The organism is Granulicella tundricola MP5ACTX9 (genome assembly GCF_000178975.2).
GTDB lineage: Bacteria > Acidobacteriota > Terriglobia > Terriglobales > Acidobacteriaceae > Edaphobacter > Edaphobacter tundricola.
The window spans coordinates 630291-687961 of record NC_015064.1 but is presented as its reverse complement, the minus strand read 5'-3'; the positions used below and the strand labels follow the sequence as shown (position 1 = coordinate 687961).

The 57671-nt window shown below is 60.7% G+C and carries 51 protein-coding genes, 1 tRNA gene and 1 pseudogene (1 of these 53 only partly in view); 31 read left to right on the top strand and 22 right to left on the bottom strand.

Translation table 11 applies throughout. From position 1 onward, the window contains the following. The 12 genes from ACIX9_RS02875 to ACIX9_RS02820 all read left to right on the top strand — a co-directional run. A protein-coding gene (locus ACIX9_RS02875; protein ID WP_013578976.1) for a B12-binding domain-containing radical SAM protein crosses the window boundary here: on the top strand, positions 1-807 show its 3' portion. The gene continues 696 nt to the left of window position 1, outside the view; only the last 807 of its 1503 coding nucleotides appear in the window; its start codon lies beyond the left edge, outside the window; the stop codon is at positions 805-807. Next, positions 800-2311, top strand: a complete 1512-nt coding sequence (locus tag ACIX9_RS02870; RefSeq protein WP_013578975.1) for a B12-binding domain-containing radical SAM protein — start codon at positions 800-802, stop codon at positions 2309-2311. Before ACIX9_RS02875 ends, ACIX9_RS02870 begins: the two co-directional genes overlap by 8 nt. Then, positions 2311-3720, top strand: coding sequence for a B12-binding domain-containing radical SAM protein (locus ACIX9_RS02865; RefSeq protein ID WP_013578974.1), 1410 nt, complete (start codon positions 2311-2313; stop codon positions 3718-3720). The genes ACIX9_RS02870 and ACIX9_RS02865 overlap by 1 nt, the downstream gene beginning before the upstream one ends. Continuing rightward, on the top strand, positions 3717-4547 hold the full coding sequence (locus ACIX9_RS02860; RefSeq protein WP_013578973.1) for a class I SAM-dependent DNA methyltransferase: 831 nt from the start codon (positions 3717-3719) through the stop codon (positions 4545-4547). Before ACIX9_RS02865 ends, ACIX9_RS02860 begins: the two co-directional genes overlap by 4 nt. A gap of 143 nt (positions 4548-4690) precedes the next feature. Continuing rightward, the gene (locus tag ACIX9_RS02855) at positions 4691-5536 is read left to right on the top strand and encodes a class I SAM-dependent methyltransferase (protein ID WP_232298778.1); all 846 of its coding nucleotides are present in this window, start codon (positions 4691-4693) and stop codon (positions 5534-5536) included. Next, complete coding sequence (locus tag ACIX9_RS02850) at positions 5533-7002, top strand: B12-binding domain-containing radical SAM protein (protein ID WP_013578971.1); 1470 nt, start codon at positions 5533-5535, stop codon at positions 7000-7002. Before ACIX9_RS02855 ends, ACIX9_RS02850 begins: the two co-directional genes overlap by 4 nt. After that, positions 6999-8939 (top strand): methyltransferase domain-containing protein, encoded by a 1941-nt coding sequence (locus ACIX9_RS02845; RefSeq protein ID WP_013578970.1) that lies wholly within the window; start codon positions 6999-7001, stop codon positions 8937-8939. Before ACIX9_RS02850 ends, ACIX9_RS02845 begins: the two co-directional genes overlap by 4 nt. Then, on the top strand, positions 8923-9981 hold the full coding sequence (locus ACIX9_RS02840) for a radical SAM protein (protein WP_013578969.1): 1059 nt from the start codon (positions 8923-8925) through the stop codon (positions 9979-9981). Before ACIX9_RS02845 ends, ACIX9_RS02840 begins: the two co-directional genes overlap by 17 nt. Further along, complete coding sequence (locus ACIX9_RS02835) at positions 9978-10619, top strand: class I SAM-dependent methyltransferase (RefSeq protein WP_013578968.1); 642 nt, start codon at positions 9978-9980, stop codon at positions 10617-10619. Before ACIX9_RS02840 ends, ACIX9_RS02835 begins: the two co-directional genes overlap by 4 nt. A gap of 75 nt (positions 10620-10694) precedes the next feature. Further along, positions 10695-13373 (top strand): sensor histidine kinase, encoded by a 2679-nt coding sequence (locus ACIX9_RS02830; RefSeq protein ID WP_013578967.1) that lies wholly within the window; start codon positions 10695-10697, stop codon positions 13371-13373. Between the two features lie 24 nt (positions 13374-13397). Then, complete coding sequence (locus tag ACIX9_RS02825; RefSeq protein WP_013578966.1) at positions 13398-14024, top strand: response regulator; 627 nt, start codon at positions 13398-13400, stop codon at positions 14022-14024. Beyond that, on the top strand, positions 14017-14544 hold the full coding sequence (locus ACIX9_RS02820; RefSeq protein ID WP_013578965.1) for a hypothetical protein: 528 nt from the start codon (positions 14017-14019) through the stop codon (positions 14542-14544). Before ACIX9_RS02825 ends, ACIX9_RS02820 begins: the two co-directional genes overlap by 8 nt. A gap of 3 nt (positions 14545-14547) precedes the next feature. On the opposite strand, the gene ACIX9_RS02815 is transcribed toward ACIX9_RS02820, so the two are convergent. The 7 genes from ACIX9_RS02815 to ACIX9_RS02790 all read right to left on the bottom strand — a co-directional run bounded on the left by ACIX9_RS02815 (position 14548) and on the right by ACIX9_RS02790 (position 20649). Beyond that, the gene (locus ACIX9_RS02815) at positions 14548-14754 is read right to left on the bottom strand and encodes a hypothetical protein (RefSeq protein ID WP_041596907.1); all 207 of its coding nucleotides are present in this window, start codon (positions 14752-14754) and stop codon (positions 14548-14550) included. A 96-nt stretch (positions 14755-14850) separates the two neighbouring features. Further along, positions 14851-16131 carry an SLC13 family permease gene (locus ACIX9_RS02810; RefSeq protein ID WP_013578963.1) on the bottom strand — a complete coding sequence of 427 codons (1281 nt, stop codon included), beginning with the start codon at positions 16129-16131 and terminating at the stop codon, positions 14851-14853. A 52-nt stretch (positions 16132-16183) separates the two neighbouring features. Beyond that, positions 16184-17122 carry a pseudouridine synthase gene (locus tag ACIX9_RS02805; protein ID WP_013578962.1) on the bottom strand — a complete coding sequence of 313 codons (939 nt, stop codon included), beginning with the start codon at positions 17120-17122 and terminating at the stop codon, positions 16184-16186. 60 nt (positions 17123-17182) lie between these two features. Then, entirely contained in the window at positions 17183-17578 is a 396-nt protein-coding gene (locus ACIX9_RS02800) for a (R)-mandelonitrile lyase (RefSeq protein WP_013578961.1), read from the bottom strand. A 48-nt stretch (positions 17579-17626) separates the two neighbouring features. Next, positions 17627-17782, bottom strand: a complete 156-nt coding sequence (locus ACIX9_RS25565; RefSeq protein WP_013578960.1) for a hypothetical protein — start codon at positions 17780-17782, stop codon at positions 17627-17629. Continuing rightward, positions 17782-18849, bottom strand: coding sequence for an SMC-Scp complex subunit ScpB (gene scpB / locus ACIX9_RS02795; RefSeq protein WP_013578959.1), 1068 nt, complete (start codon positions 18847-18849; stop codon positions 17782-17784). The genes ACIX9_RS25565 and scpB overlap by 1 nt, the downstream gene beginning before the upstream one ends. Positions 18850-19032: 183 nt before the next feature. Next, positions 19033-20649: an inorganic phosphate transporter gene (locus ACIX9_RS02790; protein ID WP_013578958.1), complete on the bottom strand. Its 1617-nt coding sequence runs from the start codon at positions 20647-20649 to the stop codon at positions 19033-19035. Between the two features lie 136 nt (positions 20650-20785). On the opposite strand from ACIX9_RS02790, the pseudogene ACIX9_RS26690 reads away from it, so the two are divergent. Further along, positions 20786-21112 (top strand): annotated as a pseudogene (locus tag ACIX9_RS26690) (macro domain-containing protein); the annotation flags it as partial. 41 nt (positions 21113-21153) lie between these two features. On the opposite strand, the gene ACIX9_RS27275 reads toward ACIX9_RS26690, so the two are convergent. After that, positions 21154-21282 carry a hypothetical protein gene (locus tag ACIX9_RS27275; RefSeq protein ID WP_269744704.1) on the bottom strand — a complete coding sequence of 43 codons (129 nt, stop codon included), beginning with the start codon at positions 21280-21282 and terminating at the stop codon, positions 21154-21156. Positions 21283-21318: 36 nt separating this feature from the next. On the opposite strand from ACIX9_RS27275, the gene ACIX9_RS27615 reads away from it, so the two are divergent. Then, positions 21319-21570 (top strand): DUF4160 domain-containing protein, encoded by a 252-nt coding sequence (locus tag ACIX9_RS27615; protein ID WP_083808370.1) that lies wholly within the window; start codon positions 21319-21321, stop codon positions 21568-21570. Further along, positions 21554-21955, top strand: coding sequence for a DUF2442 domain-containing protein (locus ACIX9_RS02780; protein ID WP_013578957.1), 402 nt, complete (start codon positions 21554-21556; stop codon positions 21953-21955). Before ACIX9_RS27615 ends, ACIX9_RS02780 begins: the two co-directional genes overlap by 17 nt. On the opposite strand, the gene ACIX9_RS02775 is transcribed toward ACIX9_RS02780, so the two are convergent. The 4 genes from ACIX9_RS02775 to ACIX9_RS26245 form a co-directional block, all read right to left on the bottom strand. Next, the gene (locus ACIX9_RS02775; protein WP_013578956.1) at positions 21956-22882 is read right to left on the bottom strand and encodes a segregation and condensation protein A; all 927 of its coding nucleotides are present in this window, start codon (positions 22880-22882) and stop codon (positions 21956-21958) included. It abuts the gene before it with no gap. After that, positions 22882-24072 carry a tryptophan--tRNA ligase gene (gene trpS / locus ACIX9_RS02770; RefSeq protein WP_013578955.1) on the bottom strand — a complete coding sequence of 397 codons (1191 nt, stop codon included), beginning with the start codon at positions 24070-24072 and terminating at the stop codon, positions 22882-22884. The genes ACIX9_RS02775 and trpS overlap by 1 nt, the downstream gene beginning before the upstream one ends. 63 nt (positions 24073-24135) lie before the next feature. Then, positions 24136-24828, bottom strand: a complete 693-nt coding sequence (locus tag ACIX9_RS02765) for a site-2 protease family protein (RefSeq protein ID WP_013578954.1) — start codon at positions 24826-24828, stop codon at positions 24136-24138. Between the two features lie 38 nt (positions 24829-24866). Continuing rightward, the gene (locus tag ACIX9_RS26245) at positions 24867-25034 is read right to left on the bottom strand and encodes a hypothetical protein (protein ID WP_013578953.1); all 168 of its coding nucleotides are present in this window, start codon (positions 25032-25034) and stop codon (positions 24867-24869) included. 133 nt (positions 25035-25167) lie between these two features. Between ACIX9_RS26245 and ACIX9_RS02760 the strand changes: the two genes are divergently transcribed. From ACIX9_RS02760 to ACIX9_RS02750, 3 genes are all read left to right on the top strand, one after another. After that, positions 25168-25440 carry a hypothetical protein gene (locus ACIX9_RS02760; RefSeq protein WP_013578952.1) on the top strand — a complete coding sequence of 91 codons (273 nt, stop codon included), beginning with the start codon at positions 25168-25170 and terminating at the stop codon, positions 25438-25440. A gap of 182 nt (positions 25441-25622) precedes the next feature. After that, a complete protein-coding gene (locus ACIX9_RS02755; RefSeq protein ID WP_013578951.1) occupies positions 25623-25907 on the top strand; it encodes a hypothetical protein in 285 nt (94 codons plus the stop codon). Between the two features lie 177 nt (positions 25908-26084). Next, entirely contained in the window at positions 26085-27680 is a 1596-nt protein-coding gene (locus tag ACIX9_RS02750) for a DHA2 family efflux MFS transporter permease subunit (protein WP_013578950.1), read from the top strand. Between the two features lie 245 nt (positions 27681-27925). On the opposite strand, the gene ACIX9_RS02745 is transcribed toward ACIX9_RS02750, so the two are convergent. The 5 genes from ACIX9_RS02745 to ACIX9_RS02725 form a co-directional block, all read right to left on the bottom strand. After that, positions 27926-29401: a PAS domain-containing protein gene (locus ACIX9_RS02745; RefSeq protein ID WP_013578949.1), complete on the bottom strand. Its 1476-nt coding sequence runs from the start codon at positions 29399-29401 to the stop codon at positions 27926-27928. Positions 29402-29505: 104 nt separating this feature from the next. Next, complete coding sequence (locus ACIX9_RS02740) at positions 29506-29952, bottom strand: hypothetical protein (RefSeq protein ID WP_013578948.1); 447 nt, start codon at positions 29950-29952, stop codon at positions 29506-29508. Positions 29953-30083: 131 nt separating this feature from the next. Beyond that, complete coding sequence (locus ACIX9_RS02735) at positions 30084-31217, bottom strand: GGDEF domain-containing protein (protein ID WP_157477235.1); 1134 nt, start codon at positions 31215-31217, stop codon at positions 30084-30086. Between the two features lie 124 nt (positions 31218-31341). Next, positions 31342-32409 carry a GTP 3',8-cyclase MoaA gene (moaA, locus tag ACIX9_RS02730; protein ID WP_013578946.1) on the bottom strand — a complete coding sequence of 356 codons (1068 nt, stop codon included), beginning with the start codon at positions 32407-32409 and terminating at the stop codon, positions 31342-31344. Between the two features lie 190 nt (positions 32410-32599). Continuing rightward, positions 32600-33634: a hypothetical protein gene (locus ACIX9_RS02725; RefSeq protein WP_013578945.1), complete on the bottom strand. Its 1035-nt coding sequence runs from the start codon at positions 33632-33634 to the stop codon at positions 32600-32602. Positions 33635-34343: 709 nt separating this feature from the next. Between ACIX9_RS02725 and ACIX9_RS02720 the strand changes: the two genes are divergently transcribed. Both ACIX9_RS02720 and ACIX9_RS02715 read left to right on the top strand, forming a co-directional pair. Then, positions 34344-35294, top strand: coding sequence for an EamA family transporter (locus tag ACIX9_RS02720; protein WP_013578944.1), 951 nt, complete (start codon positions 34344-34346; stop codon positions 35292-35294). An 87-nt stretch (positions 35295-35381) separates the two neighbouring features. Further along, complete coding sequence (locus ACIX9_RS02715; protein WP_157477233.1) at positions 35382-36386, top strand: DUF4105 domain-containing protein; 1005 nt, start codon at positions 35382-35384, stop codon at positions 36384-36386. Here ACIX9_RS02715 and ACIX9_RS02710 read toward each other — a convergent pair. After that, complete coding sequence (locus ACIX9_RS02710) at positions 36383-38761, bottom strand: OPT family oligopeptide transporter (protein ID WP_013578942.1); 2379 nt, start codon at positions 38759-38761, stop codon at positions 36383-36385. The two genes, ACIX9_RS02715 and ACIX9_RS02710, sit on opposite strands and share 4 nt — an antisense overlap. 422 nt (positions 38762-39183) lie before the next feature. Here ACIX9_RS02710 and ACIX9_RS02705 point away from each other — a divergent pair, with 422 nt between their 5' ends. Beyond that, positions 39184-39903, top strand: a complete 720-nt coding sequence (locus ACIX9_RS02705) for a ComF family protein (protein ID WP_013578941.1) — start codon at positions 39184-39186, stop codon at positions 39901-39903. Between the two features lie 158 nt (positions 39904-40061). Next, positions 40062-40592: an HNH endonuclease gene (locus tag ACIX9_RS02700; protein WP_232298777.1), complete on the top strand. Its 531-nt coding sequence runs from the start codon at positions 40062-40064 to the stop codon at positions 40590-40592. Between the two features lie 91 nt (positions 40593-40683). Here ACIX9_RS02700 and ACIX9_RS02695 read toward each other — a convergent pair whose 3' ends face one another. Further along, positions 40684-41553 carry a hypothetical protein gene (locus tag ACIX9_RS02695; RefSeq protein ID WP_198152143.1) on the bottom strand — a complete coding sequence of 290 codons (870 nt, stop codon included), beginning with the start codon at positions 41551-41553 and terminating at the stop codon, positions 40684-40686. Positions 41554-41871: 318 nt separating this feature from the next. On the opposite strand from ACIX9_RS02695, the gene ACIX9_RS02690 reads away from it, so the two are divergent. The 3 genes from ACIX9_RS02690 (at position 41872) to ACIX9_RS02680 (ending at position 46484) form a co-directional block, all read left to right on the top strand. Next, on the top strand, positions 41872-43353 hold the full coding sequence (locus ACIX9_RS02690; protein WP_013578938.1) for a sensor histidine kinase: 1482 nt from the start codon (positions 41872-41874) through the stop codon (positions 43351-43353). Between the two features lie 165 nt (positions 43354-43518). Continuing rightward, the gene (locus ACIX9_RS02685; protein ID WP_013578937.1) at positions 43519-45927 is read left to right on the top strand and encodes a S9 family peptidase; all 2409 of its coding nucleotides are present in this window, start codon (positions 43519-43521) and stop codon (positions 45925-45927) included. Further along, positions 45927-46484 (top strand): regulatory protein RecX, encoded by a 558-nt coding sequence (locus ACIX9_RS02680; RefSeq protein ID WP_013578936.1) that lies wholly within the window; start codon positions 45927-45929, stop codon positions 46482-46484. Before ACIX9_RS02685 ends, ACIX9_RS02680 begins: the two co-directional genes overlap by 1 nt. On the opposite strand, the gene ACIX9_RS02675 is transcribed toward ACIX9_RS02680, so the two are convergent. Continuing rightward, positions 46481-46672: a hypothetical protein gene (locus ACIX9_RS02675; protein ID WP_013578935.1), complete on the bottom strand. Its 192-nt coding sequence runs from the start codon at positions 46670-46672 to the stop codon at positions 46481-46483. The genes ACIX9_RS02680 and ACIX9_RS02675 overlap by 4 nt on opposite strands. 33 nt (positions 46673-46705) lie before the next feature. On the opposite strand from ACIX9_RS02675, the gene ACIX9_RS02670 reads away from it, so the two are divergent. Then, positions 46706-47641: a hypothetical protein gene (locus ACIX9_RS02670; RefSeq protein ID WP_013578934.1), complete on the top strand. Its 936-nt coding sequence runs from the start codon at positions 46706-46708 to the stop codon at positions 47639-47641. On the opposite strand, the gene ACIX9_RS23420 is transcribed toward ACIX9_RS02670, so the two are convergent. Together ACIX9_RS23420 and ACIX9_RS02660 are read right to left on the bottom strand one after the other, a co-directional pair. Further along, positions 47633-48091: a PIN domain-containing protein gene (locus ACIX9_RS23420; protein WP_013578933.1), complete on the bottom strand. Its 459-nt coding sequence runs from the start codon at positions 48089-48091 to the stop codon at positions 47633-47635. The genes ACIX9_RS02670 and ACIX9_RS23420 overlap by 9 nt on opposite strands. After that, the gene (locus ACIX9_RS02660; RefSeq protein WP_013578932.1) at positions 48075-48314 is read right to left on the bottom strand and encodes a type II toxin-antitoxin system Phd/YefM family antitoxin; all 240 of its coding nucleotides are present in this window, start codon (positions 48312-48314) and stop codon (positions 48075-48077) included. The genes ACIX9_RS23420 and ACIX9_RS02660 overlap by 17 nt, the downstream gene beginning before the upstream one ends. Positions 48315-48455: 141 nt before the next feature. Between ACIX9_RS02660 and alaS the strand changes: the two genes are divergently transcribed. From alaS to ACIX9_RS02635, 5 genes are all read left to right on the top strand, one after another. Then, positions 48456-51281 carry an alanine--tRNA ligase gene (gene alaS / locus ACIX9_RS02655; protein ID WP_013578931.1) on the top strand — a complete coding sequence of 942 codons (2826 nt, stop codon included), beginning with the start codon at positions 48456-48458 and terminating at the stop codon, positions 51279-51281. A gap of 302 nt (positions 51282-51583) precedes the next feature. After that, positions 51584-54040, top strand: coding sequence for an N-acetylmuramoyl-L-alanine amidase (locus tag ACIX9_RS27270; protein ID WP_013578930.1), 2457 nt, complete (start codon positions 51584-51586; stop codon positions 54038-54040). 80 nt (positions 54041-54120) lie between these two features. Then, positions 54121-55347: a DUF6599 family protein gene (locus tag ACIX9_RS02645; protein ID WP_013578929.1), complete on the top strand. Its 1227-nt coding sequence runs from the start codon at positions 54121-54123 to the stop codon at positions 55345-55347. Positions 55348-55699: 352 nt separating this feature from the next. Then, positions 55700-57157 (top strand): glycoside hydrolase family 28 protein, encoded by a 1458-nt coding sequence (locus tag ACIX9_RS02640; protein ID WP_013578928.1) that lies wholly within the window; start codon positions 55700-55702, stop codon positions 57155-57157. 134 nt (positions 57158-57291) lie between these two features. Then, positions 57292-57367, top strand: a tRNA-Thr gene (locus tag ACIX9_RS02635). Positions 57368-57671: the final 304 nt, after the last annotated feature.

The window sequence follows — 57671 nt, the reverse complement described above, 5'->3', positions numbered from 1 at the left end:
CGCATCACGCACGTCGCGTTGCTGGATTCAAACTTCCCCGTCGATCTCAAACGTGCCATTGCAATCGCACGAGGCATCGTGGACTCCGGCGTGAAGTTTGCCTGGACCTTCCAGGCTTCGACGGACTTCATCTGCAGGATGAGCCAGGAGGAGGTTCAACTCCTGGCTGACAGCGGCGTTCGCTACATGGGCTTCGGCACCGAGTCCACCTCCAAAGCCGTGCTGAAGATGATGAACAAGCGTCATCAGCGCGTCGACGAGATGTACGAGACCGCACGCAAGGCGGAACTGGCCGGCATCCGGGTCAACTTCAATCTCATCCTCGGCTATCCCGGCGAGACCGAAGCCGACCGGCTCGAGACCTTCAGAACCATGAGCGACATTGGCCGCCACTTCAAGAACGTCCGCTTCTCCCCCAACATCTTCACGCCCTATCCCGGCATCCCCATCTGGCCGCAGCTTCGTGAGCTCGGCGTTGTCGAGCCTCAGACCCTGGAGGAGTGGGAGACCATGCCGCTGGGCGCAAATCTTCTCCCCTGGCTCAGGGGACGCGAGCTTGCACGTCTCAATCGCATGCTCGCGTACTTTCTCTTGCTCAGCCAGGTCAGCCGCCGGCGCTCCAGCTCATCGACGCTCAGACGCATACTCGGCATGCTGATCACCGCGCCCATCCGCTGGCGGCTTACGTCGAGCCGCTTCTCCTTCCCCTGGGAGATTTGGCTCTCGCAACTGTCGGAGCAGATCGTCAAACGGCGCTCCCTCATCACAGGCCAGGCGTTGCCGGCCGTGGAGTCTGCCAATGCATAACCCCAACATCCAGCAGGCAAATGGAGAGAGTGGCCTGGTCGATGTCCTTCTGACCCACTCCTACCACCTTGCGCATGACGCCAAGCAGTGGCGGAAGATGCAACCCCATCCGCCGCTCGGCACGCTCTACGCAGCCACCGCACTGCGCGAGTCCGGTATCGCAGTTGCGGTCTTTGACCCGATGTTCCTTGAGCCTATCTCCGGCTTCAAGCAGGCCCTGTTGAAGCATCAACCGAAACTCGTCGTCATCTATGAAGATGACTTCAACTTCGTCACCAAGATGTGTCTCACGCACATGCGCGAACTTGCGCGTGAACTCGCACTCATCGCGCAGTCCTCCGGCATCACCGTCATTGCACATGGATCGGACGCCACGGATCATCCCACAATGTACCTCGATCACGGCGTCCGTTATGTCCTGAACGGTGAAGCGGAGCAGACGCTGACCGAGCTCTGCACCTCATTGCTTCATACCGGCCAGCCCGGGGTGCTCCCTGGCCTCGTCCACTATGGCGGTCCCCACCACTCTCTCAACGTCTCCTCGCCTGCCCCCAAAAATCCATCCTGGGCCTGCCTGCCGCGGCCGGCGCGGGAACTCATTGACCTCGAACTATACCGTGCAGCATGGACGGCGGAACATGGCTTCTTCTCCACGAGTGTGGTCTCCAGCCGAGGCTGCCCATACCGTTGCAACTGGTGCGCCAAGCCGATCTCAGGAGACCGCTTTCAACTCCGTTCGCCTGAAGAGGTTGCAGCGGAGCTTCACGACTTGAAGTCCCTGCACGGAGTTCAGCACATCTGGTTCAGCGATGATGTCTTCGCGCTGGATCGTCGCTGGATTCAGGCTTTCGCCACTGCAGTGGAGTCTTATGGAACCCCATTGCCCTTCAAGATCCAATCCCGCGCGGACCTGATGTCGGAGACAACAGTAGCGGCACTGAAGCGTGCCGGCTGCGCCGAGATCTGGATGGGCGTGGAGTCCGGCTCGCAGAAGATCCTTAACGCCATGAGCAAGGGCCTGCAGCTTCCCTCCGTACACGCGGCCCGCAAACGCCTGGCCGACGCCGGGATTCGTGCCTGTTACTTCCTGCAGTTCGGCTACCCCGGTGAGGCATGGCCGGAGATCAAGGAGACAATTCAACTGGTCCGCGAAACACAACCAGACGACATCGGTGTCTCCGTCTCTTACCCACTGCCGGGCACAGTCTTCTTTGAACGCGTGCAGGAGCAACTAGGGCTCAAGCGCAACTGGAATGACAGCGACGATCTTTGTACCATCCATGCAGCCGCATATAAGAACGAGTTCTATCACGCCTTGCGCGATGCGCTTCACGCAGAGGTCAGCACGCGCTTCTCAACGCCCGACGCAACCTGCGAAGCCCTCTGGCAACGAGTCCACGCACTGGAACCCGTCAGCAGAAACGCCAACGTACTCACCTTGCCAACGGTCCAGGATAACTTCCTGCCCGTCACCTCTCTGCTCTCAGAATCGGGGCGAGCCTGATGCCGGACCTCCTCCTCACCCACGGCTACTTTCTCTTTGAAGACCCAAAAGAGATTCAGATCATGAAGCCGTATGCCCCGCTGGGCATTCTGTATCTCTGCTCGCATCTCCGGCGTGAAGGCTTTGATGTAGACGTCTTCGATACCACCTTCTCCAGCCGCGCCGCGCTCTTCCAGCATCTTCGGACGGAGAAGCCATCGGTGCTTGGCATCTATGCCAATCTCATGACACGCGGCAACGCGGTCGAGATTATGGCTGTGGCACACGAGGCTGGTTGGAGGGTCATCGTCGGTGGCCCGGAGCCCGGAGCCTATGCCCAGGAGTATCTCGAAGCCGGCGCGGAGTTTGTCGTCTTCGGCGAAGGAGAAGCGACGTTGCAGGAGCTACTCACCGCCTTGCGTGCCAACGCGGATGCCGATGATCCAAACTGGAAGTCGAAGATCGCCGGCGCAGCCTATCTCGACGAAGCAGGTGGCTTTCATCAGAACGCCGCGCGAGCCCAGATCGCCGATCTCGATGCCCAACCCTGGCCCGCACGCCACGCAATCGATCTGCACCGCTACGTCGAGACCTGGCGCACCCATCATCAACAAGGCTCGGTGAACTTCATCACCGCACGCGGCTGCCCTTACCGCTGCCGCTGGTGCAGCCACCAGGTCTACGGACAGACCCACCGCCGCAGGGACCCAATCAAGGTCGTCGATGAAGTCGAATGGCTCATGAAGGAGTACACCCCGGACATCGCCTGGGTCTCCGATGACGTCTTCACCATCAACCATGACTGGATTCGCAAGTACTCGGCAGAGATGCGCCGCCGTGGACTGCATATTCCATTTGAGTGCATCTCCCGCGCGGATCGTCTGAACGAAGAGATGCTGGATCTACTCGCGGAGCTGGGCTGCTTCCGTATCTGGATCGGCTCGGAGAGCGGCTCACAACGGCTGCTTGATTCCATGGACCGCGGCGTCAAGGTGGAGCAGGTGCAGCGTGCCGTCCAAATGAGCCGCGAACGCAAGATTCAAAGCGGTATGTTCCTGATGTGGGGCTATGAAGGCGAGGAGATGGAGGACATAGAGGCCACCATCCGCCACGTCAGCACGGCGCAGCCCGATATCTTCTTCACCACCGTCTCCTATCCCATCAAGGGCACGCCGTACTACCAGCAGATTCAAAGCAAGCTGGTGCAGCTTGCTCCCTGGGGCAAGAGCTCCGATCGTGAGATCAAGATCCGTGGACGCCACTCCAAGGCCTACTACGCCCATGCCGATAAGCTCCTGCGGGATGAGGTTCAGCTCGCCCGTATCTCCGCCTCAGGAGCGGAGGATGACCGTATCATCGCTGACCTCAGCATGAAGATCAGCGCGTCACGCCAGGGTCTTCTGGCGACCCAGTGTGAGGTTGAAGCATGAGCAAGCCGCTCAACCTCAAGCTGATGCCCGGCCTGGCCGCCGGGTCGGCCTTTGATCGCATCGCCGCCAGCTACGATCACCTCTTCACGGAGTCACTCGTCGGCCGCGCACAACGCAGCGCTGTCTGGAAGGTCCTGCTGAAGACCTTTCACGCCAACGACAACATCCTTGAGATCAACTGCGGCACCGGCGAAGATGCCCTCCAGCTTGCCGCTCACGGCATCTCCGTCTTTGCCTGCGATGCCTCCGGAGAGATGATCGCGCAGGCGGAGCAGAGGCTGCAACGCAATGACCCCGCACCGCCTGTCGTCTTCTGCCATCTGCCTACGGAACGCATCGGAGAGCTTGAGCCGGCGGTCCGTTTTGACGGTGCCTTCTCGAACTTCTCAGGCCTGAACTGCATCGCGGACCTTACCCCGGTTGCCCAGGATCTCTCAAGGCTCGTCAAGCCGGAAGGCTCCCTGGTGCTTTGCCTCTCAACCCGCTATTGCTTCATCGAAACCATCTATTACTCCTTCCGCAGACGCTGGGATAAAGCAGCGCGCCGTTGGAAGGGACAGTCAGAGGCCTGGCTCGAAGGCGCACCCCTCACGGTGTACTACCCCACACTTCGCCAAGTGCGTCGCAGCTTCGCTCCGCACTTCCGTTTGCACTCCATTCAGGGCGTCGGCGTCGCTCTGCCGCCGTCCTACCTGGAGCCCTGGGCACAGCGTCACACCAGCCTCTTCAACGTTCTCGCCCGCCTGGAAGGCGTTATCTCAACCTGGCCAATCCTGCGAACCACCGGCGACCACATGCTCCTGCGCTTTGAGCGGGTAGCCTCATGACAGCGCAGGCATCCATCTCAACAACGGCCACCGATCACGCTCTATCGGGCAGCAGTGTGAAGATCCTATGCTGGTCCTGCGCGGCAACTCTCTCCTCTCTGGACACACCCTCAGCTGCCCTGCGCTGCTCAAAGTGCGGCTCAGTGACAGAGTTCCGAAATGGTATCTGGTGCAGCCTCGCGCCCCATCTGGCCGCGGACTATGAACGCTTCGTCGCTGAGTATGAGTTCATTCGCAACGCGGAAGGCCGCGGCAGTCTTGATCCCACGTACTATCACGCTCTCCCGTATCAAGACCTCTCCGGAAAGATGACGGCACAGTGGAAGATCCGCGCCAGAACATTCGACCATCTGCTTCAGCACATCCTCAAGCCGCTTGCTGACCAACGGCAACAACCGCTTCGCATCCTCGATCTCGGCGCCGGCAACGGATGGCTCAGCTATCGGCTCTCGCGTCTGGGGCATCTGCCCGTAGCGGTCGATCTTCTCACCAACGATCGTGACGGTCTCTCCGCCGGCTCGAACTTCTCCTCTCAACTGCCCGTGATGTTTCCCCGCGTACAAGCAAGCCTGGACGATATGCCCTTTGCCTCAGAGACGTTTGATCTCGCCATCTTCAACGCCTCCTTTCACTACTCGCAGGACTACAGAAAGACGCTTGCGGAGGCACTGCGATGCCTGCGCCCATCCGGCACCGTCGTCATCGCGGATACACCCTGGTATGCCAAACAGGAAAGCGGCGTGATGATGGTGGAAGAGAAGCACATGCAGTTCAGAGCCGCCTATGGCTTTGCTTCCAACTCGCTTCAAAGCCAGGAGTTCCTCACTCCCGAGCGCCTTGAAGATCTTGCGAGAACCCATGAGCTTACGTGGCAGGAGTTCAGACCCTTCTATGGCATCAAGTGGGCGCTTCGGCCTCTGATCGCAAGGCTCAAACACCGTAGAACGCCCTCGCAATTCCGTATCTATACCGCGAAGGTGCCGGCATGATCATCCTTTACCATCCACGTGCCACCAGGCCGCGCAATCGCCGTCTCCCCCTTGCCGTGCTCGCCCTCGCAGCCGCGCTGGAAGGCACGGAAGACTATGAGATTGTCGACGGCAATCTGGAAGACGATCCCACGGGCAGAATCCTCGAGCTGATCGGCCAGCACCACGTCGAACTCCTCGGCGTCTCCTGTATGCCGGGGCCGCAGATGGTCGCAGCCATGGAGACCTCGCGTGAAATCCGCCGGCTCCATCCTGAAGTCAAAATCTGCTGGGGAGGATACTTCCCCTCCCTCTATCCGGACGCGGCGCTCAACGCACGTTACGTCGATTACGTCGTCCGCGGACAAGGCGAAGACACGCTGCTTGAACTGATGGAGGCCATCCGCGGAAAGCGCGAGCTCACCTCCATCAAAGGCCTGCTTTACAAGGATATGTTCGGCCTCCGTCATGACAACGGAGAACGCGCCATGAAGGGACCGGACGAGTTCCCCTGGTCTCCCTTCCATCGTCTGCCGGTAGAGAAGTACCTGCGCCCATCCTTCTTCGGAAAGCGCACGGCCGTCCATCACGCCAGCATCGGCTGCCCCTTCAACTGCAGCTTCTGCGGCGTCCATGCAGCCTACGGGAACAAGGAAAAGTTCGAGTCGCCCGAACGCACCGTCGCCATCCTCACTCATCTCGTCGACCGTTACGGTGCCGACTCCGTCCAGTTCTACGACATGAACTTCTTCCTCCGCGAAGACAAGGCACGCGAGCTCTGCGACCGCATGGCTCATCTCAACCTGCGCTGGTGGTGTGAAGCTCGCGTGGACATCATGTCCCGCTACTCAGATGAGACCTGGGCAGCCATCAAGCGCGCCGGCTGCGCCATGATCTTCTTCGGCGCGGAGTCCGGCTCTGACTGGGTCCTCGAAGAGATGCAGAAGGGCATCACCACCGAACAGACCCTTGAGATCGCACGGCGCACCTATGAGTTCGGCATCATCCCGGAGTTCTCCTTTGTCATCGGAAATCCCAACGACCCAGACCGCGACACCCAGGAGAGCCTCCGCTTCATCCGCAAGATCAAGCGCATCAACCCGGACTCAGAGATCATCATCCAGCACTACACCCCCACCCCCCAGCCCCATAAGGCCGGCGGTGAGATGTACGGTGACATCGAAGTCCCTTTCCCCGACACCCCCGCAGGCTGGGCCACCGAAGAGTGGATGAACTTCACGCTGCGCATCGATACCAACGCGCCCTGGCTCAAGCAGAAGACCAAGAAACTCATCGATAACTTTGAAACCGTAGTCGGATCACGCTGGCCCACTGTGCAGGACATCCGCGCCCCGCAGTGGAGCCGCCTGCTACTCAAAGCGCTCAGCGCCTGGCGCTACACCTTCCACGTCTACAAGCATCCGTTCGAGCTCCATCTCGCCCAGCAGTTCATCGCCCTGCGCAAGCCCAAGCGGGAGAGTCTGTGACCGAAACGCCTACCATTGACACGCCTCAAAGCGGCGTCTTCGATCGTTGGGCGGAGGTCTACGACACGCAGCAGAACCCTCTCCTGTCGCTTGAGGAGCGCACCCTCACGCCACTCCTCCCCACCGCGCTCGGCAAGCACTGGCTGGATATAGGCTGCGGCACGGGCCGCTGGCTGCACAGGCTTGAAGCTCTTGAACCCGCATCGCTGACAGGCATCGACTCCTCCTCCACGATGCTCGAACACGCAAGCTCCAAGCTCGCGCTTCAGGCCGTACTTATCCATGGCGACTGCTCCTCCCTGCCGGCCGAAGACTGCTCGCAGGACTGCCTGCTCTCATCCTTCGTCCTCAGTTATCTTCCGGATCTCCCGTCCTTCGCAGCAGAGTGCGCGCGTGCGCTCAAGCCGGGCGGCTGCCTGCTCCTATCGGATATGCATCCCGGCACAGCACGCGAGCGCGGCTGGACGCGCAGCTTCACCGTAAGCGGCGAAACCTTTGACATCGCCGCCGAATCCCCGTCGCTCGATGAGATCGTCCAGGCCTTTACCAGCGCAGGCTTCGACCTCGTAACCCTGCTTGAGCCATCCTTCGACGCCCCCGAACGCCCCCTGTTCGAGCGCACCGGCAGGCTCAAGGAATACGAAGCCCTGACCACAGTACCGGCAATCTACATCCTCAAGCTGAAGAAGCGCACCCCATCTAAACTCAGCCATCGAGCTGATTCAATCCAATTGACCAACACAACATGGTGCATCGGTTCCAAGGATTGGCAGCGTGGCACACTATCCACGATTGAGGGCCGTTTCGCCCAGCACACAGAGGCACCAGACTCAGTTCTGTCTTCTATCGATCTCTCAGGTTTCGTCCTTCTCCCCGGCCTCATCAACGCGCACGACCATCTGGAGTTCGCCCTCTTTCCAAATCTCGGTCGAAGCCCCAGCGAAGCACCGTACAGTAACTCCGCTGAATGGGCGCGAGAGATCCACAAACTCCACGCAGAAATAATCGACCTCCACAAACGCGTCCCGCTGGAGACGCGAGTGTGGTGGGGCGCAATCCGCAATCTCCTCTGCGGCGTGACCACCGTCTGCCATCACAATCCACTTCATCTGGAATGCACGCTGCCGGACTTCCCCGTGCGTGTCGTCGAAGACTTCGGCTGGGCTCACTCGCTGGACTTCGCCCCGGATATCGCCGACCGTTTTCAAGCCGCTTCGTCCCATCTGCCCTTCATCATCCACGCCGGTGAAGGGGTCGACGTCCAGGCCCGCAGCGAACTCGCCGCGCTTGATGATCTCGGCTTCCTCGGCCCGCACACCTTGCTCGTGCATGGTCTGGCCTTCACGCCCGATGACGCCGCGCTTCTCAACCAGCGCCGCACGGCCCTCATCCTTTGCCCCACTTCAAACCAGTTCCTCTTCCATCAGACGCCCGCCAACTCCTTCATCAATGGAATCGACCGCGTCGCTCTCGGCAGCGACTCACCCCTGACTGCGGCGGGAGACCTTCTCGACGAAGTCAACCTTCTCTACCGAGAGCAGCACCTGGATGCAGCCACCCTCTTCAATCTCGTCACGGCAAGCCCCGCAGAGATGCTCTGCCTGCAGGAGGGCGAAGGCCACATCACCCCGGGCGCCCGTGCCGATCTGATCGCCGTGCGCGAGACCCCCCACAATCCCGCAGACACCCTCGCAAACTTGAGCTTCGATCAAGTCGAGCTGGTCCTTCTCGCCGGCCGCGTCCAACTCGCATCGCAGACGCTCTACGAACGACTTCCCTTTCATCTTCGCGATGGCCTTGAGCCACTCGAAGTGGCAGGCAATCTCCGGTGGCTCCGCGCGCCCATCACTACTCTCTTCGAATCCGCGGAGGCCGTTCTTGGCCGAGGCACGCTCCGTCTCGGCGGCAAGGAGGTCCACCGTGTCGCAGCTCTATGAGATCCAGCCCGCGCCCATTACCAGTCCAGCCGTTCTTGACTCCGCCCGCATCTCCCACCTCCCCATCCTCCTGCTCAACGTCCACACGCAGTGCAACTGCCGTTGCGTGATGTGCGATATCTGGCAACGCAAAGACAGCCGCACAATGACCGCCGCAGAGGTGACGCGCCACCTCGATTCATTCCACGCCCTCGGCGTCCGCCAGGTCGTGCTCACCGGCGGAGAGCCGCTCCTCAACCCCGCCCTCGCCGCCATCTGCGATCTCCTCCACACCCTCGACATTCGCATCACCCTGCTCACCACCGGCCTGCTTCTTCGCAACAAAGCCGCGCTGATCGCCGCCGGAATCGATGACGTCATCCTTTCCATCGACGGCCCTCCCGAGATACACAATCACATCCGCCGCGTACCCCGTGCCTTCGAGGTCATCGCCCAGGGTGTTGAAGCCGTTCGCCTCCTCCGCCCATCGATACCCATCACCTGCCGCACCACCGTCCAGAAGCAGAACCACATGCACCTCCGTGCGGCTGTCCAGGCGGCCCACTCTCTCGCGCTCGATAGCATCTCCTTCCTCCCCGCGGACGTGCAGTCCACCGCCTTCAATCGCGAGCAGCCCTGGGAGGCAGAGCGCAAGGATGAGATCGGCCTCAACCATGCGGAGGTCCTCTCACTGGAGCAGGAGATAGAAGCACTCATCCATGAGCATCAAGCGGATATACAGGCCAGGTTCATCGTAGAAAGCGAAGCCAAACTCCGCCGCCTCGCCACCCGCTTCCGTGAGCGGCTTGAAGCCACACCCCCACGCGCTCCCATCTGCAATGCACCCTGGGTCTCCGCCGTCATGGAGGTCGATGGACGCATCCGGCCCTGCTTCTTCCATGCACCCATTGGCTCCGCCAGCAGCGGCGCCTTGGAGGACGCGCTGAACAGCCCAGCCGCCCTCGCATTCCGCAGCCAGCTTGACGTCGCCGCCAACCCCATCTGTCAGCGTTGCGTCTGCTCCCTCAACTACCGCGCACCGCAAGGAGCTGCCACCCCATGAAGCTCATCACCATCCATCAGAAGCTGTTCATCATCTTCCGCCGCCGCAGGATGAAGCAGTTCTTCGCGCTCTTCGCACCCTCCGCGCAGACCCGAGTCGTTGACATCGGCGGAGCCACCAACACCTGGCTCGCTGAGACCACCAACGAGACCGCCTTCCCCGTGACTCTTGTCAACCTACGCTTCCCGGACAGGCTGGACGGCAACCGGTTCACCGCCGTCAGCGGCGACGCCACCGCCTTGCCCTTCGCAGATGCCAGCTTCGACATCGCCTTCTCCAACTCCGTCATCGAGCACATGACCACCTGGGAGCGCCAGCAGGCCTTCGCCCAGGAGGCTCGCCGCGTAGCCGGCAGGCTCTGGATTCAGACCCCCGCACGCAGCTTTCCGTTGGAGCCTCATCTGCTCTCGCCCTTCTTCCAGTACCTGCCTCGCAAGCTCCAAACCCGACTCGCCCGCCACTTCACCCTGTGGGGCCTGCTTACCAAGCCCACCCCGGAGCGCGTTGAAGAGATGATCTCCGACATACGTCTCCTCACCTACCGCGAAGTGAAGCAGCTCTTCCCGGACTGCCGCATCCTCAAGGAGCGCGTCCTCGGCCTCACCAAAAGCTACATCGCCATCCGCGACGCGGTCTGAAGCTTCACCACACAGCAACGGTTGCCTGCCGTCCATCCGTGGCCTAAGCTAACAGACCAGATGATGTCTCCTCGTATGCCTTGTCGCGTCCGGCTGGTCTGGGCATCCCTGTCTTTACTGTCCTGCATCCTCCCCCGCCTCTCCGCGCAGGATCTCCGATACCTTCGCCACCAGTCATGGTCCACGGAAGAAGGCCTTCCGCAGAACAGCGTTCACGCCATCCAGCAGTCGGCCGATGGCTTCCTCTGGATCGCTACCGAAGCCGGGCTCGCACGCTTCGATGGCTACAGCTTCAAACGATTCGACCACTCCAACGAACCCGCCTTCCGCAGCGACGACATCTGCTGCCTCGCCAACGCCCCAGACGGCTCCCTGCGCATCGGTACATCAGACGGCCTGGTCCTCCTGCAGCATGGCCGCTTCATCAGGGCCAAGGCAGATGAGCCATTCCCCGCACAGAACGACCAGCCTCTGCACGGCCCAGCCGGCTCCATCTGGAGCTCCACCAACACCGCCGTCACCTTCACCAGCGGAACCAACTCCCTGACCTGGCATGCAGGTTCCGACCTGCCCGGCAGCCGGATCGAATCGCTCTTCGTCGATCGCCACGGCATCGCCTGGGTCGGCACCAACGACGGCCTCGTCATCCTGCACCCCGGCACCAAAGCCGCCACCTCGATCGACGCTCTGCGCGGCAACGCCGTCCTCCAAACCTATGAAGACCATGAAGGCAACTACTGGATCGGCACCGAGACCTCCGGCCTCCACATCCTGCGGCCCGTGGCCTTCCGCACGGAGCCATCCCTCGCAGACAAGGCTCTTACCACCGTCATTCAGGCCACCGACGGAGCCACATGGATCGGCACCCGCAATGATGGCCTCCGCCGCATCGTCAATAGCACAACCACCCAGCCAGCCAAGTTGGAAAGCCTCACCAGCTCAGTCATCCTCTCCCTCGCACCCGGCCTCGATGGAAGCGTCTGGGCCGGCACCCCGGATGGTCTCAATCATGTCAGCCAAGATGGCACGGTAAAAAAGATCACCTCAGCGGAAGGCCTCCCGGACGATTACATCCAGGCCCTCCTCACAGCGCCGGATGGCTCCCTCTGGATCGGCACACGCCATGGTCTCGTCCATCTTCACGACGCAGTCATGGACGTCCTCACCGCCGCCAACGGACTCGGCGGAGACCTCGTCGGGACCCTCATGCTCACGCGGCAGAACGAGCTTTGGATCGGCACCTCCGGCGGCCTCTCGCACCGCAGCACCGAAGGCAAGATCAAGAACTTCACCAGCCGCGATGGCCTCCCGCAAGGCATCGTCACAGCTCTGGCAGAGGACTCTGCCGGTCGCCTCTGGATCGCAACCTCCGCAGGCGCACTCGCCAGTCTCACCCAGGGCGTCATCCACACCGTCACCACTCAAAGCCTCGATGCCCCCATCCACGCCATCGTCCCAGACCAGCACGGCTACCTCTGGCTTCGCACGGAGCATGGCATCCAGCGCGTCCTCGCCGCAGACCTCGCAGCCTGCGCCCAGGGCCAAACCTGTCCTGCACAGACCAACACCTACGGCCTTGCCGACGGCCTCCCCAGTGAAGAGATGATCGCCGCAGGCTCACCCGCCATGACCATGATGGCAAACGGCGAGCTCTGGTCCGCCACCCGTCGCGGCGCGGCCATCACAGATCCCGCAACCCTCCAGACGAGCCTCATTCCCCCACCCGTCGTCATCGAGCGCCTCCTCGTAGACGAAGCCCCCATCACTCTGGACGGCAGCTCTATCGAGATTCCCCCAGGCCACGTACGCTACACCCTTGAGTTCGCCGCCCTCACCTTCACCACGCCGTCCAAGGTCCGCTATCGCTATCGCCTTGAAGGCCTGGACAAGGGTTGGACAGACGCCGCCAACAAGCGCTCCGCCACCTATACCAACCTCCCCGGCAAGGACTACACCTTTCGCGTCCAGGCTATGAACAGCGATGGCCTCTGGAGCCCCACCGGCGCCGTCCTCACCTTCCGCGTCGTCCGCCCCTTCTACAAGCGCTGGTGGTTCTTCACCCTCCTCGCAGCCCTCGCCGTCCTCGCCGCCATCGCTCTCTACCGTCGCCGCCTGCAGCGTCTCCAGAGCCGTTTCGACGCCGTCCTGCAGGAGCGCAGCCGCATCGCCCGTGAGGTCCACGACACCCTCGCCCAGGACTTCGTCGGCGTCTCCATCCAGCTCGACATCGTCACCCATCTCCTCACCTCCAACAAAACCGCCGCTGCCCTGGAGCAGGTCCGCCAGACCCGCACCCTCGTCACGGAAGGCCTGGCCGCAGCTCGCCAGAGCATATGGAAACTCCGCGCTAACCTCGCGCAGGACAGCCTCCCCACGCGCCTCGCAGAGATCGTCAAGCGTTACACCTCAGACCAGCTCCCCATCCGCCTGAAGATCGGCGGAGCCTTCCGTGACCTCGACGACTCCACCGAAAACGAGATCCTCCGCATCGCCCAGGAAGCCCTCTCCAACGTGCAGCGCCACGCCGACGCCTCGGAGGCCTCTGTCGATCTACGCTACGAAAGCGATATGCTGGTTCTCACCATCCAGGACAACGGCACCGGCTTTGACCCAACCCGGGCCGCCCGACTGGAAGGCCATTACGGCATCAGCGGCATGAAAGAGCGCACTACCTTGCTCGGGGGCAGCCTTGAACTCGCCAGCACCCCAGGCACCGGCACCACAATCCTGCTTACAATTCCCATGACAGCTTAACCGCCGGCTCCAAGGAGTAGCACCATGCCCAACCCAATCAGGATCATGCTCGTAGAAGACCACCAGATGGTCCGCCAAGGCCTCGTCTCGCTCCTCTCCTCTACGGATGAACTGGAAGTCGTCGGCGCAGTCGGCGACGGAGCCCAGGCCGTCGAGCTCTTCGCCACCCTTCGCCCGGACGTCACCCTCATGGACCTCCAACTCCCCAAGCTCGGCGGCGTAGAAGCCATCCTCAAGATCCGCCAGAGCTTCCCGGAAGCCCGCATCATCGTCCTCACCACCTATGACGGCGACGAGGACATCTACCGCTCCCTCCAGGCCGGAGCCAAAGGCTACCTCCTCAAGGGCATGCCCTTTGACGAGCTCCTCAAAGCCATCCTCGCCGTCCACGCCGGCAAGTCACGCATCCCGTCCCCTATCGCGGAAAAGCTCGCCGACCGCCTCTCCGGCCAGCAGCTCACCGCCCGCGAGCTCAGCGTCCTCGAGCGCATCGTAGCCGGCCGCGCCAACAAGGACATCGCCGCCGATCTCTTTATCTCGGAGGCCACCGTCAAGACCCACGTCAACAATCTCCTCAGCAAACTTGGCGTCGCAGACCGCACCCAGGCCGCCACCATCGCACTCCAGCGCGGGTTCGTGCATCTTGCCTAACAGCCCACGTCTCCGCGCCATCCTCATCGCAGTCCTGCTGATGCCATTAGCCCTGCTCGCACAGCCCAGACCAAAATCATCCTGGCGAGCCGCCACACCGGCCGAGCTCGAATCCGTCCTCCCCGCCCGCGCACCCGTCGAAAAAGAACGCATTGAAACCGAGCTCCGCACCGCAACCGGCATCACGGACGCTCACGGCCACACCATCGCCGCCGTCGTCCTCATCACCGCCGGATACGCCGCCAACGGCAAATACTCTCACTTCCTGCTCGTGCAGAGCCCCCTGGCTCTCGGCCCGGACCTCCACCTGGTCCCCGGCTCTTACGTCCTGGGCTGGACTCGCACGGAAGATGGTCTCCTCGTTCACGTCTTTGAAGCCGCCACCGGCACGGAGCGCGGCACCTTCGTCGCGCGCATCCCCAAGACCCCCACCAAGGTCGAGCCCTTCAAGATCTGGCCGCCCGCTGATCGCAGCGTCATCCAGATCGGCCGCTTCCTGGCCCCCTATTCCCTCGAATAACCGTCAGTACCCCTTCCCCACGACAAAGTGATTCAGCGAGTTCATCGCCTTCGTGATCTCAATTCCCATGGTGTGCGGCTGCATCCGATACACCAGTTCTTTGCCACCCTGCAGCGTGATCACCGTATCATCCTCGCCTCGTGCCTCAATCGAGATCAGCGCCTCGGCGTTGAACACATTTCCATCCACCATATAGATCAACTTCATCATTCACCTCGGAATCGAATCTAACATCAGCATAGGATGCGCAATCCAGCCGGCAGCCTCAACCGCGCAGCCGGCCCCGCCTTGCGCCCATTGTGGGAGTCACCGCGATGAAGCCAGCATCTGCATCGCCAGCGCCCCGCCCAGCGAGCAGATCAGCGCAATCGGCATCGCCAGCATCCCTACCTTCAAGAAGCGCCAGAAGCCAACATCCAGTCCCTCCTTCCGCAGCGCCAGCAGCCAGAGAATCGTAGCCAGCGACCCCGTAATCGAAAGGTTCGGCCCCAGGTCCACCGCAATCAGCACCGCATTCGCAATCAACCCCTTCGCATGAGCGGCATGAAGCGTACCCCCCGCGATCAGCCCCAGCGGCAGGTTGTTCACCACGTTATTCGCCACTGCAACCGCAAAGCCCGCCACCGCCGCGCCCACAGCCGGAGCAAGCTGCATCGCCCGCGCCAGCCAGCGTTCGGTCACCTTCAGCAGCCCCAGACTCTCCACTGCATCCACCATCACAAACAGCCCCGCCACCAGCACCAGCGTCCCCCAACTGATCTCCCGCGCAAGCTTCAAAGGATTGCTCCGTGCCTTGATCGAAACTACCGCTGTAATCGCCAAAGCCGCACAACACGCCGGCAGACCCAGGTCTTTCTTCAACGCTGACGCCGCCAGCAGCACCCCCACCATCAGTGCCAGCCCTGCTAGCACCACCTTACCCTCCACGCGCAGCGGCACATCCTCCACCTCGCACTCAATCGCAGCCCGCAGATCGTCACGAAAGATCACTCTCATCACCAGGTAGGTCGAAGCGATCGAAAGAACAGAAGGCACCCCAAACGCCACCAGCCACTGCCCCAGCGGAGGCATCCCCTCATGAAACACCACCAGGTTCGCAGGGTTGGAGATCGGCAGCACAAACGACGCCGCATTCGCAATCAACGCACACGTAAACAGATGCGGCAGCGATTCAACCTTCGCCTTCCGCACCGCCGCCAGGATCGCCGGCGTCAGCACCACCGCCGTCGCATCGTTGGACATGCAGATCGTCACCACCGTACCGATCCCATACACCAGCGCAAACAGCCGCGTCGCAGACCCCTCCGCCCTCCGGATCGCCAGCGACGAAAGCCAGTCGAACACCCCATGCTCCCGAGCCACCTCGGACAGCAGCATCATCCCGATCAGGAAAAGGTAAACGTCCGAGCCTTCCGCAACCGCACGCCCCGCCAGCCGCAGCGGGACCAGCCGCAGCGCCACCAGCATCAACGCTCCGCCGCCAACCCAGTAAACCTCCGGGATGTTCCGTGGCCGAACCAGCATCAGCAGGATGCTGACCCCCACGATCAGCCCCAGAAGCAAATGCCCAGACTCCACAGCCACCATTCCCACTTCCCGCCCGAATTAGGAGAACTCAAGCAGCGGCCTGCCAGCGACACTAGCTCTTCGCCGCGTAGCTCTTCCCAGCCCCCGGACGCTTCGGCTTCACCGGCGCCTTCAACTTCGAGAACTCCGGCAGATTCCGCTTCGGCTCAACCTTCTTGCCCTTGGATGCACGATCCAGCGCCATCACCTCACCCGGCTTCAACTCACGGAACTCACCCGGAGCCACATCCAGCCGCAGTGCTCCATACCCAATCCGTCGAATCTTCTCGACGTGGTGCCCCACTTCCTCAAACATCTTCCTGAGCTGCCGATTCCGCCCCTCGGTCAGCGTCACCTCGTACCAGGGGTTATCCCCGCGACGTACAAGCTCCACCTTCGCGGGAGCCGTCAAAATCCTGTCCCGCCGGCCAGCCCTCACCTCATCCAGCCGGCCACGGTCGATCATGATCCCACGCCGTATCTGGTCCAGCGCAGAGTCTGGTGGCACGCCACTCGTCTTCACCAGGTAGGTCTTCTCCACGCCCGTAGAGGCCTTGGAAAGCGCATTCGCCAGGTCGCCATCATTGGTCATTAGCAGCAGACCTTCGCTCAGATAATCCAGTCGTCCAACGGGATAAAGCCGAACCTGCGTCTCATGCGGCCCGCTCTTCGGCGTCATCAACTGCATGACCGTCGGCCGATGCTGCGGATCATCCAGAGTCGTCACGTACCCACGCGGCTTGTTCACCATGTAGTACTTCTGCTGCTCCGGTCCCTTGATCAGCTTGCCATCCACCCGGATATGGTCCTTCGTGGCATCCGCCCGAGTCCCAAGCTCCGTCACAACCGTGCCATTCACCTGCACGCGTCCGTCGAGGATGATCTCCTCGGCCTTACGCCGGCTCGCAAGCCCGGCCTGTGCCAATATCTTTTGCAACCGCTCGCCCGCAGGCGCTGCTTCCTTCGCCGCTGCCTTCACCGGCGCGCTCTTCTTCCCAACCGTCTTAGTCATCCTTCTATTATCGCCCGCGAACCCCACCCGGCTCACACAAACCGCAAAACACCCGCACCTTTACCGCCGATACTGCTCGTCCGTCACATGCTCCATCCAATCTACCGCCTTGCCATCCAGCCGTTCCTGGATCGCAAGATGCGTCATGGCCGTGGTCGGCGCAGCCCCATGCCAATGCTTCTCCCCCGGCGAAAACCACACCACATCCCCCGGATGGATCTCCTCCACAGCCCCACCCTCCCGCTGCGCCCATCCACATCCAGCAGTCACGATCAAAGTCTGCCCCAGCGGATGCGTATGCCACGCCGTCCGAGCCCCCGGCTCAAACGTCACACTCGCACCCGCCACCAGCGCCGGATCGGGAGCCTGAAACAGCGGATCGATCCTCACCGTACCCGTAAACCAATCCGCCGGCCCCTTGCCCGAAGCCTGCGACCCAACCCGCTTAATCTCCATCTGAAGCCCCTTTGCGTCCTTAGCGTTCTTCCTTAGCGCCCTTTGCGGTTAGCTTTCCTTGTCCTTCTTATAAGCATCCGGCCCACTCCCCAGCGGTTCCTGCAACCCATCCGGAACCTCCGTCAGCGGCTGATCCGGCGCAAACTCGTTATCCCCTTCAGGCGTAGCCACAGCATCCGCAACCGGCTTAGTCTCCTCAGCCATCACTTACCCTCCTCGGCCTGAATCGCAGCCTCATCCGCCGAAGGATCATCCCCCGGCTCATCATACGTAGGCGGCAGCCCGGACTCTCGCCCATCGAGCGTCGGCAGATCGTCCTTCGCCAGGTTGCTGTTATTCGCCCCCAGGTCGTCCGAATCCCCATCCGCCTGCGGCTCGGTCGCGTCCTTCTCTTCCATCAGGTTTTCGTGCGTCACCCGTTCGTCCGTATCGCTTCCCCTCGGCATCGGAATCTCCTCTTGTTCGACCAATTCGCCAGCCATCTTCTCGAACTCTTCGATGCTCGGAAGCTCCGAGATGTCTTTCAGCCCGAACCGCAAAAGAAAATCCTTGGTCGTCTTATAAAGAATCGGCCGCCCAATCACCTGTTTCCGCCCGGCAGTCGTGATCAGCTTCCGCCCCATCAGGCTGCCCAGCACGCCACCCGAGTCCACCCCGCGGATCTCAGAGACCTCCGGAGCCGTCACCGGCTGCTTGTAAGCCACCACCGCCAGCGTCTCGAGCGCCTGCAGTGAAAGCTTCAACGCCGGCTTCAGCGACCGCACGAACCCCCGCACCGCATCGTGATACTCCGGCTTGGTCCCCAACCGGAACCCACCCGCAACCTCCCGGACCTCCAGCCCCCGATCCCCAACCGCATAGTCCTTGATCAGCTCATCCAGAATCTCCCGGAAGAACTCCCGCAGCTTCCGCTCCCGCTCCCGGGCAGCCCGTTTCTCCGCCGCCGAAACCTTCGCAATCGCCGCATCCGTCAGCTCCGCCTCAGCCTCAGCATCCGCTTCCACAACTGGGTGCCCCATGTCCGGATTCTCGGACGTGGGTTGAGTCACCTCAGCGTCATCCATGTCCGGACCGTCTGACAGAAGTTCCTCCACCCCAGAACCGAGCGCATCCTCATCCCCAGACGTCTCCAGCCCCAGATCCTGCTGCCGAGACTCCATCCGGTCCAGCTCAGCCTGAGCCTCATGCCCCAGCAGTCCCATCAACTGCGCCAGCGTCACCGGCTCTTCGGACGCATAGATAACCGCTTCAATCTTCGCCTTCAAACTCATCGTTTTGACACTTCCAGCTTCATAGGCGTTCCACTTTCAGGTAGCAGGATTGACCCCTAAGTCTAACAATCACCCCAAAGGAAATCCCGCCCCAAACAACAATGAGCCCCCGCAACCGCGGAGGCTCATTCGATTCCAGACTCAAATACAACAAAATAAAGCGTTACACCAACCCGGGATCAACTACTTCGCAATCGCGTTGAACACCCAGAACAGGCATCCGGAGAGTAGCGCAGCAGCCGGCAGCGTGAAGATCCACGCCATCGCAATATCCCGGATCGTAGAAAGCTGCAGCCCGCTCTTGTTCGCCGCCATCGTCCCGGCCACGCCGGAGCTCAGAACGTGCGTCGTACTGACCGGCAAACCGTAGGTATCCGCCGCCAGAATGGTGCACATCGCCACCAGTTCAGCAGAAGCCCCTTGAGCGTAAGTCAGATGCGTCTTCCCAATCTTCTCTCCGACGGTGACCACAATCCGCTTCCAGCCCACCATCGTGCCAAGTCCAAGCGCCAGGGCAACCGCCACCTTCACCCAGGTCGGGATGAAACGCGTCGATTTATCCAGAAAGCCCTTGTAGTTCGTGACGACTTTCATATCGTCCGCATTCATCTTCGGTCCCAGCTTCGGCAGCAACCGGAACGTCTCGCTCACCAGGTACATCTCATTCCGCACGTTCGACTGACGATCTGCCGGCACATTTGCCAGCGCGCCATACTGCGTCGCCTCATTGCGGATCTCGTTCACCTGCTGCTGCAGCGCAAGCATCACGCCCGGCTCATACTTCTTCGTGCTGATAAACGCCTCGAGCTCCGGCTGAGGGTCCGCCATCACCGCGCCCGGAGTGACATAGTTGCTCAGCGCCCCGGCCACCTGCGTCGAAACCGCCGCAAACGTCTGGACTTCCTTTGCATTCACCGTATGGTTCAGCGCATAAGCCGTCGGAACAGTTCCTACCAGGATGAGCATGATCAGCCCCATGCCCTTCTGTCCGTCGTTCGATCCGTGCGCATAGCTCACGCCGCCGCACGTCAGGATCAGCAGGCAGCGGATGTAGAACGGTGGCGGTGCCGTCCCCTCGGGAGCCTTATAAAGACGAGGATCACGCGCTAAAGCCTTGAACAGGAAGAACACGATCGCCGCACCCGCAAAACCTACCAGCGGAGAGATCAGCAGCGCCTTGAACACCTTCGTCACCTGCTCCCAGTCAACGCCCGCGGTACCGGAGTTGCCCATCATCATCTGGTTCGCAATTCCCACGCCCAGGATTGATCCGATCATCGTGTGCGAGCTCGATGCCGGCAGCCCCTTCCACCAAGTCGCCAGATTCCAAAGAATCGCAGCCACCAGCAGCGCAAACACCATGGAGAAGCCAGACCCCTTGCTCACCTTCAGGATCAGCTCCACCGGCAGCAGCGTGATGATCGAGAACGCCACCGTTCCCGAGCTCATCAGCACCCCAATGAAGTTGAAGATACCCGAGTAAACCACCGCCACATGCGGCTCCAGCGAGTGCGTATAGATACACGTCGCCACCGCATTCGCCGTGTCATGGAACCCGTTCACAAACTCGAACCCCAGCGCAATCAACAACGCCAGTCCCAGCAGCAGGAACGGAAAGATGCTCGAGCTATGCACGACCGAAAGGTCTCCGCTCAGCTTCGTGACGATATACCCGATGCCCCCCACCAGCATCGCGCCAAACACCAGCATCCCCCACTTACCCGGGCTGGACTTGGAAAGCTTGGCGTCGAGGACCGAACCCGACGGAACCACAACAGCATCAGGAGTAGCGACAGACATGAGGGAATCTCCGGAAATAATCAGAATCTTCTAACGAGTGTCCCCAAGATATCCAAGCCCACCCGCATCAAATATGAAGATTGCGTGAACGGTTCGTGAAACACCCACAGCCCTGCCCGGAAGTCCATCCCCCAATATGGTCACGTTACCCCAGCTCGAACTCCACCGCGGCGACATCACCCAACTCGCCGTAGACGCAATCGTCAACGCCGCCAACCATTCTCTGCTCGGCGGAGGAGGAGTCGACGGAGCCATCCACCGCGCCGCCGGCCCGGAACTCCTCGCAGCCTGCCGTAAACTCAACGGCTGCAACACCGGCGACGCCAAAGTCACCCCCGGCTTCCACCTCCCCGCGCGCTTCATCTTCCACACCGTAGGCCCCGTCTGGCACGGCGGCACCTAAAACGAAGAGTCCAACCTCGCGAGCTGTTACACCCGTTGCCTCGAATTGGCCACGGAGTACGAAATCCAATCGATCGCCTTCCCCGCCATCAGCACCGGAGTCTACGGCTTCCCATACAGCGCGCAGCAGAGATCGCCGTCGCCACAATCCGCACCCAGGCCCCCACCACCCCCCTCACTCGCATCCTCCTTTGCGCCTTCGACGACCCCACCGCCAAAATCTACACCCACCTTCTCAGCGAGAGCTCCTCGAAGTAGACTGGCAGCGTGCCTGCCATAACCCGATTTCGCGGTCTAAACATCGGCATCTATACCGCAGATCACAGGCCTGCCCATGTCCATGTAGAGGGTGCAGGTTTGCTCATCGTCTTTTATCTAAATTGCTGGACTGGTCCCGTCGCTATCAGAGAAAGTTACGGAGCCAACAGTAAGACAGAGAAGCAAGTAGCCAACTTCCTCAACGAAAATCTACAATTGCTCTGTACAGCCTGGGAGAACTTTCATGGTGACCCAACTTGAGCACGATGAAGCAGTAGAGCGTGGAAACGAAGCGCTTCGTACGCAGCCTCGCGCCATCAGCGCAAGGTATGACGCCGCATCACACCGTATCGTGGTAGAACTCAACACCGGATACTCTGTTTCGTTTCCGCCGGAGAGAGCCCAAGGCTTCGAGTCTGCCAATTCAGAAAGCCTGTCTGAGGTAGAGATCTCTTTCCCAGGCTTCGGAATTCACTTCCCCAAACTCAACGCAGACCTTTGGGTTCCTGCCCTCGCTCGAGGCATCTTCGGAAGTAAACGATGGGAAACCGCATGGCTCGCCGCGCATCCGCTTGAGGAATTGCCTTTCCGTGTAAGCGAAGCGCCGTCGGAAGGCAGGCAGAACGAAGCCCAGACAGCAGCCTAACTACTGCCAGTCATCCCGAGCAGCAGCCTGATCTTCAAATACCTGGTCGAATGACTCCGCCTTCTTCACCAGAATGTCCCCCATCACCTCCGGCTGATGCAGCAGGATCGCCTGCAACCTGACCAGCTCCAGCATCGCCAGGAACATGCAGATCACCGCCCGTTCCGTATGCGTATTATGCAGCAGCCGCCGCAGCGAGACCGGCTTATCCTCCATCAGCAGCCGCCGCTTCACGTAGTCGATCATCTGCGCCACCGTCACAGACTCCTCGTCCACATTCAGCACCGGCCTCTGCTTCAGCCGCTCCAGCACATCCTGAAACACTCGCACTAAGTCGACCGTGTCAGCAGCAATCTCCGGCTCCGCGGCCGAGTCATCCCTGAACTCCCGTATCCCCGGGTTCGACCACGTAGCCTCTTCAATCTGCTGCTTCTGCATCAGCATCTGCGCCGCCGCCTTGAAGCGCTCGTGATCCAGCAGCCGATCCACCAACTCCCGCCGCGGGTCTTCCGCATCCTCTGCTCCGCCTGCCAGGGGATCGCGCGGCAGAAGCATCTTGCTCTTGATATGGATCAGCAGCGAAGCCGTATAGATAAACTCTCCCGCCGCATCCACGTCCGTGTTCTTCAAAACGTGGCAGTACTCCAGGAACTGCGCCGTAATCGTTCCCATCGGGATGTCATAGATATCGATATTCTGCTTCCGGATCAGGTCCAGCAGCAGGTCCATCGGCCCGTCATAAACGGTCGCAACGGTAATCGAAAAAGGAGAGAGCGAAATCTCTTCCTTAGCCTTCGCTGGCGCACTCTTCTTAGCCTCCGGAGCAGGAGGAGGCTCAGGCTTCGGCTCCAGCACAAACGGAGCCGCCTCAGCCACCGGCACAATCTCCTCAGTCGAACCAGCCAAACTCTGCTCCGTATCCGCCATCAGCCTCTTACTCCATGTGAGCGATATCTCAATCCCATAACCTCGCTCACCTGCCGCATCGTCTCATCTGCCCTGGTCCAAGCCTTCGCGCCGCCCGCATCCAGAATCTCATCCACCAGCCCCGGCCTGCTCTCGTAGTAGCTGCGCCGTTCTTGCATCGGAGCCAGCGCCCGCACCACCCCATCCGCCAGCCAACCCTTGCACTCGATGCACCCGATCCCCGCGGTCACGCATCCCTCAGCCGCCTCAGCCTGCGTCTCCGCGCTGGAAAACACCTTATGCAGATCGAACACCGGACAAACCTCCGGGTTTCCCGGATCATCCCGTCTTACCCGAGCCGGATCAGTCACCATCGTCTTCAGCTTCGCCCTGACTGAAGCCTCATCGTCCGACATCAGAATCGTATTCCCATAGCTCTTCGACATCTTCCGCCCATCCGTCCCAGGCAGCTTCGGCGAAGGCGTCAGCAGCACCTCCGGCTCCGGCAGAATCGTCCTCGTCCCATAACCACTCTTCAGCTTCGTCTGCGGAGCCGCCGCAATCAGCTCATGCGGCGTAAACGTCTCCTTCTTCGCATCGCCCGAGTTCTTCCGGGCCTTCGTCTTCACCGCCTCCAGCTCCCAAGGCGCAGCCCCCTCAGCCATAAAGAAGCTCCCCGGATAAAGCTGGTTGAACCTCCGTGCGATCTCCCGAGTCAGCTCCACATGCGAGGCCTGATCCAGCCCCACCGGCACAAAATGCGGCTGGTACAGCAGGATATCCGCCGTCTGCAGCAGTGGATACCCCAGAAACCCATAAGTCGCCAAGTCTTTTTCCCGAAGCTGCTCCTGCTGATCCTTATAGCTCGGCACCCGCTCCAGCCAGCTCAGCGACGTAAACATACTCAGCAGCACATGCAGCTCCGCATGCAGCTTCACATCGCTCTGCACAAAGATCGTGCTCTTCTCCGGATCGAGCCCACCCGCCAGAAAGTCCAGCGCCACATCCTGGATATTGCTCTGCAGCTTGCTCAGATCTTCATAGTCGGTCGTCAATGCATGCCAGTCCGCAATAAAGAAGTAGCACTCATACTCCTCCTGCAGCTTCACCCAGTTATGCAGCGCACCCATGTAGTTGCCCAGGTGCAGCTTCCCCGTAGGCCGCATCCCGCTCAAAACCCTCTTCCGTCCGCCGTTCAAATCCAAACTCATCTCGTCCGACACTCCAGATCTATCCGTACTTATCTTTCTTTTCCGCGTTACGCCTTTTCCAGCCTACAAAGCAAACAGCAGCCCATTGAACAGTCCCATCAGCGGGCTCATAATCGCCAAAATAATCCGGAACCCAACAAAAAAGAACGCAATCATCAACCAGAAGCCCATCCGGTCGAACTGTTCTTTGGCGTTATAAGGCAGAAAGTACCGCAGCACCTTCCCACCATCCAGCGACGGCAGCGGCACCAAATTAAACGCAAACAGCAGCAGGTTCACCAGAATCCCGTAATAAAGAAACAGCACCACCGGAAACGCCTGTGGCAGCCCAACGGTCGCCACGCTCGTATCCCGCAGCGACAGCGCAGCAGCCACAGGTAGTGCCAGCGCGATCGCCGGAACCGTATGCTTCAGCACCAGCAGCGCGATCAAACAAACGCCAGCCGCAAACAGATGAGCAGCCGGGCCCGATGCATACACCAGCATCTCCCCGCGCTTGCCAAAGTTCCGCGTCGTCATCGGCACCGGCTTACCCCAGCCCAGCACCAGCGGACTCTGGTAGATAAAGATCACCGGAAAAATAATCGTTCCCAGCAAGTCATAGTGCTTCACCGGGTTCATCGTGATCCGCCCCAGCATCCGAGCCGTCTGATCTCCCAGCCTTGAAGCCGTCCACGCCTGCACCATATCGTGGAACGAGAGCGCCAGCACCATCACCACGTATTCAAACACCGCCAGCGCGACTTCCAAACTCATCCCTATAGCTTACCTAACCCTCGCCCCGCAGCCGCAGCTCAATCCCGTTTCTCCAGCAGCTTCGCCAGCGTCTCCTTATGCTTCGGCTTCCTGGCCGCCTTATCCTTCGGGTCAGGAATCACCCGTTCCGCCGGCACGATCCCCACCCTCGCCCGCGCGTTGGCCTTCACCGCCTTCACAATCGAAAACACCCTCTTCTTCGCCATCTTCATCGCGTCCTCTGATTCAATTCAACCACTTCCAACCCCCGCCCGATATGAAATACTCTCAATCGATAGGGGCAAGACGTATTCCCACGCCCAAACAGGCAAGGACTCGCCGGGCCCCGCGAGGTGAATCATGGAAGAGCGCGATTTTTTCGACGAACGGCCCGAAACCCGCAACCACCTCATGACCTGCCCCCACTGCGGCCAGCAGGCCGAATACCAGCTCAACTGGCTCGTCCGCCGCAAAAAAGCCCAGCTCGGTCGCGGCGCGGACGAACGAGACCGCGCCCGCTTCGCCAAGGCCCAAAGCTACATGGTCCGCCGGGACGACCTCGTCGGCTGCAAGAACATCCGCTGCCGCAAGCGCTTCGACGTAGCCGGAATCCAATCCGTAGCCTTTCTCTAGCCTTAGTCTTGAAAGGGCGGGACTTCAGTCCCGCCGCTCCCAAACCGGAACGAATCCGGCTTTAGCCGCCGAGGGAAAGCGGGAAGCTGTCCGAATCCTTCTCCCACCTTCCCCGCCGCCAAATCCTGTGATGTAATAAACCTGTCGCCTCACAAGATCATCTGAACCAGCAGGAGAACAAAATGGCCAACACCCTGATCCCCATCGAGGAACGTAACCTCACCCCAGACCAGGTCGAGCTCCTCGACCGCCGTCGCCGTCGCGGGCAGGCCTTCCTCGTCGTTGCGGTCCAGACCACCATCATCTCCTGCCTCCTTCTCCTCTGGTCCGGCCAGGACTTCACCCTGACCCCCGGCTGGGTCAAGCCCATTGTCATCTGGAACACCATCACCGTCCTGATCGCCATCTCCTGCTACACCATCGGCATCCGCCTCCGCCGCGGAACAAACGAGTTCTTCTCCTACTAAAGCAACTCAGCACCAAAGCAACACCGAAGCCCGGGCCAATCCCGGGCTTTTTCGTCTCACAAGCCGCCCAGACCCATAAAACCTACGCAATCAATGCATCCCGCACTCGTACCAGTCATCTCAAGTACTACGCGGTTCTAATTCCGCGCACCCAGATTCAGCAGGAGTATCACCAGCATGGCCGGTCCCGAAGCGACCTCTGACCAATGGAAGCCCAGGGTAAACCCCTGGCTCATCGCCGCGACCGTCGCCCTCGCAGCCTTCATGGAGGTTCTCGATACCTCCATCGCCAACGTCGCCCTCCCCCACATCGCCGGCAACCTCGGCGCCAGTGAGGATCAGGGCACCTGGGTTCTCACCAGCTATCTCGTCTCGAACGCAATCGTCCTGCCCGCCGGTGCCTGGGCCTCCTCCGTCATCGGCCGCAAGAACTTCTTCCTCTCGTGCATCACCCTCTTCACCATCGCCAGCTTCATGTGCGGTCTCGCTCCCTCACTGCCCATCCTCCTCCTTGCCCGCGTCATCCAGGGCATCGGCGGCGGCGGTCTCCAGCCCATGGCCCAGGCCATCATGGCGGACTCGTTCGAGCCTAAAAAGCGCGGTCAGGCCTTTGCCCTGTATGGTCTCGTCGCCGTTCTCGCCCCCTCCATCGGCCCCACCCTCGGCGGCTGGATCACCGATAACTACTCCTGGCGCTGGATCTTCTACATCAACATCCCCGTCGGCATCCTGGCCTTCATCCTCGTCACCCGCTTCGTGGACGATCCCCCCTGGCTCAAGCCGGATCGCGCCAACCTCCGCAAGCTTGACTACATCGGCCTCAGTCTCCTGACCCTCGCTATGGGCGGCCTCCAGATCGCACTTGATAAGGGTGAAGAAAACGCCTGGTTCGCCTCCAACTTCATCCGTTTCTTCGCTGCCATGTTCGTCTTCGGCATGGCCGGCCTTATCTACTGGGAGTGGAACAGCAAGGCTCCCATCATGAACATCAAGCTCTTCAAATACAAGAATTTCGCCATCTGCGCCCTGCTCATGGCCTTGGTCGGCGGAGTCCTTAACGCCTCCACCGTCCTCCAACCCCAGTTCATGCAGCAGCTCCTCGGTTACACGGCCACCATCGCCGGAATGGCACTCACCGGAGGCGGAATCGCTCTGGTCGTCGTCATGCCGCTCGCCGGCATCGCCACCGGCAAGTTCGCCGCGCGCAACCTCGCCGCCATCGGCTTCATCTTCTTCGCCGGTGCCTTCTGGTGGAACTCCATCACCCTCAACCTCGGGCTCAGCTTCGGATACAACGCCTTCCTCCGCGTCATCCTGATGATCCCCATCCCCTTCTGCTTCATCTCCATCACCAACGCCGCCTACGTCGGTCTCCCCCGCGAGGCCTCCAACCAGGTCTCCGGCATCATCAACTTCGTCCGCAACGTTGGCGGCAGTATCTTCATCGCCCTCACCGGAGCCGAGGTCACCAACCGCTCCCTCTTCCATCAGGCTCAGCTTCAGAACCACATGCAGCCCGGCAGCATGGGTTATATGAGCGCCCTCAACGGCCTTATCGGCCTCTTCAAAGGCACCACCGGCAACACCGCGGACGCCACCGGACTTGCTCAGGCCTCCATCTACCAGCAACTCCAGCAGCAGGCGGCTGCCATGGCCTACCAGGACATCTTCCGCCTCCTCTGCTACATGTCCATCGTCATGATCGGCCTGGCCTTCCTCCTCAGCAAAAACAAGCCCGGAGAAGGTGCCCCAGCCGGAGAAGCCGTCCACTAATCCACCACGGCAACAACTGCCCGTTGCCGTTGCCGTTCGGATTAGAGGGGGGCTTCAGCCCCCCTTCAAGGCCACAAAAAAAGCGGGCTTTAGCCCTGGGCAAGTCCCCCCACCCAGGCAAGATCAGCCTTCATCGCTTTGATCAATCCTTGTCAACTCAAGCCGTCCCCAGAGATCAGCACACACGCCACTCAAAAGCTCTATCCTGCCTTGATCCGTCTTTCCCTTTTATCCGCGGTAAGCCTCTAAACTGCAGGCGGCAGAAACAAGGCAAACACCGTCCCAAACCCCCGCCGGCTCCTCACCCGCAGCCGCCCCCTATGCTTCTGCACGATCTCCGTGCTCACCCAAAGCCCCAGCCCCGTCCCCAGTATCCCCTTCGTCGTATAAAACGGCTCAAAGATCCGCCGAGCTGTCTCCGCATCCATCCCCATCCCGGTATCCGCCACCGTAATCCGCACCCCGCACCGTCCGCTCACACCATCCATCGCCGGCCTCGCCCGCACCACCAGCCGCCCCCCACCCCGCATCGCGTCGATCGCATTCCCCACCAGGTTATTCAGCACCTGCCGCAGCTCCCCCTCATACGACACCAGCGTAGCCCCGCCCCGTACCCCCAGCTCCACCATCACCCCAGAGTTCAGCAGACGGCCCTTATAAAGCGCCAGCACGGACTCCACCGTCTCCCCCAGGTTCACCTCCGTAGAAGCCGTCGTCTGTTTGAAGAACCGTAGCGTCTGGGTCGCAATCTGGCTCACCCGCCCCAGTTCATGCTGCGCCACCCGGGCATAGTTCCGTAGCTCATCTGCATCTCCATCAACCGACTCCTCGATCAGGTAAAGCAGGTTCACCACAGACTCCAGCGGATTGTTGATCTCGTGCGCAATGCTCGAGGCCAGCCGTCCTACCGCCGCCAGCTTCTCCGTCCGCAGCAGCGCATCCTCGCTCATCTTCCGGTCCGTGATATCGACCGTCACCCCCGGAAACCGGATCGGCGTCCCATTCGCCGCCAGCGAGCAGCGCCCATACGCCGAAAGCCACCGCACTGATCCATCCTCAGACACCAGCCGATACTCACACGTGTACTCCTCGCCCGTCACCAGCGCGTGTGCAATCGCCTCCCCCACCCGTACAAAATCCTCCGGGTGAACACCCTTCGTGAAAGCCTCGATCGCAATCCCCTGCGCCGCCGCTTCAGCATCCACGCCATAAAACGCCGCGAAGTTCGCATCCGCCCGCACCAGGTTCCGCTGCACATCCCAGTCCCACGTCCCGATGGCCCCCGCCGCCGCCAGCGCCAGCCGCTGCCGTTCCTCACTCTCCCGCAGCGCCTCCTCGGCATTCCGGCGCTCCGTAATATCAAACCCATGCACGATCACCCCGCGAACCCGGCCCTCCTCATCCCGGTCCGGAACATGCTGCACCCGCAGATACCGATCCCCCAGCGCCGTCCGCATCGGTGCCTCAAACTGCTGCGAAACTCCATCCAGAGCAGCCAGCAGATGCCCCTTCACATTCCCGGCCGAATCCCCCAGAACCTCATCCACCGTGCGTCCCACAATCTCCGCAGCCGGACGCCCGAACCACTCCTCGTACGTCCGGTTCACCATCACGTAGCGCATCTCGTGATCGAGATAAGCGATGTAAGCCGGGATCGTGTCCACAATCATCCGCAGTCGCGATTCGGTCACGTCCTGCAGCCCTGAGAAAGATGTCGACACAAAGATCTCCGAAGACGATTGTATCGCCGCGCCCTCGCCTCAAACGCAAACTGGCCCCCGCGCACGGGAGCCAGTCTTGCTAACCAGAGTACAAGGGAGAAAAGTTAAGCAGCCATCTCAGACAAACGGGGTGAAGCTTGAATGAAGCGCACCAGGTCCTCAACCGTAACCAGCGGCGAGTGATTGATCCCAGGCTGATGCAAGCGGTAGTTCAAAGACAGCAGATCGTGTACAGACTCGGTGACATCCACATTGTCCAGTCCGAGATCCTCATCCAACAGGTCGCCCGCCTCGATCGGGAAGCTGACCCGCTGCTTATCCTGCAGGTAACGGTACGTCGACCGTGCAATATTCGGATCGAAGCCGTACGCCGTAAGGAAATTGACGAACGTATCTTCGTTGGTACCAGACCGCTGCTCGTTCATCCGTACCCGACGGCTACGAGCGGAGAGGTAGAGCACGACCATCACGAAGCCGAGCAGAAGGGCGATGAGCGCAAGCGGTCCCGCCTGTTCGCTGAGCCAGATTGTGAGATTGCTGGGAGTCTGCATTGGAATACCTTTTCCCGCTTATTTGCGTCCTCGATGTGGGCCAGGACAAGCTGTGAGAGAAGAGTACTACAAATGTTCCACATTGCTACGAAAAAATTTCGTAGTTAGAACATTCTTCCTAGCGGAAGCGACTAACGTCGTCCAGATGCCTTACGATCCGCTGAAATCGGCCCACCAGCCGCCATCAACCGCCCCCGCCCAACCACCGCCACATTGTCCCGAGTGCTGTTCTTCACGTCGTACATCATCGAATCCGCCGACCGCAGAATCGTATGCACACTCGCCCCATCCTCAGGAAACGTCGCCAACCCAAAGCTCCCCGAAAGATGCAGCGTCAGCCCATCCGACTGCAAAAACGTAGCATCCCGCAGCCCTTGGCACAGCGCCAGCGTCAGCGCGATCGCCGCATCCTTACCCGTCGCCGGCAGCAGCACCACAAACTCGTCGCCCCCATACCGGAACGCCGAAGCCTCCGGCCCTACCATCCGCCGCAGCAGGCTCCCCACCTCCGCCAGCAACCGGCTCCCCACCAGGTGCCCGTAGGTATCGTTGATGCTTTTGAAGTAGTCCAGATCGATAAACACCAGCGAAAACGCCAGCGGATGGGCCTTCTCCAGCGGATTCGTAGAGGTCGGCGCAATCAGCGTCACCTGCTCCTCCAGCATCGTATACAGCCGCCGCGCGTTGAACAGCCCCGTGCAGTCGTCCGTAATCGAAAGCTCCTGGATCAACGCCAGCGACCGTGCATTCTGAATCGCAATCGCCGCATAGTCACACAGAATCCGCAGAAACGAGATGCTGTACTCCGAAAGCAGATCCAGCTTGGAATTGAGGAGTTGAATCACCCCCAGCGTATTCTCGCCCGAACGGATCGGCACGCAGGCAATCGAAGAGATCTTCAGATCCGGATGACTCCGCGCAAACGCCGACCAGTGCGGATCCAGCGACACATCCGGCACCACCAACGGGTTCCCCGTAGAAGCCACCCACCCCGCCACACCCTGCCCCAGCGGAACCCGTAGCCCCTTCAGCGACTTCGAATCCTCGCCCACAGCAATTGCATAGTAAAGATCGTTCGAGTCCGGATCGATCATCAGCAGCGACCAACGCTCCGGCCCAAAGAAATTCGCCATCTTATCCATGATGGCCAGCAAAATCTCTTCCAGTTCCAGCGTCGTCGTCAGCGAGCGCGCAACGTCATGAAACACCCGCAGATGATCCATCTGCCGGCTTTCGATGACCTCGAATTGTCGCCGTTCTCTCACGCCACGTTACCGCCCTGATTCTGACGATACCTGACTTTCATAAGAGGTCAAGAACCGTTACCACGGAAGTTGCAGGCACTCCGTTTCGGAACTACCCCACGAAGAAAGCGGTCTGGTTTGTGACCTAGCCACCAATATGCACCATCGAACGCGACGGCTTCTCAAACCCAGGCTCTCCAATATGATGCCGAGCCTCCTTCCGGTCCACCACCCCCCGTATATAACCTGCAAGCTCCTCATCAGACGCCCCCCGCCGCAACCGCCCATATAGATCGTGGTCCGTCTGCGAGAACAAACAAGTCCGTATCTTGCCATCGGACGTCAGCCGCACCCGCGAGCAGTGCCCACAAAACGGCCGCGAAACCGGAGCAATAATTCCGATCTCCCCCCGCCCATCCGCAAACGTATACCGCCTCGCCGTCTCACTTGCAGCATTCGCCGGCAGCTCCACCACCGGCATAAACCCATTCAGCCGCGTGACGATCTCATCCAGTGTCACCACCGTATCCCGGCTCCAGTTCCGGGCATTCGGCGCGCTCGAAGGCTCCTCCAGCGGCATCCACTCGATAAACCGGACGATCACGTCCTCGTCCCGCGAGAACCGCGCAAACTCCTCAATCTGCGAGTCGTTGAACCCCCGCAGCAGCACGCAGTTCACCTTCACCGGCCCCAGCCCCGCCGCGGAAGCCGCCCGAATCCCCGCCAGAACCTTGTCGAAGCTCCGCGGCACCCGCGTAATCGCCGTAAACGTCTCAGAATCGACAGCATCCATAGAAACCGTGATCCGCGAAAGCCCCGCATCCTTCAACGGCTGCGCCAGCCCGGCGAGCAGGTGCCCGTTGGTCGTAAGCGCAATATCCAGCCTCTCCCCACCCAGCGTTCGCTCGCCAGAAAGCTCCTGAATCAGATCCAGCAAACCCGCGCGCAACAGCGGCTCGCCCCCCGTCAGCCTTACTTTTTCTATCCCCAACGAAACAAAAACCCGGATGATCCGCAGGTAATCCTCAATCGGAAGCTCATCGAACATGGCCCCTTCATTACCCGTCCTGCAGTAAACACATCGGTAGTTGCACCGGTCCGTCACCGATACCCGCAGATCCGTAATCGCCCGCCCATAACTATCCCGCAGCGCAGGCGTGTCCAGCGTTGGAAGGCTCTCAAGCGGATTGATCAAGGTAGCGGAGGCTATCATTGCTTCTTCAGTATCCCATTGGATGCAGGCCAATCGCCAACCGCATCTAAGCGCTCCCTGCTCCCTGCTCCCTGCTCCCTGCTCCCTGCTCCCTGCTCCCTGCTCCCTGCTCCCTGCTCCCTGCTCCCTGCTCCCTGCTCCCTGCTCCCTGCTCCCTGCTCCCTGCTCCCTGCTCCCTGATCCCTGATCCTTAGTCCCTGCCTCGCCTCTCCAGCCGCACCGCCCTCTTCTTCTCCGGCCGCACCACATCCCGATTCTCCGCCGCAGTCGGATGCACCCCAAAGTCCCAAACCCCCAGGTTGATCTGATCCTCCTCCACCACCTCCACCAGGGCATACTCGCCAATCAGCAGCGACTCCTTCGGCACCAGCTTCATCCAGTGCCCCCCGGCGAGCGGAGTCTTTACCGTCTCAATCACGTCCTGCTGCTTCTTGATCCCCAACTGCCCCGCGTTGAAGCTCGTCACAATCCGCGCATCCTGCCGCACATCCACCCGCACGATCACGTACTCGCTCTCCGCCGGGTCCGGCCCCTTCGCCGGCCGATTATCCGCCCCATGCGTATCGACGGTGATGGCCCCCGCCCCCGTTGGCAGGTCCACATCCCCGCCAATCCGCAGATAGATCTCCGGCTTATCCACGTGCATCTGCACATCCGCTTTCTCGCCCTTCAACTGCACCACCTGGTGCGCCGCCGACCGCGGATTCACTACTCCCTTCAAAAATCCATGCCCTGTCTTCTTGTTCAGGTCGCTCTGCTGCTGCACCAGCGGCACCAGCTCCGGCCCACCATGAAAGGTATCGAGCGCCAGCACACTATCCTCAATCGCCAGCCGCAGGCTCCCATCCGGCGGCACGCTCGCCACCTCCGGCGTGAGCGCCGCCCGATCCGCCTCCTCCTTAGCCAGCTCCGGATCGAGCACCGGCTCCTGCGCCACCACCGGAGCACCCTCCTTCGCCGCCTCATGCGACTTCACCCACTTCTCCGTCGCCGGCAGGTCCACCAGCTCAACAGGAATCTCCTCCGTCTCGCCCCCCCGCTCAGCACTCACGTAAACCACCCGCTTCCCGACGACCTTATAACTCATCACCATCTGGTAGCTGCCGTCCTTCAGAATCAGCCTCAACCGATGCGGAGCTCCAGCCGGATCGACCGGCAGCACCTGCCGCTGCCCCACGCCCGTCCCCACCATCCCCACCGCCAGCACCCACCCCAACCAACGCATCGCAACACCTCGCCTCTATCCTAAGACGCAAAGCGAGCCTGGAGGTGCGGTTGCGGTTGTCTGTCTTTAACTCGCAACTCGAAACTCACAACTCGAAACTCTACCATTCAGCCGTTGCAGTTGCCGTTCGGATTAGAGGTGGGCTTTAGCCCACCGTCAACCGGCAACCATGAAAGCGGGCTTCAGCCCCCGGGCCCTCCTCCATCACCCACCACCGTCTCCGTGCCCCATCCATTGCAGCCGCACCGCGATGGGTGGGATGTAACCCTCGATTCGGTCGTTGTCATTGTTCGCCCCAAGACTCCCCAACAAATTCCCATTCCCGGAACCCCACACACCACCAACAAAAAAACTTTCCCAAAACACCCTCAAAAACACCAGCAAATTCGCATGTCAAGCCCCCACCACTCAAAAATCTCCTGCAACCCAAGCAAACTAAACAACTTAGTCCCAAAAAATAGTTGGGGTATTTACCCCACACACTTCGGTACAATTAATACAGGGAAAAAGCTCAGGACGAAACACCGTCGTGACCGCAATTACCCTCATAAACCTTTCAGAATTAGGACTTTACAAATCACTCTTTCTAGAATCAATACTTTACGGAGCATGTCCAGACCTAACTCCATAAGATTGAAGACTTTACGCCATTCCACCCAGGGTGGGGGGATACCCTCACAACCGCACACGATACGATGAAAGGAGCCCCGTGACCCAATCCAGACTCTCTCCGCGCGTCCTCATCGCATTCGCATGCGTGTACTTCTTCTGGGGCTCCACCTACGTCGCCATACGCTTCGGCGTCGAGGTCCTCCCGCCCTTCGTCCTCGCCGGCGTCCGCTTCATGATCGCCGGCCCCCTCATGCTGCTCGTCTGCGCCGCACGCGGCCTCAAACTCAAACAGTCCCCCCGGGACTTCGCCTGGCTCGCCGTCATCGGCATCCTGATGCTCGGCGTCGGCAACACCTCCCTCGTCTGGTGCGAGCAGTTCCTCTCCAGCGGCCTCTCTTCACTCCTCCTCGCCGTCATCCCCCTCTACGTCGCCCTCTTTGAGGTCTTCCTGCCCAGAGGCGAAGGCCTCCGCGCCAAAGGCTGGCTCGGGATCACCATCGGCTTCGCTGGCCTCGTCATCCTCGTCTGGCCCGGGCTGCTGGAAAGCCTCCACGGCAGCCGAACCCAGCTCATCGGCACCATCGTCGCCCTCATGGGAGCCCTCAGCTGGACCTCCGGCTCCATCCTCTCCCGCCGCACCTCGCTCGCAACCACGGCCTTCGTCGCGGCCGCGTGGGAGATGGTCTTCGCAGGCCTCTTCAACACCTCCGTCATGCTCGCCACCCACTCCTACCGTGACATCCACTGGAACACCCAGGCAGTCCTCTCCATCGCCTGGCTCGTCACCTTCGGCTCCATCGTCGGATACACCGCCTACATCTACCTGCTGGACAACGTGCCCGTCGCCAAGGTCTCCACCTATGCCTACATCAACCCCATCGTCGCCGTCGTCCTCGGAGCCATCTTCCTCCACGAGCGTATGGTGCCCATCGAATACGCCGGAATGGCCGCAATCCTCATCGCCGTCTACCTCGTAACCAGTTCGAAGCTTCGCAGCGGAAAGGAGGTCGCAGAGATCGAATGCACGGTTACCGAACAGGAGGCCTGATCAAGGCACTCCTTGGCGACCTTTTTTGCCAAAATCGCGTCATAAATTCCCATGTTCCGGTTCCGCCTCCAGAGCATAAGGCCCCTGATGTGCGCGTACGTCGTCGCAACGGTCTTTGCTGTCTGCAATCAGGCCCACGCCTCCCTCACAGTTCTGGTCGGTGAACCCTTCGGCCCTTTCGGAACCATGATGCCCGTCGGCCACGCCGCCATCTACCTCGATCACGTGTGCGCAGCTGGCCCCCTCAAGCTTCGCATGTGTCAGCCCGGCGAGCCGGAGGGCGTCGTCATCGCCCGCTACCACCAAATCGGCAATCTGGACTGGATCGCAACGCCAGTCATGCAATTTCTCTACGCAACCGATAGCCCCCAGAACATCCCGTCCTACGTCACGCCCGAGATCGCCTGGGACATGCGCCAGACCTACCGCCGCCGCTACCTCGCGGACATCGTCCCCGACGGGAAGGAGAAGGCCAAGGTTACAGACGAGTGGTGGGAGTCCGCCGGGGTAGCCTTCAACCGCAAACTCTGGGGCTACCAGCTAGCCACCACCCGCGAGCAGGATGAAGCCTTCGTCGACGCCATGAACGACCGCATCAACGTTCATCGCTACCATCTCAGCACCGCAAACTGCGCTAACTTCGCCGGAGACGTCGTCAACGCCTACTTCCCTGGCGCCGTCCACCATGACATCATCGCCGACTATGGCTGGCTCACCCCCAAGCAGGTCGCCCGCAGCATAGCCGCCTACGGAAACGCCCACCCGGAGCTCAACCCCCGCATCCTGGAGATCCCACAGATCCCCGGCACCCTTCGTCGCAGCAGACCGGTCAGGGGTGCGGGGGAGGCCCTCCTCAAAACCAAACGCTACTTAGCAACCCTCATCGTCATTCAACCGGAGATCCCGCTCATCTCCACGATCCTCTACCTCGACCGCGGCCGCTGGCAGATCGGCCAGGGCGCAGAGCCGGTAGGCCCGGACGTCTTCGCCCCCCGCACCTCGGTCGCCGGCAGCGCCGCGGACCCTGCACTCACCGCCAGCCCCACCACCGGGTCCGAAACAATGGACCAGCAAATGAACCAGGAAAACTAACTATCCAGCGGCTTCCGCGCAAAGTAGTACAAGCTGAACGCCAGCAGACCGAACATTACGACACTGACCGTGTCATGCAACGGAGAGTGTGCGCTGAAGCTGGCCGGAAACCGCCAGAACTGCCAGCTTCCCCCCCGCTGCTCGGACAAACCCTCCAGCAGCCGGATGCAGACCCCCAGCAGCCCCACAATCCCACCCGCCGCAATCAACCCCGAGGCGTACAGGCTACCCGGCGACACCTCCGACTCCATATCCAGCGAAGGCGTGACCGAGGTGGGGACCGGCAGCCCATTCGCCGGGTCCAGATGATCCGGATTCGTCTCATCGAAATCCGGATGACGCACAAAGAACGCCTCACGATCGTTCTGCCAGAGCAGCAGCGAGCTCTGATACAGCTCCGCGCTCGCCTTGGCATGATGATGAATCATCGCCCGATCCACCATCCACCGCATCAGCCCGCCCACAAAGATCGCCAGCGTAGTTGCTATGGAAAGGTAAGCACCAACAGCAAAGGTGAGGGAACGAACACCCAGCAGTTCGACGACGATGACCAGCGCAACCCCAAGCAGCACCAGCCCCCAGGGCAGCTTACGGGAGAGGATGCCATTGATCACCGTGGCCATCAGCTTGCCCTGCGGGGCGGCCGCCTTTTCACTGCCGATCCCCTGTGTCCACTGAATGACGATCTGATTGGTGGCGGGGTTGAGGAGATACTTTCCGTCCGGAACCGTGGATGAGCCGATGGCGTTCAGGAGGATGTAGGAACGACCGTCGTTAATGGTCTCGCGTGCGCCCGCCTTGGTGGTGAGGGTGACTCGATCGCGCGTGAACTGTCCCTTCTGTTGGACGCCATCCGCATACATCTGCGGCGTGACGGTAATGGGCACAGCGACACGCTGGAAGGACTCCAGGCCGTTGTTCATCGCGTTGAGCGTAGCGCCGATGGAGAAGACGCAGATCACAACGCCGGCGATCAGAGCCACCTGCTGTTTCCACGGCGTGGCTCCGATCAGATAGCCCGTCTTGAGGTCCTGCGAGGTATCGCCCGCATTAGACGCGGCGATGCAGACGATGCCGCCGATGGTAATTGCGAGCGCCCCAAAGGCAGGCGCAGTCCAACCCTTGACCAGGAAGACGGCACAAGTCGCCATGAGTGTGGCGATGGTCATGCCGGAGACCGGAGAGGCGCTGGAACCGACGATGCCCACAATGCGAGCGCTGACCGTAACGAAAAGGAAGCCGAAGACGACGACCAGCAGAGCGGCCGCGATGTTCGCCAGCAGACCCACTTGAGCACCATGCACAGGATGGAACTGCAGGAAGGCGACGATCAGGATGACAAGGAGCGCCGAACCACCCAACACAACCGACATCGGCAGGTCATTAGCCGTGCGGATGGTCTCAGTCTTGGCCTTGACGGTGGCGGAGGCCCTTGAAGCCCGGATCGACCGTACACCTTCAGCCAAGGCAGAGAAGATGGTGGGCGCAGTACGCATCAGAGTGATGAGACCCGCCGTAGCCACCGCACCAGCCCCCATGGGCCGGACATAAGTCTTCCAAAGCGTGCTGGGGTCCATCGTCTGGATCGGTGCCGTGCCCGGATAGATCGTCAGACCATGACCAAAGAAGTAGATGGCGGGCATGAGGACGAGCCAGGAAAACACTCCACCCGCCAGCATCACTGCCGCAACGCGGATACCGATAATGTAGCCCACACCCAGGTATTCCGGCGTGCAATCGGCACGAACCGCTGCCCCCTTAAGAATGTGCTGGGAGCCGCCCAGGTCCGGCTCATAGTTGGGTCCGGAGGGCCAAAGGGAGAAGATGTTGTCGTTCTGGAAGAAGGTGTAGAGAGCACCGAGGCCGAGGCCAAAGAAGACTCGGGAGGCGAAGGAGCCGCCACGTTCTCCGGCGATCAGGACGTCTGCGCAGGCTGTCCCCTCCGGGTAGAGTAGCGTGCCATGCTCTTCCACAATGAGTTGGCGGCGAAGTGGAATCATAAAGAGAACGCCGAGCCAGCCGCCAAAGAGCGCAAGGGCAAAGATGCGGGTGGATTCGAGATCGAAGCCCAGGAAGATCAAAGCGGGCAGGGTGAAGATCACGCCTGAAGCGATCGACTGGCCTGCATTGCCGATCGTCTGGACGATGTTGTTTTCGAGAATGCTGGCCTTGCCGAATACGCGAAGAACGGAGATCGAGATGACGGAAATCGGAATGGACGCAGCGACCGTGAGGCCAGCTCTTAGACCTACATAAACCGTGACCGCACCAAAGACCCAGGCAAAGACAGCACCAAGAATGAGGGCGCGCAGGCTGAACTCGGGGCGGTTCTCAGAGGCGGGAACGAAAGGTTGAAAGTGTGTCGGGGCTGCCATCGAGGTTGTTCTCCGCAGGTGTTCAGGTTGATTCGGGCTTGGATGGGAGTTTATCAGTCACAACACGGTTGACGCGGAGGGGACGGCTGAGACTATACTTCGGGCATTGGCGCTGAACGGTGCGCTGGCGAGTGAGGTGTGTCTTCAGCGAGAGCTTGAATGGCCAGACGCTCGGAGTTGGTGCGGGAGGTCCGCCTGGTGGGGCGGGGCCTGAACGCGTGGGTGGCAGGCTGGCCGAAAACGGCTGGCGCGCCATCGCAAGAGTGCTACGAAGTCCTTTCAATGCAGCGAGGATTGCCGCAGGCGATGTTGTTACCACCGTTTTTCCTGGAGATTGCCGCGTCTGCGGTGGATCGCTGCTGCGAGTGGATACAGTCCCGGTGTGCAGCGATTGTCTGGGTCGGATTCATTGGAAGACGGGTATGGAATGCGGGCGGTGTGGGGACGCGCTCGACCTCGATCTGGATATGGAAGATGCACGCTTCAGCGGAATGCTGAAGGAAGGACTCCTCTGTCGGGAGTGCAGGCTGGCACCTCCGGACTTTACGAGGGCCGTGGCCTATGGTGTTTATTCTGAAGAACTTAGAGAGTTGATCCACCTCTTCAAGTATGAAGAGGTCACCGGTGCTGCGCGTCTGCTTGGGGGTGGGCTGAGTGAGGCGGTGTTGTCGCTTGAGGGAAAGATGGCGGACCATGCGCTGGTGGTGGCTGTTCCTTTGTTTGTGCGGTCGCAGAGAAGGCGGGGGTATAACCAGTCTCGGTTGCTGGCGGATGCGGTTCTAAAGGAGTTACGCGGAAAGAAGCTTAAGGCGGCTCATGGAGTGCTCGTTCGGCGAAAGAGCACGGAGAGCCAGTTTGCGCTTTCGCGGAAGGCTCGACGACGGAATCTGCGCGGGGCGTTTGAGGTTCGTGGAGACGTTGCAAACAAAGAGGTTCTGCTCATCGACGACATCCTCACGACCGGGGCTACGGCACGGGAATGTGCGCGAGTGTTGGTGAAGGCGGGTGCGAGTAAGGTTTGGGTGGCTACGGTGGCGCGGGCGCAGAGTGAGAGGATCACGGCGCAGCAGCGAAATCCTGGAGCTTACGTGGCGGGATGGGACCTGAAGCCCGGGCCAACTCACTCATTCGGTGGAGCTTAGATCAAACAACTTTCGGAACCGGAGGATCAAGAATGCAGACGGGCAAGATGCGGAAGCAGCGGGTTACGGGGAGTGGGCGGCATGCGGGTCATGCTGGTGCAAATCGGCGAAATGTGGTGGAACTCGATGTGCATCAACGAGTTACACGGCAACCGGGGATGCAAACTCCGGTGCTGGTGCTGAATGCGAGCTATGAACCGATCAATATTTGTGGTGCCAGACGGGCGTTAGTGCTTGTATTGAAAGGAGTTGCGCGGACGGAGGAGGCTCAGGGGGCGATCTTGCATGCGGCTAAGGTGAATGTCGCTATGCCCTCTGTTATCAGGCTCTTAGAGTATCGGCGGATACCTCACCAGACGCGTGCTTTGTCGCGTAAAAACATCCTGCTGCGGGACCGGAATTGTTGCCAGTATTGCTCGGTGATTTTGACCGCCGGGGAGCTGACTTTGGACCATGTAATCCCCCGGAGCAGGGGCGGACTCTCGACGTGGGAGAACCTGGTGGCTTGCTGCCATGACTGTAACCGTAAGAAAGGAAACCAGTTCCTGCACGAGCTGACGGAGATGAAGCTGCAGCGGGAGCCTCGTCCGTTCTCTTTGCACACCAGCCGGCACATCATGCGGATGATCGGTTCTGCCGATCCGAGCTGGCGCAGGTATCTGTATTTCGAGTCTGGAGAGGCTGCCTGAGGGCTGCTCACCGTGGTGATTTTCTGCACCACAAATCACCACGAACTAACCACAAATGCACCACAAACATCACCACGCAACCCCGACCGGCTTACGGTTGGGGTTTCGTGTGTTTGAGGTTGGGTGCGTTGGGGTCGGCGGCGGGTTGGGCCGTGGGTTCGGTGTTGGTCTTCTCGGGGGTGTCCGGCTTGCTGGGGTCGGCGGCGGGGAGGGTTTCGCCGTTGTAGATGATGCGGGACTTGGCGTGGAAGCGCTTGTAGTCGGCGTACTTGACGGTGTAGCGGATGTGGACGTCCTGGGCTAACGCGCCGTTGGCGGCGGCGAAGTGCAGGTTGCCCTCCGCGTGCGTGTAGACGGGGAACCAGTAGCCTCCATCCACCTCTGAGTAGTAGGTGGTGTAAGGGGGCGAGAGGTCTTCATGACCGCGGCGCATGTCCTGGGGGACGGTCTTGCCGTTGATGAGGACGATCTGGAGGTCCTTCTGGTCGACCCAGATGCGGCCCTGAAAGTAACGCTGGCCTTTGACGAGGGTCTTGGGTGCGGCCTCAAAAACATAGGTGTCGAGGTCGTCGACGTGCTGGCGGCCCATGTAGGTGAGGTCGTACTGAGGCAGGTCTTTGGTGGTGAGGATAAAGGGCAGGCGGTGGGTGATGTCGTCAAAGTCCGACTGGGTCATCATGACGCGCTCCAGCGTGTTCTGGGGTGCGAAGACGACGTGCTCGGAGCGTCCGCCGTTGTCTGACAGGACGATGTCGGTGACGTCCTGGTAGACGCCATCGACCTTGTTCGTATCCTCGGCGAGGGTTTCGACGCGAACGGTCCGGCGGAAGGTGTACTCGTTGAGGGCCTGATTGAAGGCGGTCTCGCGTGCGCCGAACTTTTTGACGATCTCATCCGTGGTGAGGCCGGTGGGGGGCTTGGGGTCGAGCTTGCCGAAGCCTTCCGCGTCCTGCGAACCCATGACTTCAGGACCGTGCGGATTTGGGACAGGGGCGAGGGCGAGGGCCTGGCGAACCGATAACGGGGAGAGAACGAGCAGGGCGGCAGCGAACGTGAAGGACGCAAAAAGGCCGAGTGGTTTCGGATGGGGCCGGGTTTGAGAAGAGGCAACCATTGGTAATAGCTCCATAAGGGCATTGCTTGGCCCTGTCTGTTAGACGCAGGATTGGACGTGGCGGACGCGGGAACGGGTTCGTGAGCAAGGTCAGCCGATAGATTTCCAGAGCAGATCAGGTGACGTGCGAGAACGCTTGCAGTATTTGGCAGTGGAGGCTTCAGGATGATGGTAGCGGCTTGGTTGGGTTTGAGTGTCGGCGGATTTCAGGCGGTGGATCATTGGGCGTGCCTGCTGGCGATGGCGGGGTTGGCCGGGATGGGCTGGCAGATGCGGCGGCGGGCCACGCACCAGAGGATCGAGCGGATGCGCGAACGCCGTCTGCGCGAGGAGCTTGAAGGCTATGCTCGGCTGGATGTGCGTACCGGTGCGGGTGACCCGGTGGCCCAGGCGCGGGCTCTGGCCAAACGGGTGTGCCGGACGATTGCGGATCTGAGCGCGTTTCCGAAGGTTGCGATGCTGCTGCGCGATGCGGAGGGGCGGATGTACTGCGCCTCCAGCGCCGGCGTGGACGATCTGACGGTGCGGGCGCTGCTGGCGTGGGGCGAGAGCGCGGTGGAAGAGGAACGAGGCGCTCGGCTGCGAACCAAGACGGGTATGAAGGGCGGCGCGAAGAAGCATCCGAAGAGCTTTTCAATTCAACTGGGGGAGTGGACGAAGTTCGATCCGGAGGTGGCGGCGTGGGCGCTGTCCGGCAAGAAGGAACGGCGGCGGTGGCGGCGCGGCATGGTGGCCCCGATCCGGATGCATGATGGGCATCTGCTGGGCGCGATGGTGGTCTGCTCCGACGGTTCACGCGCGGACCGGAACGATGGCGGCTACGCGCAGAGGCTCGAGGTGGCGATTGGGCCGATCGAGCTGCTGGCGGGACGGCTTGCCATGTCCATGGAGAGCAGGCTGATGAGCGAGCGGCTGTTGCGGGCGGAGAAGCTGGCGGGGCTGGGACAGCTTGCGGGCGGGGTGGCTCATGCGTTGAACAATCCGCTGACCGCGGTGCTGGGGTTTGCGGAGTTGATTGCTGAGAGCAGCCATGAGGAAAGTGTGCGGAAGGATGCCGATACGATCCGGACGGAGGCGCTGAGGATGCGCGATACGGTCCAGCGGCTGACGGAGTTCTGGCGGCCGCCGGTGGTGGTGAACGAAGCGGTTGAGATGGTGACGATCCTGGACGAGCTGGGCGCTGCCTGCAGGGCTACGCTGGAGCAGCGTGGGGTGGAGCTGGTGATTACGAGCGATGAGGGGATGCCTGCGGTCCGGGGATCGGGTGAGCGGCTGAAGCAGGTGATGGAACATCTGCTGAACAATGCGGCGCAGGCGATTGAAGACGCGGGCGAGCGGGAGGACGGCCATGCGATCCGGATTACGTTGAGCCATGACGAGACGTCCGTCAACGTGATTGTGAGCGATACGGGGACGGGGTTCCAGGAGCCGGGACGGGTGTTCGATCCGTTTTATACGACGCGGGAGCCGGGGGATGGAGATGGGATGGGACTTTCCATGTGCTACGGAATTGTGAGGGAGCATGGTGGGGAGATCTCTGCGTTCAACCTGCATCCGCATGGGGCTGCCGTGGTGGTGGAGCTGCCGGTGAGTACGGTGGTGAGCGGTGAGAGCCTGCCGGAGATGGAGCATGCACGGGTTGCTTAAGGCGTAACGCGGATCAGTGGGATTGAGGCGGATCAAGGCGGACTGGGGCTACCGCTTCGGTCCGCTTTTTGCCTGGTGCTGGGTTCGGGCGAACGGACTGAGTTGATAAGGATTGATAAAAGCGATCAAGGCTGATTTTTCCGATGTGGGCTGTAAGCTGTTGCGATGAGCTGGATTCGTGTTTTCTTCGTGATGATGGTGGGACTGGGATCGGTGGCGATGGGTCAGGCTGCGGTGGAACCCACGTCTCAGAACCGAGACATGGGGCACCCGGCTAAGCGCGCTATGACGTTTCAGGATTTGATGGCGATGAAGCGGGTGAGCGATCCGCAGGTTTCACCTGGTGGGAAGTGGGTGCTTTTTTCGGTTACGGATGTTTCGCTGGCCGGGAATACGAAGGTGAATCATCTGTGGGTTGTGCCGCTTCAACCCACGTCCGAGAATCCGGACATGGGGCACCCAGTTGTGGAACGTCAGATTACGTTCAGCACCGGTGAAAGTTTTGGGCGGTTCTCTCCTGATGGGCAGTTTGTTTCTTATACCGGCGCTCCGATGAAGGACGATCCCTACAGCCGGATTACGATTGCGACGTGGGACGAGAAGACCGGGACGATTGGGATGGGGCGCACGTTGCAGGCAGTAAGCGGCGATGCGGATGGGGCGGTGTGGTCTCCGGATAACAAGAGGTTTCTGTTTACGACGCAGGTGTATCCGGAGTGCTCGGACAAGGCTAAGTGGTCTGAGGAAGATGCTTGCGATAAGGCTAAGGATGAAGCTGCGGATAAGTCTCCTGTGAAGGCGCAGTTGTTTACGGGGCTGCTGTATCGGCACTGGAATGCTTTTACCGGGCAGAAGCGGACGCATGTGATCGTCGCGGACTTCTCCTTGGCTGGACCGAATCCTCGGGACCTTACGCCGAAGAGTGTGGTGGGGGATGCGGAGACTCCTACGTTTAGTCTGGGTGGGCCGCTGGGGTATGCGTGGGCGCCGGACGGGAAGGAGATTGCTTATGTAACCAATCTTGATACAGTTCCGGCGGCGAGCACGAATAACGATGTGTTCACGCTAAGGCTGGATGAGGCGGGAGCTCGGCCTGTCAAAGTGAGTACGAGCCTGGGGAGTGATGATGGGCCGGCCTACTCGCCGGATGGGAGGTGGCTGGCGTTTCGGTCGCAGGCGCGGGCGGGGTATGAGTCGGATCGGTTTCGGTTGATGGTGTTTGATCGTCAGGCTAAGACGATCAGGGAGTTGATGCCTAAATTTGATCGGTGGGTGGATGAGTTTGTTTGGGCAGGCGATTCGCAAGCACTCTATTTCGCTAGCGGTGTCTCCGGGAGCGAACAAGTCTTTTCTATTGGGCTGAGCGGAAACGAGTTGAACTTGCGCACCTTTGTTGATTCGCGAGGAGAGTGGGGCGAATTTGCTGAGCTAAACATCTCTCATGACGGAACGTTTCTCGTTTCCAGTCGTTCGACAGTCGCAAATCCAACAGAGCTTTTCTTGACGAGCTTTGTGGTCGATCGTGACTTAAACATAGACACGGTTGATGCGGTTGGAGCCGACGGCCAAGCGCATAAACCTGAAGCTGGCACTTATGAGTCGGCAGAGTATGGGATATACAAGACAACTCAGCTCACCCGGATCAATCGCGATGCTCTTGGTGCATTCAAAATCTATGGTGGCGGCGATGCTTCAAGTCCATTCAGAGTCTATGACGTTGGCAAGCACGAAGGCCAGCCGATGGAAAGCTTTACGTTCCTTGGTGATGAAGGTACGAAGGTGCAGGGGTTTGTGGTGAAGCCGCCGAACTTCGATCCTAAGAAGAAGTATCCGGTGAAGTTTTTGATTCATGGGGGGCCGCAGGGGGCCTGGGGGGATGCGTGGAGCTATCGGTGGAATCCGGAGTTGATGGCTGCGAGCGGGTATGTGGTGGTGATGGTGAATCCGAGGGGGTCGACGGGGTATGGGCAGGCGTTCATCGATGGGGTGAATGGGGATTGGGGTGGGAAGGCTTATGTGGATCTGATGAAGGGGCTCGATGCGGCGGAGATGCAGTTTCCGTTTATCGATAAAGACCGGGAGTGCGCGCTGGGGGCGAGCTATGGCGGGTTCATGGCGAACTGGATGCTGACGCATACGAACCGGTTCAAGTGCATCGTGACGCATGACGGGATGTATAACCCGGCGGCGGCGTATGGGGATACGGAAGAGATGTGGTTCAACGAGTGGGAGTTTCGGCGGGCGGGAGAGAAAGAGCCGGGACAGCCGTGGCGGTATGCTTCCCTTCCGGCTGATCAGGACCCTTTCAGGAAGTGGTCTCCTATGCTTTCGATTCAGAATGCCAAGACGCCTACTTTGGTGATTCATTCGCAGAAGGATTATCGGCTGGATGTTTCTGAAGGGTTTCAGTTGTTTACGGCGCTGCAGCGGCTCGGCGTGCCGAGTGAGATGCTTTACTTTCCAGATGAGGGGCATTGGGTGACCAAGCCGCAGAATGCCGAGCTTTGGAATAAGACGGTGAGTGACTGGTGTGACAAGTGGACGCATACGAACGCTTATGCGGGGGTGAAGTGATGGCGTTTGCCAGGCCGAAGAAGCGGGAGCCGGTGGGAGAGGCGGAGCTGTTTGAGTATGCGGTGGGGGTGCTTTCCCGCCGGATGCGGACGGTGAGGGATTTGAAGAGGTTGATGAAGGCTCGGGCGCATGAGGGCGAACGGGGGGAGACGGATATGGATGCGGTGGTGGGGAGGCTGACGGAGCTGAAGTATCTTTCGGACGACCGGTTTGCGCAGGACTATACGCGGCTGAGGAAGGAGAACCAGGGGTTCGGAAGGCGGAGGGTGCAGCAGGATCTGGCGATGAAGGGGGTGGGCAAGGAGATTGCGGAGACTACACTGGCGGCTGCTTATGATGAGGCGGATGAGGTGGGGCTGGCTCGGGCTTACTGTGAGAAGAAGCGGATTCCGCAGCCCTCCGGGGTGGATGCGCAGAAGCAGACGGTGAGGGTGATGAATCGGTTGATGCGGGCGGGGTACTCTTCTTCGGCGATCTTCAAGCTGTTCCGGGCCTGGAAGGTGGAGGTGCCGGAGGGTGGGGACTCGGATACGTATGGGGAGATGCCGGAGTTTTAGATAGCCCTGATGGCCCGGGCGGGGAGGAGGAAGATGGCGGCGATGAGGTCGAAGACGCCCTCTACGACGATGCCGACGAGCCGGAAGGGCAGCAGGACGAGCCAGATGAAGGGGTAGAGGATCACGGCGACGACGGCGAGAGGCCAGCAGCAGACGACGAGGATGAGGAAGACGAGAAGCTTGAGCATGGGCGCTCTCCTGTATGAGGAGTACGGTGATGGATGGGGGGAAGTTCCGTGGGTGAGCTGGATCGGGTGGTGGCGGTGGACTGGTCGGGGGATAAGGGGCCGGGGCAAAGGAAGAAGATCTGGGCGGGGGTTTGGACGCGGGGGGCTGGCCGAACGGCTGGGGGACGAGTGACGTTGGAGACGGGGCGGACCCGGGCGGAGCTGACGGAGTGGCTGGTTGGGTTGGCGAAGGAGACTCCGCGGATGGTGGTGGGGATGGACTGCTGCTTCAGCTATCCGAGCTGGTTTTTGCGGGAGTGTGGGTGCTCGACGGTGTTTGAGTTTTGGGAGTATGTGGCGGGTGGGTGTGGGGAGCGGTGGCTCGGGACTACTTGTGCGGAGGAGGAGAGAGATCTGCGGTTCTGGGGGCGGCCGCATAAGAGGCCGGCGGAGTTTAGTGGCCCGGGGTATGCGTCGATGATGCGGGCGACGGATTGGGAGAACAAGGTGGCGCAGGGGCTCGAAGGCGGGGACCCGGTAAGGGCGGCGCTGATGAAGGGAGTGCAGCCGAAGTCGCCATTTCAGATTGGGGGCGCGGGTGCGGTGGGGACGGGGTCGCTGCGGGCTATGGAGTGGCTGATGAGGCTGCGGGAGGGTGGGTTTCGGGTTTGGCCTTTTGAGGATTTTTCTGAAGGGCGGCCGCTCTTGGTGGAGATGTATACGCGGCTGCTGACGGGGCCGGTGGCTAAGTCGAATCCTAGTGCGCGGAAGGCTTATTTGAAAGCGAGGAAGATGGCTGAGCCCGGTTTGTATGGGGGGCTGGCGCGGTCTGTGGTGGTGGGGGCTGAGGGGTCGGAGGATGGGTTCGATGCGCTGGTTTGCTGTTTGGAGATGGTGCGGTGGCAAACCGAGTTTGCGGGGTTGCGGCGGGCTACGGATGAGACTTTGAAGCTGGAGGGGATTACTTGGCGGCCTGGGGTTTCAAGCTAGGAGAGCGTCGAGTTCAGAGGGTGTGAGCAGGAATGGATTGAGGACCGTAATCTGTCCTATCTTGCGGTTGTGCTGTAGATCTTCAGACAGAAAGGAAGCACATCCGGAGCGGTTGTTGACCGCAAGAATGAGGCAGTCGAAGATTTGAAGTCCGTGCCTTTGGCGCAGGTCAAGCGCGGTGGCAAGATCACCTGGGGTGGTAGCGATAACTGGCATGCGTTGCATGAAGTCCTGCACGATCGCATCGGCCTGCAGTGGGCTGACGACATTCTTGCGAACCGAAGCATGATGGAACTCGGCCAGAACCTGAAGTGCGATCTGTGCTTTACGCTCAAGACAGAAGCTCATGATGCGCTTGGCGATCTCGTGTTTTGAGACGTCGCGTGGATCAAATGAATAAAAGAGGATGTTGGTATCTACGCTGATTGAGGTTTCAGTCGTAGAGTTCATCGCGTCCGTTCCAGACACCGCCGAGGTCGAGGCCCTGTTTCATCAACGCTTGAAGACGTCTCATGGCTGCTACGCCATCATCGTCGGCGGCGGGCTCAGGGAATGGGATGATCTGGGCTACGGGCTTTCCGGCGCGCAGGATGGTCAGGCTTTCACCAGCCTCCGCCTCCGAGACGAGCGAGGCGAACTGCTCTTCTTCTTCATGGAGTTGAACCTGGCGCATGCGGCGTACCCTCTGTGGGGATTGTACGCCGGGGTAGCTGGAGAGGAGGAGGGAAAGGCAAGTGCGCCCTTGCGCCGTGCGGGCGGTGCTTCGCACTGTTTTGGCGCTTCGCGTTTGTGTGACTGATAGACTTTAAGACCTATGGAATATCGGTCGGGTTCGCAGATTCGGGAAGACTTTTTGCGGTTTTTTGAAGGTAAGGCGCACCGTCGTGTGCACTCTTCGTCACTGGTGCCGGCGAACGATCCTACGCTGCTGTTTACCAACGCAGGTATGAACCAGTTCAAGGATGTCTTCCTGGGCGCGGAGAAGCGGGACTACTCGCGTGCGGCGTCGTCGCAGAAGTGTGTTCGGGCTGGCGGGAAGCACAATGACCTTGAGAACGTCGGGTTCACGCGGCGGCACCATACGTTCTTCGAGATGCTGGGGAACTTCTCGTTTGGCGACTACTTCAAGAAGGACGCGATTGCGTATGCGTGGGAGTTGCTGACCTCAGCTGCATGGTTCGCGATCGACAAAGAGAAGCTGTATGTGACGATCTTCGAGGGCGATGAGAAGGTGCCTCGGGATGAAGAGGCTTATCAGTTCTGGCTGGAGGTTGGGGTTCCTGCTGAGCGGATCTTTGAGTTGGGCGCTAAGGATAACTTCTGGGCGATGGGGGATACGGGGCCTTGTGGGCCTTGCAGCGAGATCTATTATGACCTCGGCCTCGCAGCCTCGGAGAGTGGTGCAGACGTTCCGTTTGGTGAGGACGACCAGCGGTATATGGAGATCTGGAACCTGGTGTTCATGCAGTTCGAGCGGGCTAGTGATGGGACGCTGACGCCGCTGCCGAAGCCGAGCATCGATACGGGGATGGGGTTGGAGCGGGTCTCGTGTGTGTTGCAGGGCGTGATGTCGAACTATGACACGGACCTGTTTATTCCACTGATCAAACGGGCTGCTGAGCTTACGTTGAAACCCACGTCCGAAAATCCGGACATGGGGCACCCAGTTGGGGATGAGAAGGGCGCGGCGTCGCTGCGGATTATTGCGGATCATGCTCGGGCGGCTACGTTTCTGATTGCGGATGGAGTGCAGCCGGCGAATGAAGGGCGTGGGTATGTGCTGCGGAAGATTCTGCGACGTGGGATTCGGCATGGACGTTTGCTGGGGCAGGAACAGCCGTTCATGTTCGAGATGGTGAAGGCTGTTCGGGATGAGATGAAGGTGGCATATCCGGAGTTGGTGGAACATGCGGAGCGGGTGAGTAAGGTTGTGCTCGCAGAGGAGGAGCAGTTTGCTCGGGTGATCGAGAAGGCCATGAATGAGCTGGATCGGACACTGGATGCTATCAAGCAATTGCCATCGGTCCTAGACAGATGGAACAAGACACCTGAAAGCGCTCCGGACTACAAGGAAGCCGAGGCTGCATTTTGGGTCACATTTGAGCTCGTACATCGGACCGTCAATAAGAACGAAGCTAGACCGAAGTCGCGTCATGGAATGTTTCCAGGACGTACAGCCTTCTTCTTCTTCGAGACCTATGGACTCCCGATTGATTTTATGGAGGACGCTGCACGAGACGCTGGAATAGAACTAGACAGAGCAGAATTTGAGAAGGCCAAGATTGAAGAACAGGAGCGGGCTCGGGCTTCTTGGAAGGGTGGGTCGCAGAAGACAGCTTCGCCGGTTTATCGCGAGTTGGCTAAGACGGAGTTTGAGGGGTACTCTGCGCTGCGGGTGGATGGTGCGCGGGTGATTGCGCTGGTGAAGGATGGCGTGGGCGTGCATGTGCTCTCGCCCGGCGAAGAGGGTGAAGTTGTTTTAGACGCGACGAGCTTCTATGCGGACTCCGGTGGTCAGGTTGGGGATGTGGGTTGGCTTTATGCGGCGGACCACACGACCGTCCTGGCCGAGGTGCGCGGGGCGAACAAGCCGGTGCAGGGCGTGTTTGCTCACAAGGTGATTGCGAAGGTTGCGATTGCTGTGGGCGATGAGGTCGATACCGTCGTCAATGGCGAGGTGCGGGCGGCTACGATGCGGAACCATACCGGGACGCACCTGCTTCATGCGGCGCTGCGCGAGGTGCTGGGCAAACATGTGAAGCAGGCGGGGTCGCTGGTGAATCGGGATCGGCTGCGGTTCGACTTCAGCCACTTCACGGGTGTCGCGGAGGAAGAGCTGCGCGAGATCGAGACGATCGTCAATGCGCAGGTGCTGAAGAATACGCCGGTGGAGACGCTGGTGGATGTGCCGATCGACGTGGCGGTGAACGACTATGGCGCGATGGCGCTGTTTGGCGAGAAGTACGGCGACAAGGTGCGCGTGGTGCGGATTGGGGAGTTCTCAACCGAGCTGTGCGGCGGCACGCATACGCTGGCGACGGGCGAGATTGGGGTGATCAAGCTGGTGGGCGAGAGCTCGGTGGCGAGTGGCGTGAGGCGTCTTGAAGCTATTTCAGGGACTGGCGCGTTGGATGAGTTTCGGCGTGGGTTTGAGGTCAGCCGCGTGGTGCCTGGAGGGGCTGCGGGGCTAAGGGATCGGCTTGCTTCCGATGAGGAAGAGATCAAGAAGCTGAGGCGGGAGCTCGATGGGCTGCGGCTGAAGGCGGCGCAGGCGGCTACGGCGGATGCTGCTGCTGGAGCTATCGAGGTCAAGGGCGTGAAGGTTCTCGCCAAGCGGCTGGATGGGGTGGATAAGGCGCAGATGCGGGAGCTTGTGGATCAACTGCGCGGGAAGCTGGGGTCCGGGGTTGTGGTGCTGGGCGCGGCTACTGCTGAGGGGAAGGTTGCGCTGATTGTGGGCGTGACGAAGGATCTTACCGGGAAGGTGCAGGCTGGGAAGATTGTTGGACTGCTTGCTGCGCTGGTTGGCGGTAAGGGTGGTGGACGGCCGGATCTGGCGGAGGCTGGTGGGAGTGATGTGAGTCAGCTTGATGCTGCGCTGGGGAAGGCTGGGGAGGTTGTGGGGGGGATGCTGGGGTAGTCGCTTCCCTGTGCCAATGGGTGGGATGGGCATGCTGGAAAGGTCGGCTTCGCCGATGCCCACCCTAACGACGATGAGACTGTCGTGAGGATGGGGCACACGACTTTTGTGGCGCTACTGGCTCCTGTGAGAGCGGTCGTTTGCTTCCGCAAACGATACCCCACCCTGTCCCACGATAAGACTGTGGTCCGAGGATGGGGCACCCGGGCTTGTATCGGATAAGACTTTTGTGGGGGTATCGGGTGGGGTGCCCGGAGACTGTTTTCACGGCGGGAGGGTGTGGGAGAACTTAAACTGAGGGAGTGAATGGGTTCCTTCGGTTTCGTGGGTTGGGTTTGGTTGCGGCGGTGTGCTGTTCGGTAACTGTGGCGGGGGCGAGGCCGGCTCCGCTGACGAAGTGGGACCGGGCGGTTGCGGATCGGCAGGCGTTTGAGGGGTTGGGTGCGGGGACTCGGAGCAAGCTTGGGTATAACCGGGTGATGGATGAGTTTCGGGCGATCTACCACTCGAACCCGGCAGACGGTCATGCGCCGGATGCGATCTATGCGGTGGCGGAGTTGCTGGCGGAGCAGGGTCGTGAGCTGCATGATGAGGGAAGTCTGCGGGCGGCGGTGGCGCAGTTCGAGTTTCTAAGGAAGCAGTATCCGGGGAGTGGGCTGAGGACGAATGCGCTGCTGGCTGAAGGGCGGATCGACGAGACGGATCTGGGGGATGCGGCGGGGGCTAAGGAACGGTTTGCGCTGGTGGTGAAGGAAGCTCCGCGGAGTGAGAGTGCGGGGGTTGCTCGGGCGGAGTTGGTTACGCTTCGGGCGGGTGCTGGGGCGGGTCCCACTCATCGCGATACGGCTGCGATGAATGGGGCACGGAGTGGTTCTTCTGCTGCCAAACCGGAGCCTGCTGTGACGGGGTTGAGGCTGACGGAGGAGAATGCGCGGTTGGTGGAGGGGGGAGATGCAGGTTCCTCCGCTGGGCTGCGGAATGACAAACCAATCGGGGTGCGGAATGATGCGCCGAAGGTGGATTCGGTTCCTGTGTTGGAGACCCACGTCCCAGAGGCGGGACATGGGGCACCCATTGTTCCGGTGCGTAAGGGGGCTTTGGCGCAGGTGACAGGGATTCGGCACTGGTCTACGCCGACTTATACGAGGGTGGCGATCGACCTGGGGGATGAGGTTACATTTGAGGCGGCAAGGGTGCCGCATCCGGATCGGATCTACTTCGACCTGTATGGGGCGAGGCTGGCGCAGGAGCTTGTGGGGAAGAGCTTCGATGTGACCGACGATGGGTTCTTGAAGAAGATCAGGGCGGCGCAGGCTACGGGGGATGTGACTCGGGTGGTGCTGGATGTGAATGATGTGACGGAGTACTCGGCGTTTCTGCTGCCGAATCCTTATCGGCTGATTATTGATATTCATGGTGGGTCAGGTGGTGGTGCGGGTGCTCCGGCCAAGGCCAAGGCTCCGGTGGATGAGGTTGCGGAGGTGCCGGTGGCTCCGGCGGCGGCGAAGACGGCTAGTGCTGCGGCGAATCGGTCTGGGTTGCCGGCTATGGCTCCTACGGATGGAGGGGACGCTGTGCGGCTTCCGGGTGGAAGTGGTCGAGCTTCGCTCGAGGCCCACCCTAACGGCGATGAGACCGCCGTGAGGATGGGGCACACGACTTTTTCTCAGACTCCGAACTCATCTTCGGCTCCGACCTCTGCTGCTCCTGCTCCATCCAGTGTTCCGGCTCCGCGGACGGGGACGGTGGCTCGGTCTACGGTGGCGAGGCCGGTGCCGAACACGGTGGCAGTGAAGGCTCCGGCGAATGCGACGGAGGTGGCGGCGGTGAGCGAGGCTCCGGGGCGGGTTGATGCTACTTCTGCTCCTACTTCGCGGCCGATTGTGGCGAATGTGCCGGTGCCTCGGGATGTTTCTTTGGGGACGAATACGGTGGGGACTTCGACGAAGAGATCGCGGAAGGCTGCGGCGGGGAGCGATCTGGATGCGGCTCCGGCTCGGGCGGCGGAGAAGACGGCGGATGGGGAGACGAGCCTGGTGCGGGCGCTGGGGTTGAAGATCGGGCGGATCGTGATCGACGCGGGGCATGGGGGGCATGACTCGGGGACGCTGGGGGTAGACGGGATTCAGGAGAAGGATGTGGTGCTCGACGTGGCGCTGCGGCTGGGCAAGCTGCTGCATGAGCGGCTGGGGGCGGAGATCATCTATACGCGGAGTGACGATACGTTTATTCCGCTGGAGACGCGGACGGCGATTGCGAACAAGGCGCAGGCGGATCTGTTTCTTTCGATCCATGCGAACAGCTCGCAGGACGAGACGGCTCGGGGGGTGGAGACGTACTACCTGAACTTCACTTCCGATCCGACGGCGCTGGATGTGGCGGCAAGAGAGAACGCTGTCAGTGGGCAATCGATCCATCAGTTGAGCGACCTGGTGAAGAAGATTACGTTGAAGGACAAGATTGCGGAGAGCCGGGAGTTTGCCGGGGATGTGGAGGGGTCGCTGTATGGCGGGCTGGCCAAGGGGAATGAGGGGCTGAAGAATCGCGGGGTGAAAAAGGCTCCGTTTGTGGTGCTGATCGGTGCGAATATGCCTTCCGTGCTGGCGGAGATCTCGTTTGTGACGAATGGGAAGGATGCGGCACAGTTGCGGCGGCCGGAGTATCGGGAGCGGGTGGCGGAGAGCCTCTATAACGGCGTGGCGAAGTATGAGAGCGGGCTTGGGACGAAGGTGCCGGTGGTGAGGGCTTCGGCGCAGTAGTACAGGTGCTTACTTGTGGGGCTTGGTGGTAGTCTCATGGTTCTATGGGGCTCTTTTCTTCGGTTTTCGGTAGGAACTTGATGTTGGCGGCTGTGGGGGCTGCTGGTTTGCTGTCGGGTGGGGCTGGGGCGCAGCAGGCCCCTGCAAATTCTGGGACGATGCTGGTGATGGCTCCGCTTCCCCTGCTGCCGCAGAAGCTGGCCGGGATGACGCTGGCGCAGACGGCGGCGGGTGTGGCGACGGATGCTACGGCGCAGGAGTTCTCGGCTGACTGCTCTGCGCTGCCGATGAATCCTCCTCCGAGTGCCGGTGGGAGTGGGGTTACTTGCGCGGCTGTTTTGAAGGAAGACGGGCTGACGCGGTTTGCGAGCGGGAGCTACGCTCGCGCGGCGGGTGCTCCGGTGGGGGTGCTGGCGCTGGAGTTTGGGGATGCTACGGGGGCTTACAGCGCTTATACGTTCTACCGGTCGCTGATGAAGGCTCCGCGGGTGACGGGGGGCGATGCGCGGGTGGGGAAGGCGGCTGAGACGAGCTCCGATGCGGATGGGTCTGTCGCCTGGGCAGGGACGGCGATAGTGCGGGTGACGGGGCGTGTGGCTCCGAATGAGCTGACGGCGATTGTGTCTGCGCTGCCGAAGGTCGGTGGACGGCGTGGGATTGCGCCGCTGCTGCCTACGCTGCTGCCGGAGAAGGGGCTGGAGGCTGCAACGGCCAGGTATGCGCTGGGGGCGGCGGGCTATAAGGCGATGAATGGGGTGCTGCCGGCGGAGATGCTCGACTGGAGCAAGAGCACTGAGGCGATCACGGCGGGCTACTCGGCTGGCGGCAAGGGCACGGTGACGCTGCTGATGTATCCGACGCCGCAGATTGCGGGTGATCGCGGGCGGGCGGTGGTGAAGTACATCAACGACACCGGGCCGGCGCAGTTCGGCACGGTGAAGATGCGGCGGGTCGGGCCGCTGGTGGGGCTGACGACCGGCGGCCTGGGGGCGACGCAGGCGCAGGAGTTGATGACGGCGCTGCACCTGAGCCAGGATCTGAGCTTCGATAAGCCGATGCCGCTGGAGTTCCATGCGGAGATCCGGAAGACGGCTACGCTGCTGCAGAGCATTGCGATCTTCTGCGGGATCGGGACGCTGGCTGCGATTGTGCTGGGGGTGTTCCTGGGGGGTGCCAGGGCCGGGATTCGGGTGCTGCAGGGCAAGCCCGCGCACAGCGATCCTGAGTTCCTGACGATCGACCTGCGGGACAAGCCGAAGGGATTCTTTGCCAAGAAGGATGAGCCGAAGAGTGGGGCTGTCAGCTAACCGAGGGCCATTTGCACCGGGGTTGGTGCAGGAAATTGGCTAAGCGTCTCATAAGAGGCGAGTTGACCTCTATTATGCACGGGTTAGAGCGAAAGTAAAGCGAATAAAAGTGGTGAAAGATTACCTTCTGGTGAACAGGTAACCCTATTCTTTTGTTGATGTTGCATCACTGACGTTTTGACCTTGACACTGGATTTTGCCGCTTCTAGTATTTCGCCAGAAAGTTCTGATGGCTTTGCCTCCGTTGGAACTATTCTCCCTAAGAAGAGGCCGCCCTGTTGCCGGGCGGCCTCTTCGTCTTTTATGGTCCTCAAAGCGTCATTGCTGGAGACGGGTTTTGACAGGAGAACGGATGCGCTTTGGATTGATCGGTTTAGCTGGACTGATGACGGTGGGCGGCGTGGCCGTGGCGCAGGATACAAGGTTTGTGAAGGAGCCGGTGATCCCTGCGAGCTGCGTGGTCCTGGGGGCGAAGCTGCAGGCCGTGAAGGACCATCTGGCGGACGCTGACGAGGGCAAGCTGGACACGGAGCGTATCCAGAAGGCGATGGACGGCTGCAAGACCGGGCAGGCGGTGGAGCTGAAGACGATGGGGGAGAGCAACGCGTTCCTGACGGGGCCGCTGGAGCTGCGGAGCGGGGTGACGCTGCTGGTGGATGAGGGGGTGACGCTGTATGGCTCGCGCGATCCAAAGGTCTACGAGATGAGGCTGCCGGATGCGAAGCCGGGCGACCCGATCAAGTGCGGGACTTCCCTGCCGCGGCCGGGACAGTTTGGGCAGGAGGCGGGGATGGCGCAGGTGGCGGGTCTGCGGCGCGGCGGTTGCAGGCCGCTGATCTCCGCGACGAATGTGACGGACGCGGCGATCATGGGGGATGGGACGATCGACGGGCGAGGCTATGCGAAGCTGCTGGGCAAGGACTTCAGCTGGTGGGAGATGGCCAGGAAGGCGGAGCCGAAGGACGATATTTACTTTTCCACGCGGCTGCTGGTGGCGAGCCATGCGGATGGGCTCATCCTGTACCGGGTGACGCTGCACAACTCGCCCAACTTCCATGTGGCTGTGAATCAGACGAACGGGTTCACGGCGTGGGGAGTGCATCTGCTGACGCCGGTGGATAAGACGCTGGATGCGCGGAATACGGATGGGATCGATCCGGGCAGTTCAACCAATGTGACGATTGCACATAGCTGGATCGATAACGGGGACGACAACATTGCGATCAAGGCCAATGTGAAGCACATGAGCGTGCTGGATAATCACTTTTATACCGGGCATGGGATGTCGATCGGCTCCGAGGCGACGGGTGACGAGTTCATCCTGGTGGATGGGCTGACGGAGGATCACACGACCAGCGGGATCAGGATCAAGAGCAATGTGACTCGCGGCGGGTATGACCATGACCTGACGTATAAGAACATCTGCATGCGCGGGGTGAAGAATCCGATTGCCATCTCGCCTTATTACACGAACCAGACGACGGAGGGCTTTGTGGACCCGGGGTATACGGGGACGAAGATTCCGGACTACAAGAAGATTCGGTTGGAGAATATCTACGCGACTACGCCGGGGGATGTGCTGATTGCGGGGCTGAATGACGATCACCGGACGGAGATTACGCTGAAGGGCGTGCAGGTGGCCGGGATTACGGCTGCACAGACGCACCTGGCGTTTGTGGATATCGCGCTGGAAGGTGCGGGGAGCAACCTGAACCTGACGGGGGGCAAGGGTGTGAAGGTCACTGGGGTTGCTGAGGGGAAGGGTGGATCGACTGACGCTTGTGCGAATGTGTTTGTGCCGATGCGGTAGAGAGCAGAGCAAGGCGTAACGAGGATAAGAACGATCAAAGCAGGATAAGAGGGGAACCCTGGGAGTCTGGGCTTCCCTTTTTATCGTTTGGGATTTTGCGGAATTGGGTTGGGACGGTAGAATGGCTGAGGCAGGCCGATGTAGCTCAGTTGGTAGAGCAACTGATTCGTAATCAGTAGGTCAGCGGTTCAACTCCGCTCATCGGCTCCATTCCCTTCAACAATTAGATAGACCCCTTCCATACCCTCCCGCGGATTGGTTGCGGGGCAATTTCCCTGTCATGGGCTGCTTTCAGGCTGTCCGGGGTGCCGCTGCCGCGGCGCGTTGGTTGACGTTGCGCCCAAGGGTTCGGGATCGGTGGGATAGGCGTGGATGTTATCCCAGAGTGCCACTGCCCGCGCGAAGCAGTTCTTATCCGGCTTTCAGACGATCTTAATGTGGCAAGCCTAGCTTCTGCCGAGTAACCGCAAAGCAGTTGGATTGCGCGGTCAAATCGAGGCAACATCCTGGACTC

What these genes read in the sequence shown, in the direction of transcription:
- ACIX9_RS02870 (WP_013578975.1), top strand. Translation starts at nt 800, where the DNA reads ATGCATAACCCCAACATCCAGCAGGCAAATGGAGAGAGTGGCCTGGTC.
- ACIX9_RS02805 (WP_013578962.1), bottom strand. Translation starts at nt 17,122, where the DNA reads ATGACTAAGACGGTTGGGAAGAAGAGCGCGCCGGTGAAGGCAGCGGCG.
- trpS (WP_013578955.1), bottom strand. Translation starts at nt 24,072, where the DNA reads ATGAGTTTGGATTTGAACGGCGGACGGAAGAGGGTTTTGAGCGGGATG.
- ACIX9_RS02675 (WP_013578935.1), bottom strand. Translation starts at nt 46,672, where the DNA reads ATGCTCAAGCTTCTCGTCTTCCTCATCCTCGTCGTCTGCTGCTGGCCT.
- ACIX9_RS02780 (WP_013578957.1), top strand. Translation starts at nt 21,554, where the DNA reads ATGGTGACCCAACTTGAGCACGATGAAGCAGTAGAGCGTGGAAACGAA.
- ACIX9_RS02815 (WP_041596907.1), bottom strand. Translation starts at nt 14,754, where the DNA reads ATGATGAAGTTGATCTATATGGTGGATGGAAATGTGTTCAACGCCGAG.
- ACIX9_RS02865 (WP_013578974.1), top strand. Translation starts at nt 2,311, where the DNA reads ATGCCGGACCTCCTCCTCACCCACGGCTACTTTCTCTTTGAAGACCCA.
- alaS (WP_013578931.1), top strand. Translation starts at nt 48,456, where the DNA reads ATGGAATATCGGTCGGGTTCGCAGATTCGGGAAGACTTTTTGCGGTTT.
- ACIX9_RS02715 (WP_157477233.1), top strand. Translation starts at nt 35,382, where the DNA reads ATGTGCGCGTACGTCGTCGCAACGGTCTTTGCTGTCTGCAATCAGGCC.
- ACIX9_RS02710 (WP_013578942.1), bottom strand. Translation starts at nt 38,761, where the DNA reads ATGGCAGCCCCGACACACTTTCAACCTTTCGTTCCCGCCTCTGAGAAC.
- ACIX9_RS02830 (WP_013578967.1), top strand. Translation starts at nt 10,695, where the DNA reads ATGCCTTGTCGCGTCCGGCTGGTCTGGGCATCCCTGTCTTTACTGTCC.
- ACIX9_RS02775 (WP_013578956.1), bottom strand. Translation starts at nt 22,882, where the DNA reads ATGGCGGATACGGAGCAGAGTTTGGCTGGTTCGACTGAGGAGATTGTG.
- ACIX9_RS26245 (WP_013578953.1), bottom strand. Translation starts at nt 25,034, where the DNA reads ATGGCGAAGAAGAGGGTGTTTTCGATTGTGAAGGCGGTGAAGGCCAAC.
- ACIX9_RS23420 (WP_013578933.1), bottom strand. Translation starts at nt 48,091, where the DNA reads ATGAACTCTACGACTGAAACCTCAATCAGCGTAGATACCAACATCCTC.
- ACIX9_RS02690 (WP_013578938.1), top strand. Translation starts at nt 41,872, where the DNA reads ATGATGGTAGCGGCTTGGTTGGGTTTGAGTGTCGGCGGATTTCAGGCG.
- moaA (WP_013578946.1), bottom strand. Translation starts at nt 32,409, where the DNA reads ATGATAGCCTCCGCTACCTTGATCAATCCGCTTGAGAGCCTTCCAACG.
- ACIX9_RS02700 (WP_232298777.1), top strand. Translation starts at nt 40,062, where the DNA reads ATGCAAACTCCGGTGCTGGTGCTGAATGCGAGCTATGAACCGATCAAT.
- ACIX9_RS25565 (WP_013578960.1), bottom strand. Translation starts at nt 17,782, where the DNA reads ATGGCTGAGGAGACTAAGCCGGTTGCGGATGCTGTGGCTACGCCTGAA.
- scpB (WP_013578959.1), bottom strand. Translation starts at nt 18,849, where the DNA reads ATGAGTTTGAAGGCGAAGATTGAAGCGGTTATCTATGCGTCCGAAGAG.
- ACIX9_RS02670 (WP_013578934.1), top strand. Translation starts at nt 46,706, where the DNA reads ATGGGGGGAAGTTCCGTGGGTGAGCTGGATCGGGTGGTGGCGGTGGAC.
- ACIX9_RS02850 (WP_013578971.1), top strand. Translation starts at nt 5,533, where the DNA reads ATGATCATCCTTTACCATCCACGTGCCACCAGGCCGCGCAATCGCCGT.
- ACIX9_RS02810 (WP_013578963.1), bottom strand. Translation starts at nt 16,131, where the DNA reads ATGGTGGCTGTGGAGTCTGGGCATTTGCTTCTGGGGCTGATCGTGGGG.
- ACIX9_RS02860 (WP_013578973.1), top strand. Translation starts at nt 3,717, where the DNA reads ATGAGCAAGCCGCTCAACCTCAAGCTGATGCCCGGCCTGGCCGCCGGG.
- ACIX9_RS02660 (WP_013578932.1), bottom strand. Translation starts at nt 48,314, where the DNA reads ATGCGCCAGGTTCAACTCCATGAAGAAGAAGAGCAGTTCGCCTCGCTC.
- ACIX9_RS02755 (WP_013578951.1), top strand. Translation starts at nt 25,623, where the DNA reads ATGGCCAACACCCTGATCCCCATCGAGGAACGTAACCTCACCCCAGAC.
- ACIX9_RS02680 (WP_013578936.1), top strand. Translation starts at nt 45,927, where the DNA reads ATGGCGTTTGCCAGGCCGAAGAAGCGGGAGCCGGTGGGAGAGGCGGAG.
- ACIX9_RS02835 (WP_013578968.1), top strand. Translation starts at nt 9,978, where the DNA reads ATGAAGCTCATCACCATCCATCAGAAGCTGTTCATCATCTTCCGCCGC.
- ACIX9_RS02765 (WP_013578954.1), bottom strand. Translation starts at nt 24,828, where the DNA reads ATGAGTTTGGAAGTCGCGCTGGCGGTGTTTGAATACGTGGTGATGGTG.
- ACIX9_RS02790 (WP_013578958.1), bottom strand. Translation starts at nt 20,649, where the DNA reads ATGTCTGTCGCTACTCCTGATGCTGTTGTGGTTCCGTCGGGTTCGGTC.
- ACIX9_RS02640 (WP_013578928.1), top strand. Translation starts at nt 55,700, where the DNA reads ATGCGCTTTGGATTGATCGGTTTAGCTGGACTGATGACGGTGGGCGGC.
- ACIX9_RS02705 (WP_013578941.1), top strand. Translation starts at nt 39,184, where the DNA reads ATGGAATGCGGGCGGTGTGGGGACGCGCTCGACCTCGATCTGGATATG.
- ACIX9_RS02685 (WP_013578937.1), top strand. Translation starts at nt 43,519, where the DNA reads ATGAGCTGGATTCGTGTTTTCTTCGTGATGATGGTGGGACTGGGATCG.
- ACIX9_RS02695 (WP_198152143.1), bottom strand. Translation starts at nt 41,553, where the DNA reads ATGGGTTCGCAGGACGCGGAAGGCTTCGGCAAGCTCGACCCCAAGCCC.
- ACIX9_RS02825 (WP_013578966.1), top strand. Translation starts at nt 13,398, where the DNA reads ATGCCCAACCCAATCAGGATCATGCTCGTAGAAGACCACCAGATGGTC.
- ACIX9_RS02750 (WP_013578950.1), top strand. Translation starts at nt 26,085, where the DNA reads ATGGCCGGTCCCGAAGCGACCTCTGACCAATGGAAGCCCAGGGTAAAC.
- ACIX9_RS02645 (WP_013578929.1), top strand. Translation starts at nt 54,121, where the DNA reads ATGTTGGCGGCTGTGGGGGCTGCTGGTTTGCTGTCGGGTGGGGCTGGG.
- ACIX9_RS02760 (WP_013578952.1), top strand. Translation starts at nt 25,168, where the DNA reads ATGGAAGAGCGCGATTTTTTCGACGAACGGCCCGAAACCCGCAACCAC.
- ACIX9_RS02800 (WP_013578961.1), bottom strand. Translation starts at nt 17,578, where the DNA reads ATGGAGATTAAGCGGGTTGGGTCGCAGGCTTCGGGCAAGGGGCCGGCG.
- ACIX9_RS02725 (WP_013578945.1), bottom strand. Translation starts at nt 33,634, where the DNA reads ATGCGTTGGTTGGGGTGGGTGCTGGCGGTGGGGATGGTGGGGACGGGC.
- ACIX9_RS02740 (WP_013578948.1), bottom strand. Translation starts at nt 29,952, where the DNA reads ATGCAGACTCCCAGCAATCTCACAATCTGGCTCAGCGAACAGGCGGGA.